Consider the following 56,931-nt stretch of genomic DNA (forward strand, 5'->3'; position numbering starts at 1 on the left):
TGAACAGCCAGAACAAAAATCCCTATGCCCACTACCATTGTAGCAAGTACGGGCAAGGATTGCACCAGTGTTCCATGCACTATATCCGCTATGATGTGCTTTACGCCTATGTCCTTTCCCGTCTGCAATACTGGTCTGTGCTGGCACAGCAGGATGGGGACAAACTTCTGAAACGGCTACTTAACGCCAGCGACAAGGAACGCAATACTGCAAGGAAGCGGCAGACAGCCGAACTGAAAAAGGCGGAAAAGCGCAAAGCAGAAGTAGACACCCTGTTTGCAAAAATGTATGAGGACTGGTCTGCCGGACGCATTACAGAATACAATTTCAATATGCTGTCCGAAAAGTATCAGGGCGAACAGCGAGAATTGGACGCAAAAATTGAACGGCTTCACGAAGCGATGGAGGTCGCCGCCCAGACAGCGGTTGACGCTGAAAAGTGGATAGGTCTGATGAAACAGTATGTCAATCCCACAGAATTGACGGCTGAACTTCTGAATACGCTGATTGAAAAAATCCTTGTCCATGAAGCGGTCAAAAGTGAGGACGGAAGCCGGGAACAGGAAGTGGAAATCTTCTACCGCTTTATCGGCAAAATCGAATGACACATCTTGAGATACCCAACAATATCTTTAACTAAGGGAAACGGGCCAATCCTACCCGGATTTTCAGCGGCTGGTTCTGCTGAGTGATTATTTTGGAATGTCGCTGGACGAACTGGTCCGGAATATCGATGTTCAGGATGTGAGAGACAGAAATGGCACGGAGGAAAAGATCGCATCCATGTTTTCGGATGTGGAGAAAGCAAAAGATTTTTGCGAAAAAACGATAAAGTATGGTGTGCGTATCTGCTGTGGCTTCAGCGCATTTATCGCTGTAATCATGGGAATCGCCGTTTTGGCGATGATCCTGCGGTAACGCGGAGATGTACCCGGTAGCTATAAAAAGGAAAACGTGCCTTCCATCTGCACAATGCGGACGGAAGGCACGCTTTTGTTGAAATGGTGAGAAAGTGCTCAGCCCTTCAGGCAGGCACGAATCAGCTCACGGAACAGCGGGTGTGCATGGTTGGGGCGGCTCTTGAATTCGGGATGATACTGCACCGCAACAAAGAAGGGATGCTCCAGAAGCTCCATGGCCTCCACCAGGCGGCCATCCGGAGAGGTGCCGGTGAAGCGCACGCCTGCTTCCTCCAGCATCGAACGGAAGGCGTTGCTCACCTCGTAACGATGGCGATGGCGCTCGTGAATCAGCTCAGCCCCACTGTAAATGTCACGCATCCGGCTACCCTCTGCCAAAGCGCAGGGGTATGCGCCCAGACGCATGGTGCCGCCCTTGGGCAGCTCGCCGGTCTGATCCGGCATCAGGTCGATTACGCACTGGTCATTTTCCGGGGTGAATTCCCGGCTGTTGGCCCGGGGCAGACCAGCCATATTCCGGGCCGCTTCGATCACCGCGATCTGCATGCCCAGGCAGATGCCCAGGTAGGGCAGAGAATGCTCCCGTGCATAGCGAGCAGCCAGAATCATGCCCTCAATGCCGCGCTGACCAAAGCCGCCGGGCACCAGAATGCCGTCCACACCGGCCAGCTGCTCGTTCAGATTGGCTTCACTCAGCTGCTCCGCATCCACCCAGCGAATGCTCACAGCCGCGCTGTTCTCGTAACCGCCGTGGCGTAGCGCCTCCACAACCGAGAGGTAAGCATCATGCAGCTCCACATACTTGCCCACCATGGCAATGGTCACCGAGCGGTTCAGCTCGTTGATGCGGGTGCACATCTGCCGCCACTCGGTCAGATCCGGCTCCGGCGCGGTAAAGCCGAAGCGACGGCAGACCAGCTCATCCAGCCGTGCACCGTGCAGCATCAGGGGCACATCGTACAGGCTGGGAAGGGTACGGTTTTCGATTACACAGTCCTGCTCCACGTTGCAGAATGCAGCGATCTTCTGCAGGATACCGTCCTCCAGGGGTTCGTCACAGCGGGCGATGATCACGTCCGGCATAATGCCCATACTCTGCAGCTCATGTACCGAATGCTGGGCGGGTTTGGTCTTATGCTCGCCGGAGCATTTCAGGTAGGGAACCAGCACCACATGCAAAAACAGGCAGTTTTCCCGGCCGACCTCCCGGCTGATCTGCCGGATGGCTTCCAGAAACGGCTGGCTCTCGATGTCGCCGATGGTACCGCCGATCTCGGTGATGACCACATCTGCCTTGGTGTATTCGCCCAGGCCGTAAACAAATTCCTTGATCTCGTTGGTTACGTGAGGAATGATCTGCACCGTGTGGCCCAGATATTCACCAGCCCGCTCCTTGTGCAGTACATTCCAGTAGACCCGGCCGCTGGTCAGGTTGGAGAGCTTGTTCAGATCCTCGTCGATGAAGCGCTCGTAGTGGCCCAAGTCCAGGTCGGTTTCCACACCGTCCTCGGTCACGAATACCTCACCGTGCTGGTAAGGGCTCATGGTACCCGGGTCCACATTTACATAAGGGTCCAGCTTCTGGGCTGCCACCTTCAAACCACGCTGCTTGAGCAGCCGGCCCAGACTGGCCGCGCTGATGCCCTTGCCCAGGCCGGAAACCACACCGCCGGTCACAAAAATATGCTTGCTTGCCATACTCCCAATATCCCCCTTGAAGATTGTGTCTGTTATAACAAAAAAGAAAAAGCGCCCATCCCGTGAAAGCGGATACTACCGCCTTGGGATGGACGCCTTTGTCCTAACATTTTATATATTATACGCATACGAAAAGGGAATGTCAATTCCAAAGGCTGCAAAACCATTTGGAAAAATATTTTCAAAAAATTCGAAAACAGGTGTTGACATTCTCTGAATCCGTGCTATAATAAAACATGTCGCTGAGGTGAACAGCCAAAGCGAAAAAAATATGCGGATGTGGCGGAATTGGCAGACGCGCTAGATTCAGGTTCTAGTGGTAGCGATACCGTGGGGGTTCAAGTCCCTTCATCCGCACCAGTTGAAACCCCTGTAAACTCAACGGTTTACAGGGGTTTTGCTATATATTCCTATTATGGAATTCCCCTGATGTGAAGGTTTTTTCTACCGCTTTTCTACCATCTTCTACCCTGATTCCTTATATTGCGCGGGAAGCTGGGAAGTAGATAATCTTTTCTACCGGAGCTTCTACCGGTGTTTGAGGCGGTGGATCATTCAGACTGTTTAATAATCCCCCCATGCTGCCAGCCATTTCTTTTTTGGTTTGATTGCTCACATGTGCGTAGATGTTCATGGTTGTGTGAATATCACAGTGCCCCAGAAACTCAGAGACGCACTTCATATTATAACCATCTGCCAGAAGTTTGGTGGCTGCTGAGTGCCTGAGATCGTGAAACCGAATCGGGGGAAGATCGTTGTCTGCCAAAAGTTTTTTGAAATTGCTGCTGATTGCTTCAACGGAGAAAACTCTTCCATCTGCCTGTCGGCATACAAAGTCGGATGGGTGATAATGAGCGCCTAAACTTTGCTGCTGCTGTTGCTGCCTATTATAGAGGTTCTGCAAGTATTGCTTAATCTCTGAACTCATAGGAAGCACACGGCAGCTTTTCTTTGTTTTGGTGCGCTCTTTGTAGACGGTGCCGCCTTTGCTGATAACGGCAGTTTTGGAAATGAGTATGGTTTCCTTTTCAAAATCGACCTGTGACCATGTAAGCCCGGCAACCTCGCTTCTTCTCAGTCCATAGGTACAGGCTAAAATAATCTCAGTTTCAATTTTGCTTTTCCGTGCTGCCTGAAAGAGCTGGGCAATCTGCTGTTCATCGTAGAAGTTCGGGATAAACTTCTTGCTCCCCCGAAGGATCACATCATGGGCGGGGTTATAGGGTATAATGTGATTCTTTCGGGCCTCTTCTAAAGCGCATGAGATATTGCTCAGATGCTTTTTGACGGTAACAGGGCTGAGGGTTTGCAGCTTATAATTACAATATGCCTGAATATGGGCGGTCTGAATCTTTCTCAGCTCTACGGGGTGTTCCAGGAAATAGGGTTGAAGGTGGGCACGGAAAATAATTTCATAGTTGGAATAGGTGTTAATCTCCAAATGAAGTTTGGCGTGCTCCAGCCACCGCTCCAAAACATCTACAAACGGTTCGTTTGGGCTAAATAAAAGATTGGCCCTCTCATACTCGTTTAGAATCTTTCGCATCTCTTCGGTGGCCCTTGCCTTGTTTCCTTTTACCGGCAATCCCGTGGCAATCCATTTTTGTTTGCGGTTTCCGTCTGTGTCTCTCAGTTGAAGTACCACATAATAATAATCATTTTTCTTCTGCAATCTGCCTGTCATATACAGCATCCTTTCCAATCACTGCGGCAAGTCTGCTTGCAAAAGAAACAGGTACAAATAAAGTATAACACCCCAATAATGAACATGCTATTACTTTTTCATCTGACGGTTAATGAAGTCCAATAAATCGGCTTTTGGGATCATGTATTCTCGCCCGATTTTGAAGCTTGGAATCTGCCCGGTTTTAAGCAGGTCATAAATAGCCCCCTTGTTCTTCGGGAAAATCTGCTGCAAATCTTTGGTGGTCAAAATCTCCGGATAGCTTTCAAACATATATAATACACTCCTTAAAATGCCTGGACTAAATCAGTTCGTTCAGATGAACTGAGACGAGGTTCTCTATTATGAAGGGTCGCGAACGGATGGGGATAACGAACAGGATCAAGGGCTACAAAGCTATTCAGGTATTCTTCCATCGTATACTCATGTATGCTACCATCTTTATGATAGTCCTTAATTGTGTGGATTCTGCGTAATAATGCGTTCCAGGTTTCTTTGTCGCTTGCTTGAACATTAGGGTATTGCTCGTACAGAGGAATATTGCTTATAATATAAACAGTAGTGAAACAGGCCACCTTGTTTGCATAGCGGCACCGTAGATCAAATGGATAGCCATCTAAGAGATTTAGCAGCTCAGAGATTTTTAGCTGGCTTCGGAACTCATCTAGTACAAGAACTTCTTGACCTGCATAGGAATCAAATGGGTGTTCATAGTCTGTCACCCGGTATACAGCTTCATATCCGTTTTCCTCCATGACGGTTCGTGTTTTTCCTGTGCCAGTGGCTCCTGATATATAAGTAATTTGGAGATGACGGAAGGTATTCTTATATTGTTCTCTGTGAATAGTTGCACGAGCACGGTCTATATCGGTTAGCCGGGTCATAAACATGGGACAGCGTTCCAGAATCTCATAGTTGGAAAGACCGTCTTTCACATAGTCGTAAAGCAGCGCCAAGTCACTTCGTTCCCCCTGCCTTTCTTTTGGCATCTCACCCCACTCAAAAAAGGTATCAGGAATAGAAGTGTCTTTCTTTGGATCATTTTCCCACTTTCCTTCTTTTTTAATGTAATCACGATTCTCTTGGGATGTGCCAATAGTGCGCTCAATATGAGCAGAAGGGAAACGCTTTTTCAAGGTGCTAAAACGGATAGGAACATCCGAGGCTAAATATGGGTAAACCTTGCCACGGCTACCTTGCCTGCCCTTGCACTGGGTGTTGATCCGGCCAGCAAGAACATTATGAAGCATAAGCCAGTAAAATCGGGCACTCTGTTTGAAAAAGATCTGGTACGCCGTGTTATTATACAAGGCATCTTTGTGGCGGCCATGACCACCTGCGCTTACTGGATCGGCGCAAGCATGGGCGGGCATGTGACCGGTCAGACAATGGCGTTCTGTGTACTGGCCTTCTCGCAGATGCTTCGCGCTTTTAATCAGCGCTCCAATACGGAGCCTATCTGGGTGCGGGCAGAAGGGATCAATCCTTGGTTGATCGTTTCCTTCGTGGTATCTGCTCTTCTGATGGCGTGCATTCTGCTTGTTCCTGCGCTGCAAAATGCGTTCCGGTTGACCTTGTTGGATGGCACACAGTGGCTAATCGTCATTGGGATGTCCCTTATGTCAATTCTACAAGTAGAAATTGTAAAGACCATTAAAAAGCATATTCATAAATAAGCAAAAAGGCGGAGGGGGCACCCTCCGCCTTTTTTGAAAGAGATAATTATCTGTATATATTACTGGAAGGCATACAGCATTGTTGCTGCCCTGGATGACTTCTACGCTTGCTATACGGTGGAGGAAGCAAGGAACGCCTTTGACTCTCTCTATTCCTGGATGCGCCGTTGCCGGTTGCAGCCAATGAAAGACGCTGCCACCACACTACGCAACCACAAGGAGAAGATACTGGCCTACTTCTACCACCGCATTACCAACGCTGTCTGTGAGGGTATTAACTCCATGATACAGGCAGCCAAACGGAAAGCCCGTGGCTTTAATACCTATGAGGGCTTTGCCTCGATGATTTACCTCGTTGCTGGTAAACTCCAACTCGCTGTCCCTAACCCTTTCTAAATACTCCTATCCACTAAAACGGGAGTAGAGCCTTTATTTGTATGCTTTGTGCGGGAAAATAGCATTTATACCGGTTCGGTCGACATGGGGATTGTCCTTTTTCCATACATCCCCGGAAAATGCGATGCGAATCCTTACGGTGTAGATGGCTCATGGGACATAACGATAGAGCATCTATTAATTTCTGCTGCTGAAAAGAGATTTGTCAAGTTCTTTTTATTTTTCCTCTTTTGTGATAACACCATTATGTGAAAGCAAATAGATTATGAAAAAGCCGCCTAAGCCGGCTGCGATACATACTATTAACTCCCTCCAAGCGGGGATTCCAGGGAAAATACTGGCGACGGATCCAAGGATGAAGCCAAGGATGACCAAATATGTAAATCGCGGGTAGCGCATCATTGCTTTTTCTAATAACTTGGCTGTTAAAATAATACCAACGATACCTCCTAACAACATGGGAATCAGAAAAGACAGTTGAAATGTTTGAATGGCCGTTATTGTTTCGTCATACAACCCTAACAACAGCAGAAAATAAGATGCGCTGACACCGGGAAGAAGCAGTGCGATTGCGGCAATTGCTCCTGCGGCGAACAAACTCAAAAATCCTGATAATCCAGTTAATTGTCCAATATTTTCCGAACGGAACGGAAATACTGATATGCCGACAACAATCAGTACGCCAAGAGAAATATACGCAGGGACTCTCCATGAGAACGCATGAATTTTTGATTCGCGGATTATCATGGGAATTCCCCCAATCACTGCTCCTATAAAGAAATACATCGTCGGTTTCGGATATGTAGTTATTAAATAAGAGATCGGATTTGAAAGCAACGCCATTCCGACCATTGCCCCAATACAAAACACAAGCAGGAAGCAAAAGTTCCTGCTTTTTTTCTGACGAAATGAGCTGACGGCGGAAATAAGAGAACTATAGATGCCAAGAATCATGGCCATTGAACCGCCGCTGACACCCGGAACCAACATCGTTCCGCCGACAATACACCCTTTCACAGCGATGGAAAAGTAGTTTTTCCAATGCCGCGTTATTCGCCGTGGTTCATTGGATATCCTCCTCAAAATGTTCCAAATTTTTAATCTGTCCAACGACATTGATCACATCACCTTCACGGAAGCAATATTCCGCCGCAAAATTCACATCTGTATGGCCGTCATGTTCAACGGCGATAATGTTTACTCCATAACGGCGGCGGATGTTCATATCCTGAATGGTCGTGCCAATCAGTTTTTGAGACACCTGGATACGGCGCACCTCAGCATTGCCGCTCAATGCGATAGAATCCAGAAAACTATTATACAGCAGTCCTTTGCCAAGCCGTATCGCCATATCTCTCTCAGGGTATACGACCGATGCTCCCAGTTGTTTGAGCGCTTCGCCATGAATAAAGCTTGTTGCCTTTGCTATGACATGTCCGACGCCCATTTTCAATACTGTCATGGTTGCAAGAATGCTGACATCAATTTGTTCTCCAATACATATGGCAACAACTTCACAGTTCTGAATCCCGGCCTCTTCAAGGGTCATTTGTTCCAGATTATCAACAACCAAAGCCATTTCCGTAAAGCGCCTGGCCTCTCGTACCCGCGTCTCGTCCTTATCGATAGCGATGACTTCTTTTCCCGCTGATGCAAGGCACTCCACCAGCGCCATACCAAAACGCCCCAACCCTATAATTCCGTAGGAATTTGCATTATTTTTCTTTTTCATTTTACACTTCTCCTTGTGTTATCCAATTGTGATAGATTCTTCCGTATAACGGATATTGGGCAAAGGACGATCTATCCAGAGCGTCAGCAAGGTAAACGCACCGACGCGTCCGGCAAACATCGTGAAAATTAACACCAGTTTGCTTGCCACACCGAGATCCGGCGTGATTCCAGTAGAAAGACCCACTGTACCAAACGCGGATACTTCTTCGAACATAAGCTGCACAAAACTGTATTCCGGCTCCAGCACACAGAGCAAAAACGTTCCGCCGCATACCAACAGCATGGAAAGCAGCGTAACGGTGCACGCCTTAGAGAACACTTCAAATGGGATACTGCGACGAAATGCGCCGATATGACGTTTGGTAAACAAGCTCCGTACATGCTGCACCAAAACAAAAAATGTACTTGTCTTGATACCACCGCCCGTAGAGCCAGGCGAGGCGCCAATAAACATCAGTACGATCAAGGTGAATAAGCCTGCATTGGTAAACTCGCCAATGGGATAGGTAGAAAATCCTGCCGTACGTGCAGATACGCTCTGAAAAAACGCACCCATCCATGTCACATTCTCGGTTGCCTTTAAAAGCAGCGTACCGCCCAAAAGCAGAGCAAGCGTTGTTGACAAGACCACTTTGGAATGAAGAGTCAATTTCCGGAAGGACCGTTTTTTCAATATGTCTAAAATTACAAGAAAACCCAGTCCGCCGAAAATGATCAGGCCACATGTAGTCAAGTTCAGCAGAACATTGCTTTGATATGGGATTAAATTTCTCAAGCCGCCCAGAATGTCAAAGCCGGAGTTGTTGAAGGCGGCGATGGAGTGGAAAATGCTGATCCAAAGCGCTTTCAGGACGGGGTAATCCTGCACAAATACGATGAAGCTCAAAATAACACCTGCCAGTTCAAAGCAGAAGGTCATGAGTAAAACCGCTTTAACAAGCCGGACAATGCCCTTGATCCCATCTATATTCAGGGCCTCTTTGACCAGGATCCGTCCTTTGATTCCGATATTTTTTCTCGCAGCCAAAATCAGTCCTACACCAATGGATGTAACGCCCAATCCGCCGATCTGGATCAGGGCAGCAACGACTACCTGACCAAAGAAGGTGAAGTGATCCGCAACGTCAATGGAAATCAAACCTGTCACGCAAACTGCACTGGTCGAGGTAAAAAGGGCGTCGACGAAATGTACCTTCGCATCATTTCGCACCGATACTGGCAGCATAAGTAAAAGTGCCCCAATCAATATCACCAGGGCAAACCCTATGGCAATTAATCGCCCTGGAGGTTGTTTTTTTATCTTCGCAAGCATATTTTTCTCCTCATCTGTTTTTCATAACAACGCTTTCCACAATATCTGCAATATGTTCACAGGTATCTGCACATTTTTCCAGATAGAGATAAATTTCCCGCCATACGAGAATATACAACGGATCGATGTTTGTTCCGTGCAGACGGTACATACAGGAGATGAACAGTTCGTCCGATTCTTCCTCCAGACTGTTAATTCGAACAATACATTCGTGGAGTTTCTTGGAATGTTTGAAATGTGGAAATTCTTCCATCAATAAGCAGATTTCCTCACAGCAGCGGATAAGTACATCTACCATCTGGAAAGCGTCTTCACGTATGTCAGAAATATGATTGTAATAGATTCGAATCAGAACATCTTCAATTTTGTCGGTAAGATCATCCATGTTCTGGCTAATCTGCACCAAGTCCTCCCGATCAATGGGCGTAATAAACGCTTTCACCAAGGTGTTTATCAATTCATGTCTTTTGCTGTCGCCAGCATGCTCAATCTTATGCATTTCGTCCAGCTTTTCTTTTAAAGCTGTCGCATCAAAGTGCTCCAGGGTGTCTCTTAAAAAATACGCGGCTCGTCGTGAGCAATCTGCACAGTCCATAAAATTCTGAAAATAAAAAGAATCTTGTTTTTTCGACATTGTTTCCACCTCATACTGGTTATTATATTAACGCAAATGCATTTATGCTTAAAAAACGTCAATAAAGATTTTCGCTACCACGAAACTGATCAATCCACACCCCGGAAAAGTGAAAATCCACGTAAGCACCATATCCTTCACAACACCAAGATTGATGGCGGAAAGCCTTTTTACAGCACCAACGCCCATGATCGCGCTGGTTTTTGTATGGGTGGTTGAAACCGGAATGCCAAACAGACTGGAGAGCAACAGGCAGAACGCTGCGGCAAGATCGGCAGAGAATCCCTGATATTTTTCCAGTTTTACCATGTCCATACCCACAGATTTGATGATTTTCTCTCCGCCTACGCTTGTCCCAAGAGCCATGATGATACTGCACAGCAGCATTAGCCAGACCGGGATGGTCATTCCAGTAACACTACTCTGGCCATTTGAAAAAGCGATCCCTAAAAACAAAACGCCGATAAACTTTTGACCATCCTGTGCACCGTGCATAAAACTCATAGCTGCAGCACCGAAAATTTGCGCTGCTTCAAAAAAACGATTGGTCGTTCGGCGATCCTTAGAACTGCATATCAGCGTAACCAGTTTGCACATGATCCAGCCGATAGCAAAACCCAGCACAAGGCTCAGTACCAAACCGTAGAGCACCTTGGACCACTCATCCATATTGATCCCGTCAGTTCCGTTTTGAATGGCCAGAGCCGCTCCGGTCAAGCCGGCAATCAGACTGTGACTCTCGCTGGTGGGAATTCCTAAACGGGAAGCACCTACGCTATACACCACAATGGAAAGCAGGGCGGCACACAAGGCAACGAGAGCGCTGTGCGTATCACCGCCAAAGTCAACCATGTTGCTTATGGTGGAGGCTACCGAGCTGTTCATCTGAGTCATAATTAAGACGCCAAGAAAATTAAATACCGCACTCATCAAAATGGCGCTGCGCACACGCATACACCGAGTCGTGATGCATGTTGCGATAGCGTTGGGCGCATCGGTCCAACCGTTTACAAAAATCACGCCCAATGTAAATAATACTGTGATGCATAAGATCGGACTTGATGAGACCCCTTCAAGAAATGCACTAAAAGAAAAATCCACAATTTCCCTCCTCAAATCATTGGCAAAAAAAGAAGGCAGACCCTTCTGTGAGAAGTTCTGCCTTCTGTGCTTAATCAAATATCAGCAACTAATTTTTGATTAAAAACATTTTGGAATAAATAGAGATGCAAAAAGCTCTCTATGACAGACTCCACCACTCATTCCAGTTTGTCATATTATCACAATATCTATATAATGTCAAGTGTGAGTGATCGCAGTCACTTCATTCTTTTTATCCGCTTCAAGATTTGCTCCATAGCGGCAATATTCTTGCGGCCTTTTCGTTGATATTTTACAGCTATTGAGTGTGCTGTACTACTTACCGGAATGTTGGTTGCGTTTTTGGTATCGATAATATCTATTCGTTTCCTTATGTCGTTCATCAAAAAACATAATTTCAGAATTTTGGGCTGGTATCGAATCGCTCTTGCCGCAGCTGCTGCGATATACTTTGGTTTTATTGAATGATGGGATGTAAATAATTATCAAGACAAATCAAATGTTATGGGGAAATCCCGTTAAGGTTTGTAGTGAACAGGAACGGTGGGTTACCGTTCCTGTTCGCTCTTTTTCTTTTGAAAAGTCTGCTGCTCCTTATGCGCCTGTCGCATCATTCTCCGTACTGCCTGCCGCTCCATATCCTCATGCAGCATACGGGAAATCGCCTTTTTGCTGTCAAACATCAAAAGCGGGCTGTACTTTTCGCCGTAAACCTGCTGTGCCCGGTTCTCCGCTTCCTGCTCCTTGCCGGGGCGGATGGCCTGTTTTGTTTTGTAGAGCTGCACCGGGTCGAAGCCCTGGGCCTGCTCCCGAAGCCCGGCATACTCGTTCAGGGCAGCGTCCAGCTCGGCAGAATATTTCTGCTCCTGTTCTTCCAACCGTTTCAGACTCTGCTCCATGGCTGCAATGTCTTTAGGAAACTTATCGGCGGCATCTTCCTCGGTATATGCCAGCGACGCCAGAAGCAGATTTTTCTCAGAACGCAATTCTTCCAAATCCTCTGTCAGTGCCGCAATTTTTGCGGCCAGCTCCCGGTGTCGGAATACATGGACAGCAGAGAGCGCCTTTTTCTCGGTAAGCAGGATGCGGCGCTCCTTCGTCTTATCTCGGATGTCCTTTGCCAGCTGATTGTACTGTGTGAGGGCAGGGCGCAGCGTATTCAGCGAAGTGTTCAGGCGTTCCTTGCCCTTGCGGAGATACCCCAGCTGATAGCAGAACAGAAGCAAATTTTTTCGCAGATTTTCCATGGCCTCGGCAAGCGCCGGGAGGGTATTTTTGACTGTTTGCGCCAGCTTTTTAACCTGTCCTCTCAGCTCCCGAAGCAGGGCATTGTCCGCCTTGATCTGCCGGTTCAGTTCACATCGGTCAGAGATAATACCTTTTTTCCCCATGGCTCTGGCAACCACACCCTCATGGAGCGTAGGCTGCTCCAGCAGCCCACGCTAGGCATGGCTGCGGTGGTCGATGCGTTCCTCATGTCCGGTGCGCTCCAGATGGCGGTTTGCCACATTTGCCCATGCAGCCCGCCACAGGACAAGCTGTTCAGCACTATTCCATCGTTCCGTGATGGGATTCTGCCTGCCATATTTGGTGCTTTTGGGGTACTTGGACACCCGTTCATAGCCCTGCGCCTGCGCTGCGGAAGGGGGCATATACACCTTCTTTTTGTTTACCTTATACTGGTACTGTTTCTCCCATCCATCGGCCTGTGCCTGCTTGAACTCAGCGGCAGTAAAGCCCCGTTCCTCGCCGTCTTTGACACAGAGATATTCTTTCTCGGGCTTGTACTGCCATTTTCCCTTTTCATCCAGCGGGCGCACCGTCAGCAGGATATGAGCATGGGGATTGTGTCCGGGAGGATACGGGTCATGGATGGCAGCATCGGCGCACATTCCGTCTGCAACAAACTGTTCCTTGATAAAATCTTGCAGGAGCTGGATTTGTTCCTCCCGGCTCAACTCTATGGGCAGTGCCGCCACAAATTCACGGGCGAGGCGACTGTCCTTTGCGGTTTCGGTTTCCTCCACAGCGTTCCACAGGGTTTCCCGATCCTGCCACTCTGCGGGAGCGGTGGCTGGCAGAAAAACCTGCCTCCACCCAAGTCCCTGTTTGCGTGTGTAGTCAAGCAGAACAGCCTGCGTCTGGAACAAAGCGGTGCTGCCGAGATTCAAGCTTCTCTGGACTCACCTGCTGCAAACAAAAAGATAACATGGAGCAGCACTCCCGATGGTGTTGTACAGATCACCCAGGACCCGGTGGATGGAACGAAAGCAATCGTGAAACCCTTGAAAGAGGGAAGCACTACGGTCACCGTTGCTGCGGAAGGCGGGCAGGAAATTGCTCTTTGCAGCATCACCATTAAGGCGGTAAAAAAAGAGACGGAAAACACCGCTGCGATATCGCATGGAAGCGGCGTGAGCGGCGCAGGAATTTGCGCCTTTTTCCGCAGTCGGAAAAGAAACAAAAAGTAGCCGATTTCTGTCCCCTGCAAAAAGCCGGAGGCAAACGGCTGCCTCAGTCAAAAAACAGGCGCTCCACCCGGTCAGATACACCGGGCAGAGCGCCTGTCTTTTTGTATTACTGTTCATCAACTTCCGCAGGCCGCAGCAGCTCCAGATGAATTTCTGCCTCCCGCAGAAGGGGGCAGTCCACCGGCTGAGGCGGCTGGGAAGAGGAGCTTTGCGCCGTGGGCAGCAGCTCCCATACGACGGCAAGGTCAGCGGCGGGGTCCCGGCGGCGTGCCTGCTCCAGAAGCTCCCGGAACACCGGGCCGGTGATGTGGCACTTCCAGGCCCGGGCAGTCAGCTGAAGCCAGTCGGTCTTACCCGGCAGCCACAGAGTCACCGGCTGATCGAACCAGAGTGCCCGTACCAGTGCGCGTCCGGCGGCGGTCCGTTCCTGGGCAAGGCCCAGTAAGAGTGTGGCGCCATTCTGGCTGGCCACCACGGGACAGGAAAATGACAGCGAACCCTCCAGATCCTGCGCCTGTGCCACCGCATTGTCCCATACAGGCAGGAGGGCAGCTGTTTCAGACGAAAGTGGGGTGAAAATCGGTAGTTCCATCCTCAATCACCCCTTTCCAGTTCACTGTCCGGGTGGTTCCCGCAGTGCTTATAGTCGTCATTTGTATTGTAAAGTCCATGCGCTTTACGGATGCTGTGCAGCCCTTCGGCCAGCCGCACATAGTATTCCAGCGGCGGCATGGGCCGGTAACCCAGCCGGGTGGCCCGGTGCGGGCGCCAGATGGTGCACAAAAAGTTCACTCCGTGGCTGGCGAAAAACTCACAGGCCTCAAAATTGGATTCCAGCGCGGCCTCCACATCGGAAAAGCCGTTCTTTGCGGCCAGCTCCACACCGGCAACAACCTGGGTGCACACCTTGCCGCGCCCGAATACCTCTACCGCGTCCAACGTGCGGCGAATCCATTCCTCATAGCCGACCCATTGCTCTTTGCCGGGGCAGAGCTCCTGAAACAGAGCCTTGCCCCAGACCTCGATGTTGGGCGCATAGGAGGTGATGCCGGTCTCGCGCCAGATGCGTTCCAGCTGCTGTTTGGGATAGGCAGGTGCCATCAACTGGCAGGGGAAGCGGCCGGTGAAGTTTTCCCCGATGGCCTGCAGGACCCGGATGTACCGGTCCACCTCACAGGAAAAGGGCGGTTCGCCGGAAAAATCCGATCCACCAGACAGACTGATCTCGGAAAAACGACCCGGCTCTTTGAGCGCCTCCTGAATGGTTTCCCGCACATCCTGGCAGTTCACCTCACCCCGGCTCTGTCCGCCGGTGAAAAAGGCACAGAAGCCACATTGGTGGCCGCCCTCCCAGAAGCGGCAGCGCTGGAAGGCGTTCAGAATCAGCTTCTGGCCGCGTACGTCTGCCACTGCGGCCATGGGAGTGCCGAGGCTGGTGATTTTGCCGTAAAATTCGGGCCGGGGCACAAAGTCGATCACATCGATCAGCGTGTTGCCCTCCTTCAGCAAAAACAGCCCGCCCTCCCAGTCGATCTGGTAGGGGTCCTCATAAGGGTCGCCGTAGTTGATGTAAACGAAGGTGCCGTCCCGCAGCAGAATCGGTCCGGGCACGGCAGTACAGGCCTTGCGGCCGGAAAAACGGATGTCAAAGGCAGTGTCGCTGGAAAAGGCGTAAATGGAGCCTTGAATTTTCTCCAGCGCGGCGGGGGTGAGCACTGCCCCGTAACGGATCATGCTCAGCTTCAGCAGCACAAAAGGGGAAAAGTTTGGGTAGCGGGCCGCCTGCAGCTGGGCCAGCTCCGCTTGTTTTGTATGATTCATTGCATTGCTCCTGTGGTTATAAAAGCCAGAGCCCGACCAGAAGTGCGGCGGGCAAACCGATCAGAAAGGCGATATCCGCCCAGCCGAACCGTACCCGGAAGGCCACAGCCCGGGGCGCATCATTCTGGAACCCTCGGGACTCCATAGCCATGGCGAGACTTTGGGAACGTTCCAGTGCGTGAACCAGCATGGGGAGGATTCGTTTTGGTGAAAAGGGCGTTGCCTTTACACCGCGAACCCGCAGTGCCACGCCCACGGTGCCGAACTCGCTACGCACCACCGGGAAGAAATGATAGGCAGCCAGAATGCCATAGGCAAATTTCGGGGGCAGATGGAACTGCTGCATCAGGCTCATAATCAGCTCCATTGGCTCGGTGGTAAACGCGAACAGCATGCCCAGGCCGCCGAAGGCCAGCACCCGGGCGGCCAGCTGGCAGGCACTTTTCAGCGAGCTGGCGTAGATCACCCGCTGGCCGAATACAGCGGTCTCCACCCCTTGTGCAGCCGCCTGACTGGGGAACAGCAGGCCGGTCATGAACATGCCGAAGGCAGCGATGAGAAACGGTGTGAGCGAGATGAACAGAAATTTCCGATCCACCCGCGGGGTGCATAGAGTTACCACCAGGCAGCAGCCTGCCACCACCAGATCCAGTCGGGTGTTGTAGGTGACCGAGAGCATCAGCGAAGCAATGATCAGGGTGAGCAGCTTGTAGGCGGGATTCAAAGCGCGCATGGGGCATGGCTCCTTTCCTCGGTATATTGGTCCAGCTGTTCCGGGCTGAGCAGCTGCATGCGGCCGTCCTCCAGCAAATAGATCCGGTTGGCAAAGCAGCGGGCCAGCGCCAGATCATGGGTGGCAATCACGGCGGTGAGACCCTGATCAATGCGGCGGCGCAGCAGCTCCATGATGAATTGAGTGGCCCGTTCGTCCTGTGCATAGGTGGGTTCGTCCAGCAAAAGAAGCGGCCGGTTGCCCGCCAGCATGGCCAGCAGAGCCAGTCGCCGCTGCTGCCCCTGACTCAGTTCATAGGGGGAGTGCTTGCGCCAGGCCAGCAGGTCAAATTCCTCCAGCAGTGCCCGGGCCTTCTGGCGCAGGGCTTGCTCTTCGGCTTTGGGCTCCAGTGCCCGCAGGGTGGTCAAAACCTCATCCTCCACGGTCAGGCTCAAAAACTGGAACCGGGGATTCTGGAACACCAGCCCCGCAGCGCCGTTTACTTTCAGGCTGCCCTTGCAGCGTCCGGCCCCGGCAAGGCAGGTGAGCAGGGTGGTTTTGCCGCTGCCGTTTCGCCCCACCAGCGCGGTAATGCCGCCTCGGGGAAAGTCAAAACTCAGATGCTCGGCCACCGTGGTTTTGCCCTGCAGCAGCCGCAGGTCTTTTGCCTGCACCATGGATTCCTCCGGCTGGGGCAGAGGCGCGGGAGACTGGCCCTCCAGCCAGCTGTCGTCCACAAACAGGCCACGTTCCCGGAACAGCTCCCGGTGGGCCTGCAGCTCCTCCGGAAGAATGCTTTCCGGCAAAAGGTTGCCGCTTTTGTCCATCAGCAGAATGCGGCTTAAAAAAGGCAGCCAGTAATCCGGCCGGTGGTCCACAACAAAGAGGGAAAGCCCCTGCCGGTTCAGCTGAGCCAGCTTCATCGAGAGATCAGCGCAGGAGCCGGGGTCCAGATTGGCAAAGGGCTCGTCCAGAATGAGCAGCTTTGCCTCGGTGGCAAGGGCGGTGGCTAGCGCCAGCTTCTGTTTCATTCCGCCGGACAGGGTGTGAATCAGATGATGCTCCACATCCTCCAGACCCACCAGTGCCAGCAGCTCCCGGGTGCGGGCACGCAGATCGCCCGGATAGTTGATGTTTTCCAGCGCAAACAGGATTTCGTGATCCACCCGGTCCATGCAGAACTGATCGTCCGGGTTCTGGAACAGGATGGACACACCCCGGGCTCGCTGGGCCAGCGGGTAATCCTCCAGAGGCTTACCCTCAAGAAGAATTTCGCCGCTCAGAGTTCCCGCGTAGGCAGGGTAAAGCCCGGCCAGGCAGTAGGCCAGACTGCTTTTGCCGCAGCCGGAAGGCCCCATCAGAAGCACAGCCTCCCCGGGCTGAATGGCAAAGGAGAGCTGCCGGAACACATCCTCCTTCTGATAGCGGAAGGTCAGGTCCCGGCAGCTGAGCACCGGCTTACTCATCCCGCATGGCCCGGCCCAGGGCATAGCTCTTCAGCAGACCGGTGCGGGCCAGACTGTCGCCCATCAGCTTGCACAGCACGCCGGAGAAGATAAAGGAGCTGATCAGGCGTACCACAAAATATACCACCAGCAGCTGGGGTGCAATGGCCAGGTAGTTGGAGCGCACGAAGCTCCACAAAAAGCCGGTGATGGTGCAGCCCACAGAGGCCAGGTACATGGTGGTGCGGTCGAACCGCTTGTAGCGCCAGGCGGCGAACACCAGCTCAGCGCCCGCGCCCTGTACGATACCCGCCACGATTACCATAGGACCGTACATATTGCCCAGCAGCACCTCGATCAGGGAGGCCAGAACCTCAGCAATGATGGCTGCGCCGGGCTTCTGCAGAATGTAGGCGGCCAGGGTGGCAGCCATAAACCAGATACCGAAAATCATCTCGGTGCCCAGCAGCGAAACGCCCAGAGGGGCAAAGATGGCGGTCAGAGGCGAGATCAGGTAAACGCCCGCCAGATATACCACGCCGAATACCACACACAGCATGGCCACAAAAATAATGTCCTGCAGTTTCCAGGAATAGCTTGATTCTTTCTGTTTCATTGGTTGTTCCAACTCCTTAATTGCTGTTTTTGAATAATGAGGAATCATTCCGCCGTGGGGCTGTTCACCGAGAGGGTGAAATGCAGAATGTAATGGGGAACCGTTTGCTCCATGTGGCGGCAGACCGCATGCAGATAGTCAAACACTGCCTGTACATCGCCGTTGATGCGGGTGGCATAATGAACGCTGGTGGGATTCAGACCGGCATCCTCTGCCATGTGCCAAACCTCGGCAATGCGGTCGATATAGTCGCTCACGCCCATGGGATACAGTGCCAGTTTGCACAGCACCGGGAAGTGGGCACCGGCGATGGTCTGTGCATTGGGACCGGGGCCTTCCCGGGTGAGCAGGCTGTCCCCATCGGTGTCACCGGGGCAGCCCTTGGAGAACTGGCCCTCCAGTGCCATATGAACGGTGGGCTGCCATGCGTTTACGAACAGGCCCTCCACCGCGTCCACCACGTAGGGCAGGCGTCCGCGGTAAACGGTGGAAAGTGCGTCCGACTGGCTCCACACCGCCGAGGTGTCGGTCTTTTCCAGTGCACCCAAAATGATGGGCACAAAGTTCGAGTCCATGGGGTAGAGCGAGAAACGGCAGCCGGAGATATCCAGATTGGTGCCGCGGCCCGCCCAGGGCAGGTCCGGCCGGCTGCATCCGCAGCAGGTGTTGTTTTCCATAGCAATGATTCCTTCCTTTGCAAGAAATATAAAAGAAAAAGGGATGCCTTTCGCCTGGAAAAGCATCCTTTTTACTGCAAGGTCTCGGTGCTCGCACTGAAACAGGCGGGCAGAACCGGGGCTTCAGAATTGCTTCCCTACGCTGGTATGAACCAGATCAGGTTCGTGGGGTCAGGTTTTACCTTCTCAACTCCGAAGAGTCCCCCCAGAATTCCAAAACTATTCAAATTTCGCTATTTACTATAACACCGGAGGAAAGTGCTGTCAAGCGGGGCAATTCAGTCCCTGCTCTCCAGCTGTTCCAGCAAGCCCTGGCAGCCGGCCAGCACATCCTGCCAGGTGCGCTCAAAATCGCCGGTGTACCAGGGGTCTGCCACCTCGCCCGGGCGGTCGGTGTAATCCATCAGCATGCGCAGCTTATGCTGCGGATCACCGCCGCAGATGCGGTTCATATTCCGCAGGTTGTTCTGATCCATACCGATCAGCAGGTCGAACCGGTCATAGTCTGCGGCAGTCATCTGACGGGCGGCATGACCCTCGCAGGCAATGCCGTGCTCCGCCAGCTTGCGGCGGGCGGGGGGATACACCGGGTTGCCCAGCTCCTCCCGGCTGGTAGCGGCGGAGGCCACCTGAATCTGGTCCTCCAGCCCGGCCTGGCGCACCAGGTCCCGCATCACATATTCGGCCATGGGGCTGCGGCAGATGTTGCCTAAGCACACAAAAAGTATTCTGGTCATAGCACAATAATCCTTTCCGGGGAAATTTTGCGTTTTCGCTGTTTTATGGACCTATTGTAACCTGCTTTGCGTAAAATGTAAAACCCTGCGGCAAAGGAAGCTGCCCTTGTCTGCCCGGCGGTTCCGTGATAGGATGTTGAAAAGAGGAGGGGGCAAAATCATGGATCTTCGAGTGCTCAAATACTTCCTGGCCGTGGCTCGGGAGGAAAACATTACAAAAGCGGCGGCGCTGCTCCATCTGACCCAGCCCACCCTTTCCCGTCAGCTGATGCAGCTGGAGGAGGAGCTGGGGGTTAAGCTGTTTGAGCGAAGCCGCCACCGGATTATTCTGACCAACGATGGCATGCTGCTGCGCCGCCGGGCACAGGAGCTGGTGGATCTGGCGGACAAAACTGTGCAGGAATTCCGCCGGGAGCCGGAGCTGCGAGGTGTAATCTCCATCGGCAGCGGCGACCTGGAGGGCATGCATCTTCTGGCCGGGTGGCTGGCCTCTTTCCAGGCGCTTCATCCTCAGGTGACTTATCAGCTGTACAGTGGCAACGCCGACAACACCAAGGAGCGGATCGAAGACGGCATGCTGGATCTGGCCCTGCTGCTGGAACCGGTGGACATCAGCAAATACGACTTCATTCGCCTGCCGGTGAAGGAGCAATGGGGCGTACATGTGCCGGAGGATTATCCATTGGCGCAAAAGGAGTGTGTCACTGCAGAGGATCTTGCGCAGGTGCCCCTGATCTTTACCCGCCGTGAGATGATTCAGAAAGAGCTGGAGCATTGGATGGGTCCCTATGCCCAGCAGATGCAGGTGGCGGCCACCGGCAACCTGCCCTACAACATGACCCTTCTGGCTCGAGAGGGGATGGGAGCGTTTCTGACCATCCGGCTCCGCTGCAGCTATGAGGGACTGCGCTTTCTGCCCCTGTCGCCCGCGCTGGAGTCTAGTACGGTTCTGGCCTGGAAAAAGACCGAGACCTTTCCGCCTGCGGTGGCTGCACTGCTGGAACATATTAAAAAATGCCTTTTTGCTATTTCTGAAACTTCAAAATAAGTATTAGACAGTGATCTGAAAGCGATTTACAATGTAGATGTCCGGCCAGGGCATCTACATTTTGTTTTTTGGAGGGCGGCGTATGACCATTCAGGAGGCAAGCGAGCGATATCAGATTCCCATGAATATTCTGCGGGAATACGAGAGTTGGGGATTGTGCGGAGCGGTCAAAAAGGTGATGGGTGCCTGGCAGTACGACGATTCCGATCTGGAACGTCTGAGCGTCATCATGACCCTGCACGATATCGGCTTTTGCACAGAGGAAGTGGAGACTTACATGCGGCTGCTGCTGGAGGGCGAGGCCACCGGAGCCGAGCGCCTTCGTATGCTGGAAAAAAAGCGGGCCGCGGCCCTGGACGAGATCCACTTCAAGGAGCGGCAGCTCCAGCGTCTGGATTATCTGCGCCACGAGATTCGAAAAACACAAGCAGGAACAGGAGGCAAGTGATCAATGATCAAACAAACGGCAGGAAGAAACGGACTGGGCGACCTTGCGCCCAAATTTGCCCAGCTCAACGACGATGTGCTGTTCGGCGAGGTATGGTCCCGGGAGGATAAGCTGTCGCTGCGGGATCGTTCCATGATCACCGTGGTGGCACTGGTATCCAAGGGTATCACCGACAATTCCCTGAAATATCATATCCAGAATGCAAAAAATCATGGCGTGACCAAAACCGAAATGGTGGAGATCATCACCCACATCGCCTTTTATGTGGGTTGGCCCAACGCCTGGGCGGTTTTCCCCATGGTGCGGGAAATCTATGCTGAGGAGAAGGCTGATCCCTCGGATTCTCTGTTCGGCCTCGGTCAGCCCAACACTGCCTATGCGCAGTATTTCATCGGCAACAGCTATCTGAATCCACTGAATGCCGAGGGCGTGAACGTGTGCAACGTGACCTTCGAGCCTCGCTGCCGCAACAACTGGCACATTCATCACAAGGGAGGGCAGATCCTGCTCTGTACCGATGGCGAGGGCTGGTATCAGGAATGGGAGCAGCCTGCCCGCAAGCTGCATCCGGGCGATGTGGTCTATATTGCACCGGAGGTCAAGCACTGGCACGGCGCCGCGGCGGATGAATGGTTCACCCACATTGCCATTGAGATCCCCGCACCGGGAGCTTCTAACGAATGGCTGGAGCCGGTGAACGACGACCAGTACAACAGCCTCGCCTGAGCCATCAGGCAGAGCCGGACGGGGTGGCCGAAGTGTGGCCGCCTGCAGCGACGAAGGAGAGGGCAGCGAATGGAATACAGAATCAACAAACGAACGGGTGATCGAATCAGCACGCTGGGGTTCGGTACCTCCTATATTGCCCAGGCGAATGAGGCGGATGCAGTCGCCACAATCCGCCGGGCCTATGAGGGTGGCGTGAATTATTTCGATCTGGCAACGGCGGAGGGGAAAACCTTCCCATACTTTGGCGCGGCCCTTGCCGACGTGCGCAAAAACGTGATGTATCAGGTGCATTTTGGTGCCGATTATCACACCGGCACCTATGGATGGACCACCGATGAGGAAGCCATCAAGCGCAGCATCGACTGGCAGCTGACCCGACTGCATACGGACTACATCGACTATGGCTTCATCCATTGTATCGACGAGCTGTCCGACTGGCAGGAATACCAGGACAATGGGGCCTATGCCTACCTGCTGCAATTGAAACAGCAGGGTGTGGTACGGCACATTGGCCTTTCCTCCCATACCCCGTCTACCATTCAGCGGGTGCTGGACGAGGCGCCGGTGGATATGCTGATGTTCTCGGTGAATCCGGGCTATGATTACCAGAAGGGCGAGTATGCCAAAGGCTCGGTGGAGGAGCGCACGGCTATCTACCGGCGCTGTGAGGCGGAAGGCATCGGCATCGCAGTGATGAAGCCCTTCTCCGGTGGTCAGCTGCTGGACGCTTCGCTCTCGCCCTTTGGTCAGGCGCTGACCCAGTACCAGTGCATGCAGTACGCACTGGACCGGCCCGGGGTCATTACGGTGCTGCCGGGTATGAGCAGCGTGGAGCAGGCCGAGCATCTGCTGGGCTTTTTCTGCGCCTCGGAGCCGGAGCGGGACTACTCTGTGATCGGCTCTTTCAGCCCGGCGGATGCGGTGGGCAAATGTGTTTACTGCAACCACTGCAAGCCCTGCCCGGTGGGAATTGATGTGGGCCTGGTGAACAAGTACTACGATCTGGCCCGGAACGGGGATTCCATGGCCGCAGAGCATTACCATGGCCTGGAGCTGGGCGCAGGGGACTGCATACAGTGCGGCCACTGCAACAGCCGGTGCCCCTTCCAGGTGGATCAGATGGCCCGCATGCAGGAGATTGCCTCCTATTTCGGTTGAGCACTTACAGAACAAACAAAAATGCCTGTGTTGCGGCAGCTTTCTGCCGGACACAGGCGTTTTTCTTATATTTCGGTGGACAGGCCCATCTCCTGCTTCAGTTCATTCAAAAAGCACTCGGCTGCTTTGGACAGAACCTGATAGCGTTTCCAGATGATGGAGGCTTTTGCTTCAATCATGGGAGAAAGGGGGCGGAAACATAGATTGCTGTCTCCGCTCACATTGATCAGCTTGTCGAAGCAAACCGCATAGCCAAGCCCTTCCTCCACCAGCAGAGAGGCATTAAATACCAGATTGTAGGTAGCCACTACGTTCAGCTTTGTGATATCATGCCCGAACCAGTTGGACATGGGCCAGGCGTCGGCTTTCTGGGCGGAAAGAATCAGCGGCTTATCCAGCAGGTCCTGAGGCTGCACAGCATTCTTTTGTGCCAGCGGGGAATCCCGGCGCATCAAAACGCCCCAGGTATCGTGAACGGGGATCTTGATGGTGTTGTAGATACTGGTATCCACAGGGCTGTAAACAACGCCGAAATCGATCAGCCCCCGGTCCAGATGTTCCTGTACGAAAGAGGCATTTCCGCTGAGAATGTGGTAGTGGATATCCGGATGTTTTTCTTGAATGTGTTTGGCGGCTCTTGCGAAGATGCGGATCAGGTCTGATTCACCGGTGCCGATGTATACGTCCCCGGCAACCACCTCGTTGGACAGGGAAATCTCGCTTTCCGTCATTCGAACCAGCTCCAGAATTTCCTCCGCCCGTTTGCGCAAAAGCATGCCCTCCTCAGTCAGCAGCACCTTGCGGGAGCCCTTGGTTCCCCGAATCAGCAGCTGCTTGCCCAGCTCGTTTTCCAGCGCCTTTAATTGGGTGGAAAGGGTAGGCTGAGAAAGATGCAGCGATTCTGCAGCCGAGGAAATATTCTGTTCCCGGGCTACCGCCAAAAAGTATTGCAGCACGCGAAGCTCCATGTTCACCACCTCCTGGTTCCAGTATAATTGAAAATTCTATAATTTTCAATTATGAAAATGCATCAAATATAAGTATTTGATATAGCATTTCTGCCGCTTTATAATGAAGCCAGAGATCAGGACCAACAAAGGAGGTTGTTGTATTGGAAAAGGAAATGTTGAAAGGCAAGGTAGCCATCATTACCGGCGCCAGTTATGGCATGGGTCAGACCATGGCAGAGTTGTTTGCCGAGGAAGGCGCTGCCGTAGTGCTTACGGCCAGAGGGCAGGAAAAGCTGGATGAGGTGGTGCAGGGCATTCGCGCCAAAGGCGGCCGCGCAGTGGGTGTAGTGGCGGATGTCTGCTCCACCGAGGATACACAGCGGGTGTTTGAGACCGCTCTGCGCGAGTTTGGGGATGTGGATATCCTCATCAACAACGCGGGAATCGGTGAACAGAAGATGATTGACAAGACCGATGATGACTGGATGCTGCTGGTGATGAACACGAACCTGGGCGGTCCCATGCGCTATATCCGCGAGGCTCTGAAAATCTTTATGCCTAAAAACGATGGTGTCATCATCAATATCTCCTCCGTGAACGGCGAGCGGCCCTTCTGTGGAGCTACCTATACCTCCACCAAGGGCGCGCTGAACACACTGACCAAGAATGTGGCTATGCGGCTCATCGACACCAACATCCGCTGCAATGCGGTGGCTCCCGGCGCCACGGTGACCCCGGCCCACATCGCCAACAAGGCCGGGGAGCAGCCCGGCGGTGCAAAGATGTTGGAGCACAGCGGGCATTTTGTGTATTTCCCCGGCCCGGAGTGTGACCCCATAGACCAGGCCTATGCCTGCCTGTTCCTGGCCAGCAAAATGGGACGTCACGTCAAGGGCCAGGTGATCCAGGTCTGCAACGGTGCATTCCTGTAAACAGCGGCAGCACGCTGCAGAAGCAACAGCGAAAAAACAAAAACGGAGGCAATTTGAATGATTCAACTGCTGATTGATCTGCTGACACCAATCTTCACATCAATGGGCGTCAGCACAACCGATGTGCAGACCTACGTGAACATGCTCAGCGGCTATATCTATACCATCATCGGACTGTTGGCAGTGGCTATCATTGTTATGGTGGCTGCCCATTTTCTGATAAAAAAGGAACGCGTCACGTGGTGTGCTGGAGCGCGGGACTTGCCTGGGTTCTGGCCGTGGCCATTATCGTCAACATTATGTGTTTTGGTCCGCTTTATAACAATCTTTCGCCCATCATGAACACCCGAGCTCAGGTGAGCGAGGAGTCGATTGCAAACAGCAATGCGGTAATCAAAGAGGTCGGTGAGGAGGGCATGGTCCTTCTTGAGAACAACGGCGTTTTGCCGCTGACGGATACCACCAATCTGAATGTGTTCGGCTGGGCATCCACCAATCCAATTTTCGGTGGCACCGGCTCCGGCTCTTCGGACAACAGCGCTTCGGTGGGGATTCTGCAGTCGCTGACCGATGCCGGTATTTCCTACAGTTGAAAAGAGGATTGCCGGGGCACCTGCAGCAAAAATGTAATCAAGGATGAGCGCTGGTTTTCCATGCAGCTGCAGCCGAAAAGCTGCCTGTGATACAAACGGGAGGAAAAGAAATGTACCGATACGAACCGATTGAAGGGCCGCCGCTTGCCGAACTGGCGGAATGCCTGAATCTGGCTTTTTCGGATTACTATCTTCCAGTCCGGCTGAATGAGTCTGCACTTGCCGGAATCTGCAAAGCAAGCAGAGTGGATGAGAAGTTGTCCTTCGCTGCGTTCCAGGGAGAGCAGATGGTGGGGGCGCTCCTTCATTCCCGGGGCATTTACCGAGGAAAAACCGTGCTGTTTGATGTGGCTGCAGGTGTTATTCCGGAGCATCGAGGAAAAAAGGTCTTTACAAACCTCTTTTCATTTGCAGAGCAGGAAGCCAGACGTCAGGGCGTGGAGGCCTGCTGTCTGGAGGTGCTGCAGCAAAATGAAAAGGCAATTGCACTGTATCAGAAGGTCGGCTTTTCGATTTGCAGGGAGTTTGTTGTGCTGCGGGTGGATGATTTCTGCCCGACCTCTTCGGCTTCGCAGACTGTGGAATTTACAAATTATGAACCATTCCCTTTTCAGAGAGAAGCCGGTGGCTACTATCCGCTTCCTTCCTATGAACATTCGGATGATGTTATCCGGCATAATCCGGAACTATATGGAGTGGCATTTGTAAAAAGAGAAGTGGCGCCCGCATATTGTGTTTATGCAAAGGCGGATAGGAGGATCATCCAGATGGGGTGCCAAAACATTGAGGATCTGGAAGCGATTCTACGAAACCTGCTTATGCGCTATGGTTCAGTCACAGTGAAAAATATTGATGCAGGGAACGGGCGATTCTGGAATTGTTCGGCCGGCTCGGCTTCAAAGAGGTGGCAAGACAATTCGAAATGGAAAAGCGGATCGTTCCATAAGAAGTACAAAAAGGAGCCGAAGCAAACGCTTTGGCTCCTTTTGTGATCTGCAGGGTATCCAGGATAAAAATGAGATGCTGTGTCTGCCGTTTGGCTCATTCGTGAATTTTCAGATTGTGAAGCATCCGGATGAACGCTGGACTGTTATGGTCCACAATGCCACTGCGTCCGGTGTCCAAAGCGTCAATTCGTTCCATCTCTTCGGGGGTTAAGGCAAAATCCCAGATATCAAAATTTTGCTCCATGCGATTTTTGTGTACGGTTTTCGGGATGACCACAACACCTCGCTGAATGTTCCAGCGCAGCGCTACCTGAGCAGCAGTTTTGCCGTGGGAACGGCCGATTTCGGTCAATACAGGATTCGTGAAAAGCCCGAATTGTCCTTCTGCAAAGGGGCCCCATGCTTCGGGAATCACCCCATAGTCCGCCATGACTTTCATAGCTTCTTTCTGATGGAAGAAGGGATGAATCTCAACCTGGTCCACAGCAGGCTTTACGGTTACGAATTCGCAGAAGTCCAGCAACCGGGCAGCATTGAAATTGCTTACGCCGATGGCCCGCAGGCGGCCTTCCTGGTATGCCTCCTCCATTGCCCGCCAAGCGCCGATGTAATCGCCCACCGGCTGGTGGATCAGATACAGATCCAGATAATCCAGACCCAGATTGGCCAGAGAAGTCTGAATGGCTTTTTTTGCCGCCTCATAACTTGCATCCTGAACCCACAGTTTGGTGGTAATGAACAGCTCCTCACGGGGAACGCCGCACTTGGTGATGGCGGCACCCACGGCTTTCTCGTTCATATAGGCCGCCGCCGTGTCAATGAGGCGGTAGCCGCTGGCAATGGCATCCAGCACTGCCTGCTCGCACTGAACCGGGTCTGGTACCTGGAAAACGCCAAATCCCTCTAAAGGCATTTTTACACCGTTGTTCAAGGTTACATAATCCATTTTCACACACTCCATTCGGATTTAACATAGTTGATGGTTCTGAAACCTATTATACCGGCAGAGGATATCAAAGTACAGAATTGGTTTCACATAGCAGTATTCGATAAACGAATACTGGATTGCTGCGGATGGGACACTTTGTTATAATGGAGCAAAAGGGGAGTGTTATGGATGGAATTGGAGCAACTGCGACAGCTGGTGGCCTTTGCGGAATACGGTACGCTCTCTAAGGCAGCGGAGGTGTTACACCTTTCGCAGCCTTCTCTGAGCCGGACCATGCAGACACTGGAAGAAGAATTGCAGGGGAAGCTTTTTGTCCGACAGAAAAACCGCATTGTGCTGAATGAAACAGGATGGATTGCTGTGGAGCAGGCTCGAAAGGTTCTTTCTTCAGCAGAGGAGCTGGCCGAGCGGGTAAGGCTGGCCGAACGCTCCCGGCAAAGCATCAGCCTGGGGGCCTGTGCGCCGGTTCCCATTCAGGATCTGAGGCCACTGCTGCGGGAACTATATGGTGAAATCACCGTTTCTGCGGAGTTGAGGGATACAGATGAGGCGCTGCTGGAGGGACTTCACGAAGGGGAATATCAAATGGTGGTTACCCACCAGAAGCCGCCCGAGGACGAGGCGCTGTTCTGCTTCCCTTACCGGGAGGAGCATCTCAGTCTGCTGGTGCCTGCGGGGCACTCTCTGGCAATGCTGCCGGTTATTCATGCGAGCGACCTGGCTAACCAGAACCTTCTGCTCTATTCTGAGATCGGCTTTTGGACGCAGGTTTGCCGGGAAAAGCTGCCCGAGGCGCATTTTCTTTTCATGAACGAATGGGATGCATTTGGGGACCTTGCAGGGCTGGGGGCATTTCCGTGCTTTGTTACAGATGCCTTTTCTCACCGGACGCAGGCTGTGAATAAGGTGGTGATTCCCATTGAGGATCGGGACTTTCAAGCCACGTATTATTTTGTGTGTATGGTGCAGGAACAGGAAAAATTCCGTGAGCTCATCACTCGCCTTAAGGAAAAACGCTTCCGTACAGAACCGCTGTAAGGGCAAAAAAGTTAATGTTCCTTATGCTTCTGAAAAAGGCCCGCTCTTCGGCAAAGAGCGGGCCTTAAACGAAATAAAAAACACCACAGCCGAAACTGCGGTGTTTACTGTTGGAACATCGAAACACTATAGAGGCCAAAGCATTTCGGAGATTGAGCAGCAGTGGGTGTGATGCCCTTGCCTTCTGTGGCAAATCATGTAGCAGTATGCTATACTGAAACTGATCCATACGAATTTGGAAGGGAGCGGTATTGTAATGAATTGTCCATTTTGCGGAGCAGAAATGATACAGGGCAAAGTGTGCAGTCGTGGGACATTATGGTGGCAGAGCGAATCGCATCGCCACCGTCTGAATGATGAGGGCGGTCTCGTGGCAAAATTGAGTGGCTACAGGGTCACCGCATACCGCTGTGAGAAATGCAAAAAAATCATAGTGGATGATAAATAGGTAACGAACACAGACTCGAAGATATCGCTTATTAGTTGAAAAAAGGTCGTGAAATCAACGATTTCACGACCTTTTCTGGTGGACCTGGAGGGATTCGAACCCTTGACCTCTGCGATGCGAACGCAGCGCTCTCCCAACTGAGCTACAGGCCCGTATGAAGATTACTTTTCATATTTTACTCTATTTTTTTGAAAAGTCAATACCCAAAAATAAAAAATCGAGCGCGTTTTCGATTTTCCGGCCAGAGCAGTTCAAACGCAAAGAAGCTGTTTGAAAATGCTCTGGCCGAAGAAATCAACTTCGGCGAAGACGCAGCTGCCAGAATGCTACAGCACTGGCGGCGGCAACATTCAGCGAGTCCACACCGTGTTCCATGGGAATCATTACAGTGTAATCACAACGGGCAATGGTCTGATGACTCAGCCCGTCACCTTCGGTGCCCAGCAAAACAGCCAGCTTTTCTTCCTGCTGCAGCCGTGGGTCATCGATGGAGATCGCCCGCTCATCCAGCGCCATCGCCGCTGTGGCAAAACCATGCCGGTGCAGCAGTTCCATGCCCGCCTCAGGCCAATCCGCAGGGCAATCTCCAATACGCGCCCAGGGTACCTGAAAGATGGTGCCCATGCTGACCCGTACCGCCCGGCGGCACAGCGGGTCGCAGCAGGTGGGGGTGAGCAGGACTGCATCCATGCCAAGGGCGGCAGCCGAGCGGAAAATCGCGCCCATATTGGTGGAGTCCACAATGCCTTCCAGTACAGCAATCCGCCGCGAACCATCGAGAAGCGCTTCGGCCTTCTGGAGTTCGGGGCGCTGCATGGCGCACAGAATTCCCCGGGTGAGAGCATAGCCGGTAAGGCTGGCCAGTACATCCCGGTCAGCGGTGTAAACCGGTATCCCGGGGCAGCGCTCCATCAGCGGGGCACCCTGGCCCTGCAGATGTCGCCTCTCCATCAAAAAGGAAAGGGGAACACAGCCTGCATTTAAGGCCAACTCAATCACCTTCGGGCTTTCGGCGATGAAAACGCCGCGTTCGGTTTCCATCCGGGTTCTCAGCTGGGCTTCGGTCAGCCGGGCGTACACATCCAGTTCAGGAAAATTCAAATCGGTAATTTCGATAATTTTATTCATATTATAATACTCACTTGTATTGCAGGGTGGATGATGCAGAAAAGCATGCCGGTTTCGGTCGCTTTTCTTGCTCAGAATGGTTCTATTATATCATGCCGGCAGTTGCAGCGCCAGGCGAAGTAAAACGAAGAATAAAACCTGTTGCACGGTATGACATATTTCGCTACTATTATATTAGGCAATGATACGCCCAAGCGGCCAAAGGCACTGCACAGTACCGCATTGGGCAGGAAAAAGATAAATGGTGGGAAGTTTTACGTGGAAAAAGGCAATCGAGAACAGGTGCGGGAGGCAGTGAAAAACATCGTGTTGGTTTATGCCGACCCCATTATGCTGCAAACCCTGAACTGCCTGCTGAATATGAACGGTTATCAGGTTGTGAATTCCTTTCAGACCGGGCGCAGTGCCCTGCGCTTTTTGAAAAGTGGCCCCCAGGTGGACCTTGTTCTGCTGGGTTGCTATCTGCAGGATATGGACACCGTGCGCTTTCTGCGGCAGATGGAGCAGGAATGTACCGACCAGCGCCTGCGCGTGATCCTGACCGGCCCGGCCCGCTACATCGAGCTGGTGGAACAGGGTCACTTGTCAAACTGTGTGGATTATTATATGATAGAGCCATACGATCCGGACGATCTGCTGTCTGCGCTGGCGATGTTTTCACCGGCGCGCCGTTTGCATCAGGTCACACCGATGGATAAAATCATTCACCGGCAGCTGCGCGCGCTGGGTGTTTCCGATACGATGGAAGGATATTGGTACCTGGGTGGCTGCCTGCAGGAGTGGCTGCGACTGATCGGCTGCGGGCAGGTGCCCCAGATGAAAAGCGTACTGCCGGATGTGGCACGCTATCATGGTGTGGCGGTAAAAGCGGTGGAAAGCGGGATTCATCGGGTGATCCTGCAGCTGAAAAAAGAGGGGAAGATCCCTGCTCCCTATCAAAAAATGAAGCCGTTTCTTGGATGGCTGGCAGATCGTGTCTGGGCGGAATCCTTGCAGGAAGGTTTGAACGACGGTTATGAACAAGAGCCTGGAACAACAACTGTATGAAGAAAAGCAGAGGGGAGCGCTGTGCTCCGGCCTCTCTCACGAAATTTATCAGGCATTGTCTGCAATCCGGGCTTCCAGCGGGCTTTTGCGGCAGGCCATGGACAAGGAGTCGCCCCAGGTCTGCGGTCAGCTGGGCTGGGTGTTTGAAAACATTGATCAAAGTACCTTGCGGCTTAGCCGTGTGGCGGAAAACCTGCAGGACCTTTTGCAGGCGGAGCGGGGTACGCTGGTGCCGCGCATGGAGTCTCTGGACCTGAAAAGTCAGTACGGGGAAGCGATGGCGCTGCTGGCCAATGGCGCTAAGCTTTATGGTGTCTCTCTGGAATGGGAATGCGGCCTGGAAAAGCCGCTCTTTCTTCCGGCAGACAGCGACTGGGCCGATAAGATCCTGTTGCATCTGGTGACCAATGCGGTGCTGTGCAGCGAACGGGGTCAGGTGGTGAAGGTGTCGCTTCAGCCGGGGGAAACATCGCTGGTCCTCACGGTGGAAGATCAGGGCCCGGGCCTGCCCGACTGGGTGAAGGAGCATCTGTTCGAGGCCTTTGTGGGGCAGTATGATCCCATGGGGGAAGGCGCGGCTGCCGGTGCGGGGCTGGGCCTTTATCTGGCGCATATGTATGCAGAAGCAATGGGCTGGACGCTGGAGCTGAACAGCTCGCAGCGGGGAACAAAAGCCTGTGTTTTGATCCCGTTTGCCCAGGCAGAGACGCTGACCGGCGCAGCTGCTGAACCGGTGCTGCGAAGCGACGGGCGCGGCTGGCAGAAGTCTGTGCAGCGAAGCCGCGTTCTGGCGGAGCTGGGTGTATGGCAGGCCCGCAAGATCACGGATGAGGAACAGGAAAGCAGATAAAAGTGTTACGCCGGGGAAGGTTTTCCCCGGCATTATTTTTTGTTTATTGTTTACAAGAAATATGTTTTATTGTAAAATAGGAACAAATATAATATGGATCAGGCGGTGTATTGGTTTTGGATACAAAATACAAGCGTATTTTATTGAAGGTCAGCGGGGAGGCGCTGGCGGGCAGCAAGGGCACCGGGTTCGATGAACCCACCATGGAGACCATCTGCCGCGGCATCAAGCAGGCATATGATCTGGGCGTACAGATCGGCCTGGTTGTGGGCGGTGGTAACTTCTGGCGCGGCCGTTCCAGCGGCAACATGGAGCGCACCTGCGCCGATAAGATCGGCATGCTCGCAACCGTGATGAATTGCCTTGCAGTGGCGGATCAGCTCCGGCAGCTGGGTGTTCCCGCGCAGGTCCAGACCTCGATCGTCATGCCTCAGGTGGCTTCTGTGTTCACCCGTGACAGCGCGGTGGAGAGCATGGAGGCCGGCAACGTGGTTCTGTTCGGCGGCGGCACCGGCAACCCGCTCTTCTCCACGGATACTGCCAGTGCGCTGCGTGCCATTGAAACGGGCTGTGACGTGATGTTCAAGGCCACCATGGTGGACGGCGTGTACGACAAGGACCCGAAAAAATATGCGGATGCCGTGAAGTACGACCAGCTTACCTTCACTGAGGTGCTGGAAAAGAACCTGGCCGTAATGGACGGTACCGCGGCCACCCTCTGCCGGGAGAACAAGCTCCCGATTCTGGTGTTCGACCTGAAGGACCCGGACAATATCGCAAGAGCGGTGCGCGGCGAAACCATCGGCACCCTGGTTGTGGAGGAGTAACAGCGTAGTTCTTGAGAGAAGCTGCGCTGAAAACCGGCCGCATATTGCCGCCGGAAAATCAAAGAGCAAAGGATTCGGCCCCGGGCCGAAGAAAAGGAGTATAACACATGAGCACTTACACCAAGCCCTATGAAGACAAGATGAACGGCGCCATTCACCACCTGGGCAAAGAGCTGGCTGCTATCCGTGCCGGCCGCGCCAATCCCGCGATTCTGGACCGTGTGGCCGTGGACTACTACGGTACTCCCACCCCCATCAATCAGGTAGCCGCGGTGGCTGTGGCGGAAGCGCGCATTCTGACCATCACTCCCTGGGATACCTCTCTGATTCACCCCATTGAGCATGCGCTGCTGGTCAGCGATATCGGCATCAATCCCACCAACGACGGCCGTGTGATCCGTCTGGTGTTCCCCGCTCCCACTGAGGAGCGCCGCCGTCAGCTCACCAAGGACGTGCAGAAGCTGGGCGAGGAGACCAAGGTTGCAGTGCGCAATGTGCGTCGTGAGGCCATGGATAAGTTCAAGACCCTGAAAAAGAACAGCGAAATTACCGAGGACGACCAGAAGAATCTGGAAGAAGAGATGCAGAAGATCACCGATAAGTTCGTCAAGCAGATCGACAAGGACTGCGAGGCCAAGAACAAGGAGATCATGGAGATCTGATCCCCGGGCAACAAATATTATGTGCCGCGTGCGAGCTTTGCGCGCGGCACCACTTTGTAACAGGAGAGATTTGCGCTTATGCCACAACCGGAAAATTTTGCAAAAGGGCTCAGCATCGGTATCATTATGGATGGAAATGGCCGTTGGGCCAAAAAGCGGGGCCTTCCCCGGACTGCCGGCCATAAAAAAGGGGCAGAGGTTTTTCAGGATATTACCCGTTACTGCAATTCCATTGGGGTGGAGTCGGTCACCTTCTACGCCTTTTCCACCGAAAACTGGAAGCGCCCCTATGAAGAGGTGGGGGCGATCATGAAGCTGTTCGGGGAATACCTTATCAAGGCCTTCGATTACGAAAAGGAAAACAATCGGGTCGTTTTTCTGGGTGATCGCAGCGCGCTGGAGCCCAAGCACCAAAAGCTGATGAATGAAATCGAGACCAAAACTGCGAACAATACCGGTATGACGCTGAATATTGCGGTAAACTATGGTGGCCGGCAGGAAATTGTGCGTGCGACACGCATCCTGGCGGAAAAGGTGAAGAACGGTGAGCTTCGGCCCGAGGAGATCACCGAAGAACTGATGAGCGCCCATATGTATACCTGTGGTCAGAAGGACCCGGATTTCATCCTGCGGCCCAGCGGAGAAAAGCGCCTGTCCAATTTCATGTTGTGGCAGGCCGCCTACTCGGAGCTGGTGGAGATGGACGTCCTTTGGCCGGACTTTACCCGCGCCGATCTTGATCTGGCAATCGAGGAGTTCAACCGGCGCAGCCGTCGCTTTGGCGGGATTTGAGCATTGCGGAAAGAAAGGAAAAGCCTGTTGTGAAAACAAGGATCATAACTGCCGCGGTGGGCCTTTGCGTGCTGGCCGTGGTCATGCTGATGTTCAACACCCTGGTGTTTGAAACCGTGGTCGCTCTGATCGCCATCATTGCCGTTCACGAAATTTACAAAGCGTTCGCATTGGGCGAAAAAGAATCACACATTTTTATCGCATTTGTCCCGTATACTTTTCTGGTAATGTTCTCCCACGTACCAGCGGTAAAGGCGCTGCTGGTTCCCGGCAGCTATCTGCTGGCGGTGTATCTGGCGGTGTGCCTGCTGTGGCATAACCGGACCTTAAGCGCCGCGAAACTGGGAGGCATGGTGGTGTTCAGCGGGTTGATGATCGCCTGCTTTTACTCCATTGTGTTCATCAAGAACCACCTGAACAACCAGTTCGAGTCCATCTACCTGATCATGATAATTTTGTGCTTTGCATGGGGCGGTGACAGCGCAGCCTATTTTGCCGGCCGCTACTTTGGCAAGCACAAGCTGGCCCCGGTGGTCAGCCCCCACAAGACCATTGAGGGCGCCATCGGCGGTGTGCTGGGTTCCGGCGTGCTGGGTGTTCTGTGTACGCTGGCAGCGCAGGCGCTTTCGGTTCATCTGGCGGCCGGCAAAGCCTGCCTGCTGCTGGAGCGCATGTCTGCCAGTGCAGCCAGCTATCTTGTGGTGTTCATCCTCGGTATGGCCTGCTCGCTGTTGGGCATTCTGGGTGATCTGTTCGCCAGTGCGGTCAAGCGCCAGTGTGCCATCAAGGATTATGGCACGATTTTCCCGGGCCATGGCGGCATCATGGACCGGTTCGACAGCGTGACCTTTATCGCACCGGCTGCCGCGCTGCTGGTCTGGTTCACCACGACGTTTTTCTGAGAAACGAGGAGCGAAAAATGGCTAAAAAACTGACTTTGCTTGGGTCCACCGGTTCCATCGGTACCCAGAGCCTGGATGTGGCCCGCGCACAGGGCTATGAAGTGTATGCACTGGCAGCAAACTCCAATGTGGATCTGCTGCTCAAGCAGATTGAGGAGTTCCATCCCGCCTATGTGGCGGTTGCGAATCCGGATGCCTGTGACCAGCTGGCTGCCCGTCTGGGCGGCGTAGCCGGTGCGCCCCGGCTCCTTCGCGGCGCAGAGGGCATTGTGGAGCTGGCCAAAATGGAAGGCCCGGACGTTGTGCTCAACGCAGTGGTCGGCATCGCCGGTCTGGGTGCGACTCTGGCAGCGCTGGAGAACGGGCACGACGTGGCACTGGCCAACAAGGAAAGTCTGGTTACCGGCGGACATCTGGTCACTGAAGCTGCTGCCAAACACGGCACCAAGCTGCTTCCGGTAGACAGTGAGCATTCTGCCATTTTCCAGTGCCTGCAGGATGCACATTCCGCCAAAACCCTGACCAAAATCCTGCTTACCGCTTCCGGTGGCCCCTTCTTCGGCATGAAGAAGGAAGAGCTGGCGGGCAAGACCCGGGCAGATGCTCTGAAGCACCCCAACTGGAATATGGGTGCCAAAATCACCATCGACTCCGCCACCCTGATGAACAAGGGCCTGGAGCTGATCGAGGCGGTCTGGCTGTTCGGCCTGCCGCCGGAGAAGATTCAGGTGGTGGTGCAGCGTCAGAGCATCATCCATTCCATGGTGCAGTTCAGTGATAATTCCATTCTGGCTCAGCTGGGCGTGCCGGATATGCGCATTCCCATCCAGTATGCGCTCACCTGGCCGGATCGGTTCCCGGGCTGCGCACCCGAGCTGGATTTCACCCAGCTCAAATCCATTACCTTTGACGTGGCGGACGAGGAGACCTTCCGTTGCCTGGCAGCCTGCAAAAAGGCAATCGCCAAGGGCGGTCTGGGCCCCTGCGCCGCCAACGGTGCCAACGAAGAAGCCGTCCGGCTGTTCCTGGAGGACAAGATCGGCTTTTTGGACATTGGCCGACTGGTGGAGGCTGTGGTAGACAGCGATTCCTTTGGCGGCAGCTATACGCTGGACGATGTGTATGAGTGTGACCGCATGGCCCGGCAGTTTGTACTGAGCCACATCTAACAAGAAAGAGAGATTATTCGCACATGGCAACAATCCTTACCCTGATTATTTCGGTACTAATTTTTGGCCTGGTGGTTATGATCCACGAGCTGGGGCACTTCGTCTGTGCCAAAAAAGCCGGGATTCAGGTGAATGAATTTTCCATCGGAATGGGGCCCGCTCTGTTCACCACGGTACGGGGCGGTACCCGTTACAGTGTGCGCGCATTGCCCATTGGCGGTTATGTGAGCATGGAAGGGGAGGATGAGGAGCTGGAAGAGCCGGAGACCGGCGATGCGCTGAAGGAGCTTGACCCGGTGGAGGAGCAGCCCAAAGGCTTGCCCTTCCCACAGGTAAAGGTCTGGAAACGGATCATCGTGGTGGCGGCCGGTGCGGTAATGAACCTGATCCTGGGCTTTCTGGTGCTTCTGCTTATGCTGGCGTTCGGCGATCCCGGTGCCAGCAAAACGGTGGGTTTTGTGGAAGAGGGCTCCCCGGTGCAGGCGGCTGGCCTGCAGGTGGGCGATGAGATTCTGGCGGTGAATGGTCATCACTGTTTTGTGATGAACGATGTGCTGTATGAGCTGCAGCGCACCCCGGACCAGAGTGCAGATCTGACCGTGAAGCGGAACGGCGGGGTTGTTCAGCTGGATAATGTGGGCTTTGAACTGGTGGAAAACGGCGATTCCGTTACCATGAGCATCGGCTTCAAGGTCTACGCCCTGGAAAAGAATGTGAAAACTGTGGTGTCGCAGGCCTTCAATTACACCCTGTTCTATGCTCGGCTGGTCTTCCGTTCACTGATCGACCTGGTGGTAGGCCGGGTGAGTGTGAATGAGCTTTCCGGCCCGGTGGGCATTGTATCCGCCATCGGGCAGGCAGCGAGCATGGGCGTGACCGAGGTGTTGTCCATGCTGGCACTGCTCACCGTAAACCTGGGTGTATTCAACCTGCTGCCGGTGCCCGCTCTGGACGGCGGCAAGCTGGTTTTCCTGGCGCTGGAGGGTATTTTCCGGCGGCCGGTGCCCAAGAAATTCGAAATTCTGGTGAATGCGGCAGGCATGTGCTTCTTGTTCGGGCTTGTGATTTTTGCCACATTCAACGATATCGTTCGTCTGTTTTAAAAGCAGGAGGATAATCAATCATGCGTAAGGTCAAACGTGAAGTAAAAATCGGCAATGTGGTGATTGGCGGTCACAATCCGGTGGCAGTCCAGACCATGCTGAATGTACCCGTGGCAGATATCCCGGGCAACGTGGCTCAGGCCAAGCGGGTGGTGGAAGCCGGCTGCCAGATTCTGCGTGCCAGCGTTCCCAGTCTGGAGGACGTGCGCATTGTAGAAGCAGTGAAAAATGCGGTGGATGTGCCTTTTGTGGCCGACATCCATTTCAATTACAAAATCGCGCTGGCCTGTGTGGATGCGGGTGTGGACAAGATTCGCATCAATCCCGGCAACATCGGCGCGGACGAAAATGTGCGCGCGGTGGCCCGGGCCTGCAACGCCAAGAACATCCCCATCCGCATCGGCGTGAACGCCGGCAGCCTGGAAAAGGAGATTCTGGCCAAGTATGGCGCACCGGTACCGGAAGCGATGGTGGAAAGCGCCATGTACCATGTAGCGCTGCTGGAAAAGCACGATTTCAACAATATCGTGATCTCCATCAAATCCAGCAATGTGCCCACCATGATGCAGGCCTACCGTCTGCTCAGCGAGAAGTGTGATTACCCGCTGCATGTGGGCGTTACCGAGGCGGGCACCTACCGTATGGGTCTGATCAAGTCCGGCATGGGCATTGGCGGTCTGCTGCTGGATGGCATTGGCGATACCCTGCGTGTTTCCCTGACCGCCGAGCCGGAAAAGGAAGTGCAGGCTGGTTATGATATTCTGCGCGCTGCCGGTCATGCGGTGGGTGGCCCGGAAATCATCAGCTGCCCCACCTGCGGCCGCACCAACATTCAGGTGGCCAAGATTGCCGACGAGGTGGAGAAGCGCCTGAAGGGTTACAAAAAGCCCATCAAGGTGGCTGTGATGGGCTGCGTGGTAAACGGTCCCGGTGAGGCCCGGGAGGCGGATATCGGCATTGCCGGCGGCAAGGACGAGGCGCTGCTGTTCATCCGGGGCGAAAAGATCCGGATGCTGCGGGGCGACATCGTGGGCCAGCTGGTGGACGAGATCTATAAGCTGTGATGCATTTTTGAGCCTGCGGGCGGGAGTTTCCTGCCCGCAGGCATTGCTTTGTTGAAATAAGGAGACAAATTCCATTGAAACCTTTGGTAACACAACTGTGGCCCCAGTTCACGGTGGACGAGACCTTTGCCCGCTGTTTTGCAGGGGTGCTGGTGGAGCATGTGGAGATGCTGCGCCTGAGCCGCAAAATACGCATCCATCTGCGCAGCGGCGCACCTCTGCCGGTGAGTCTGTGCGACCGCCTGTGCACCTCACTCAGCCCTCTGTTTGACGGCTTTCAGGTGGAGATTCAGAACAGCTTTCCCTATGAAACCATTACGCCGGAGAGCATTCAGAAACTGATCGGCGAGCTGCGTGATGAGGATTATCCGGTCAACGGCTTTCTGGATCATGCCGCTATTGATATTGAGGGGCAGAGCATTCGGCTGCATATCAAGGTGGGAAAAAAGATTCTGGAGGAGATTCAGTTTCCACAGGCGCTGGCCCAGCGCATCGAGCAGCGCACCGGAACTCTGCCTCAGGTGGAACTTGCCCAGACCGGCAAGACCGCCACAGTGGAGGAATGGGAGAAGAAGGTGCTGCAAAAGGTGCCCACCGTGAAGTTCGAGGAAAAGAAGGGCCTGCCGCCCATCAAGATTCCCGGCCTGGATCTGACCGACAAACCGGTCAAGCTGTTCCACGGCAAGAACTTCAAGCCCGGTGAGCTGACTCCGCTGAAAGATCTGGGGGGCGACGGCGGCCGTGTGATGATCTGGGGCGATGTGTTTGCGGTGGAGGTGAAAGGCAACTTCCAGAAGAGCTACATCGTTTCCATCACCGACTACACCGGCTCCATTAACCTGAAGCTTCGCAGCCGGGAAGGGGAGGACTTCAGCAAATGGGAGGAACTGAAGAAGGGCACCACCCTGGTGCTGAAGGGCGAATGCACCTACGATAAATATGAGCACGATTATGTGGTCTATCCCTACGATGTGCTTCAGGTGGAGCGCCGCAAGCGGGAGGACAACGCTCCCCAGAAGCGGGTGGAGCTGCATCTGCACACCAAGCTCAGCAGCATGGACGGCTTCTGTGACCCGGGCGAGATCGTACGCACCGCACACCGCATGGGTCACCGGGCCATTGCCATCACTGATCACGGTGTGGTGCAGGGCTTCCCGGAAGCGATGCTGGCAGCGGATGCCATCCGCAAAAGTGATCCGGATTTCAAGGTGATCTACGGCGTGGAAGCCTACTTTGTGGACGACATGATCCCGGTGCTGTACGGCGAGGCAACCGGCCCCATGAGTGGCAGCTTTGTGGTGTATGATACCGAAACCACCGGTCTGGACCCCAACACCGAGTTCCTCACCGAGATCGGCGCGGTAGTGGTGGAGAACGGTCAGATTACCGAGACGTTCGGAACCTTTGTAAATCCGGGCAAGCCCATCCCGCCCAAGATCGTGGAGCTCACCGGCATCAACGACAGCATGGTGGCGGATGCTCCCACGCCGGACGAGGCGGTGCGTATGTTTGCGGAATTTGCAAAGGGCCGGGTGCTCATCGCACACAACGCCCACAAGTTCGACATGCGCTTCATGCACATTGCAGCAAAGCGGGCGGGCATCGAGCTGGACAACGCCTACATCGATACCCTGCCCATGGCCCAGAATCTGTATCCGGGCCTGCGTAACTATAAGCTGGATACCATCAACGACCATCTGGAGATCGAGCCTTTCAATCATCACCGGGCGGTGGACGATGCCATGGCCCTTGCCAAAATCTTCTGCAAGATGCTGGAGGATCTGGCAGAAAAGAAGATCGAGCGGCTGGAGGATATTAACATTGGTCTGGGCGGCGGCAACAAAGAGGTAATCAAAAAGAAGTATTACCACCTGATTATTCTGGTGCGCAATCAGGTGGGCCTGAAAAACCTGTACAAGATCGTCAGCGAGGCCCACACCAACTACTTCTTCAAGAAGCCCCGCGTTCCGCGCAGCATTCTGAACAAGTATCGGGACGGACTTTTGATTGGCTCTGCCTGTGAAGCTGGTGAGCTTTACAGAGCTGTTGTGGAGGGTCAGAGCTTCGAAAAGCTGTGCCAGATCGCGGAATATTACGATTTTCTGGAGGTTCAGCCTCTGGGCAACAACGAATACATGGTGCGGGAGCATCTGGTGGACTCCATGGACAAGATTCAGGATTTCAACCGCACCATCATCAAGCTGGGCGAGGTGCTGAACAAGCCGGTGGTGGCTACCGGCGACGTTCATTTCCAGGACCCGGAGGACTCGGTCTACCGGGCGGTGTTGCAGGCCGGCAACGGCTTCAAGGATGCGGATAATCAGGCGCCGCTGTACTATCGCACCACCGAGGATATGCTCAATCAGTTCAACTATCTGCCCAAGGAAAAGGCCTTTGAGATCGTGGTAACCAACCCCAACAAGATTGCCGATATGGTGGACGGAGGAGTGCGGGCCATTCCCAAGGGTACCTTCCCGCCTTCCATCGAGGGCGCCGAACAGCAGCTGCGCGATGCCACCTGGAACACTGCCAAGAAGCACTATGGTGACCCCTTGCCGGAGTTGGTGCGGGCCCGGCTGCAGCGGGAGCTGGATTCCATCTGCGGCCACGGCTTCGCAGTGCTGTATGTAATTGCTGTAAAGCTGGTTGCCTTTTCAAACCAGAATGGGTACCAGGTGGGCAGCCGTGGCTCGGTTGGCTCCTCTGCGGTGGCCCATTTCTCGGGAATTTCCGAGGTAAACAGTCTGCCGCCCCATTACCTGTGCCCCAACTGCCAGTACAGCGAATTTATCACCGACGGCAGCGTGGCCGATGGCTTCGACCTGCCGGACAAAAACTGCCCCTGCTGCGGCGCGCCTCTGATCGTGGACGGCCATGACATTCCCTTCGAGACCTTCCTGGGCTTCGACGGCGACAAGGAGCCTGATATCGACCTGAACTTCTCCGGCGAGTACCAGAGCTATGTGCACCGGTATACCGAGGAGCTGTTCGGCAAGGAGTTTGTGTTCAAGGCGGGCACTGTGTCCGGCCTGCAGGATAAGACCGCCTACGGCTATGTGAAAAAATATCTGGAAGAGCGGGGCCGCATTGTGAACCGTGCGGAGGAGAACCGGCTTACCCAGGGCTGCACCGGCGTGAAGCGTACCACCGGCCAGCACCCGGGCGGCATGGTGGTTGTGCCGGATGTGCACGAAATTCAGGATTTCTGCCCCATCCAGCACCCCGCCGACGATAAGGAAAAGGGTGTGCTTACCACCCACTTCGAATTTAAATATCTTCACGATACGCTGCTGAAGCTGGACGAGCTGGGCCACGATGTGCCCACCATGTACAAGTATCTGGAGAACATGACCGGTATCCCCATGGAAAAGGTGCCCATGAACGATACCAAGGTGATCAGCCTGCTGGTATCCACCGAAGCACTGGGCGTTACCCCGGAGCAGATCGACAGCCAGACCGGCACCTTCGGTATCCCGGAGCTGGGCACCCCCTTCGTGCGGCAGATGCTCATCGAAGCCCAGCCGAAGAACTTCAGCGACCTGATCCAGATTTCCGGCCTTTCCCACGGCACCGACGTTTGGAACGGCAACGCCCAGGACCTGATCAAGGACGGCGTGTGCACCATTTCCGACGTGATCGGCTGTCGTGACAGCATCATGACCTACCTGTTGCACAAGGGTCTGGAGCCCAAACTGGCCTTCAACATCATGGAGCTGACCCGAAAGGGCAAGGTGGCAAAGGGCGGCTTCCCGCCGGGGGCAGAGGAGACCATGAAGGAGTGCGGTGTGCCGGACTGGTACATGGATTCCTGCCGCAAGATCAAGTACATGTTCCCCAAGGCTCACGCCGTGGCCTATCTGATTGCGGCCATCCGGCTGATGTGGTTCAAGGTGTACCATCCCCAGGCATTTTACGCCACCTACTTCACCGTCCGCGGCGACGACATCGACTACGAAGCTGCGGTGGGTGGCGCGAAAGTGGCACAGCAGCATCTGAAAGAGGTAAACGCCCGCCTGCGGGAGGAGCGGAAAGCCAAGGACGAAGATATCCAGGTTTCGCTGCAGCTGGTGAACGAGATGCTGGCTCGCGGCTATGAGTTCCTGCCCATTCAGCTGGGCAAGAGTCGGGCCACCCAGTATGTGGTGGAGGAGGACAAGGTCCGTCTGCCCTTCGCTTCTCTGAAGGGCGTGGGTGAGTCCGCCGCGGTTGCACTGGAGCGGGCCACCATTAACGGGCAGGAATACCTGTCCATCGAGGAGCTTCAGCAGGCCACCGGTGTTTCCAGCGCTGTGATGGAGAACCTGAAAAATGTGGGTGCTCTGGGCGGTCTGCCGGACACCAGCCAGGTGAGCTTCTTCTGATCATTTACTTCCCGCGATCTGCGCCTCTTTTGATGCGTGCATGCCGGGGAAGATGGTTCGAACAAAAGAGCGAAACGCGTTCATAAAACGCGTTTCGCTCTTTTTCTTGTGTCTTAAAGGAAAGAGGAAAAACAAAACGCCCGACACTAAATGTGACGGGCGTGAAAATCTTTTTCAAAAAGCGAATATCAAGAAGCCTTATTCTCTGCAAAGCAGGGGAAAACAGTGGCCAGAACAGGCAAAATGCAAGAATATGCAGCCTGACTGCCGAAAGAATTCACCGGGGCCCCAGCTTGGCCAGGTCGTTGAAGGTGGTCAGGATCTGAGGCTGCTCCAAACGGATCTGCTTGCCGCTCAGGTAATGCAGCAAGCTTTCCTCCGGGATCTGGCCGAAAGTCAGTTGTACTGCACACAGGGCCTGGGTCTTCAGGCCGGCCTTTTCGTTCCACTTCCGGTTGCCGTATTTGATGTCGCCCAGCACCGGTGCACCCAGAAACGCCAGATGAGCGCGAATCTGATGGGTGCGGCCGGTCACCAGCCCGATGCGACAGAGGGTGAAGGGGCCAATTACCTTTTCCGGAGTCACCTCGGTGATGATCTCTTTGAAGCCCTCGGCAGCGTCGGCACGGACCTGCACCTTGTTGTTGGATTCATTGTGGCGCAGCCAGGCGGTGTGGCGGCCCTTGGGCGGCTTGCCGAAAGTGATGGTCAGGTACTCCTTGCGCACCAGATCGGTGCGGATGATCTCGTTCATGTCCCGCAAAGCGGCGTAATTCTTTGCGGCCACCACCAGACCCTCGGTGCCCCGGTCCAGCCGGTTGCACAGCGCAGGGGCAAAGGTGTGCTCCTGCCCGGCAATATATTCGCCTTTCTGGGTAAGATAAGCGGTGAAGGCATCCACCAGATTGGCGTCGCCGGTGCGATCCGAGTGGCAGAGCAGGTGAGCGGGCTTGTACAGCACCGCCAGATTCTCGTCCTCGTAGACCACCTGAACCGGCGGCTGACGGCGGGCCGGTGCCTTGGGCGCAGGAGCAGCGGAAAAGAACTCGTCGTTGATATAAAGCTCCAGCACATCCCCGGCATGAATGCGGTAATCTGCGTCGGCTTTTTTGCCGTTTACCTTGATGCGTTTGTTCCGAAAGCTCTTGTACAGCAAGCTGTTGGGCAGATTAACAGTAACGTTTTGCACAAAACGGGAAAGGCGCACGCCTTCCTCATTGGTGCCCGCGGTAAAGCGTTTCATTCAAAAGGTTCCTCTCTTTCCAATAACCTGTAAATAGTATATAATATAAAGAATAGCGCGTAAAGCGTAACTTTGAAGGGAACGGGGAACACAGGAATGGCGCAGCAGCAGATTCACGCAAACCACCGCCAGCGGATGCGTAAGCGGTTTGAAGAGACCGGCTTCGATGGCTTTTCCGATCATGAGGTGCTGGAATACATCCTGTTTCATGCCATTCCCCGCAAGGATGTGAACCCGATTGCCCACGCGCTGATGGATCATTTCGGTGGGCTGGACCGGGTGTTGGAGGCCAGTGAGCAGGAGCTCACTCAGGTGGAGGGCGTGGGCCCGGCTACCGCCCGGCTGATCCGCCTGTTTCTGGCGGTGGACCGGCGCTACCACCAGCACAAAACCCGTCCGGTGCGCACCGTGAAAAGCCTGGAAGAGGTGGGCGAACACATGGAGTCATTGTTTTACGGCGCCCGTGTGGAGCAGGTCTATGCCATGTATCTGGACGACCGCAACCACATCCTCAAGGTGGAAAAATGCTTTGAGGGCACGGTGAACGCCTCGTCGGTGTTTGTGAATGTACTCAGCAGCCGGATGATCACTCTGGGGGCTACCCAGCTGGTGCTGGCCCACAACCATCCCAGAGGCTTTGCGCTGCCCTCCCGGGAAGATATGAATCTGACCAGCCAGATCCGCCAGAAGCTGGGGACACTGGGTCTGAAGCTGGTGGACCATGTGATCGTTGCCCCGGACGGATACATCTCCCTGCGGCAGAGCGACCGGTTCCAGAGCCTGTTTACCTGAGATTGCCGGCAGAAAACGCGCGGCCCTGCCCGCGAACAGAAAGGATGATCGAATGGATCAGTTTAAACTTGTAGCACCCTATCAGCCAACGGGCGACCAGCCCCAGGCCATTGAAACACTGGCCCAGGGCATCCTGAACGGCGATAAGGCCCAGACCCTGCTGGGTGTGACCGGCAGCGGCAAAACTTTTACCATGGCCAACGTGATTGCCAAGGTCAACCGGCCCACACTGGTGCTGGCCCATAACAAGACCCTGGCGGCCCAGCTTTGCACCGAGTTCCGGGAGTTCTTCCCGGAGAACGCGGTGGAATACTTCGTTTCCTACTACGACTACTACCAGCCGGAGGCCTATATTCCGTCCACCGATACCTACATCGAAAAGGACAGCGCCATCAATGACGAAATCGACCGGCTGCGCCATTCCGCCACAGCGGCTTTGTCCGAGCGGCGGGATGTGATCATCGTGGCCAGTGTGTCCTGCATCTACAGCCTGGGCGACCCCATCGACTACCGGAGCATGGTCATCAGCCTGCGCCCCGGCATGCAGATGGACCGGGACGAGCTGTGCAAACGGCTGGTGAAGCTGCAATACGAGCGCAACGACATCAACTTCGTGCGCAACAAGTTCCGGGTTCGGGGCGACACGGTGGAGATCAACCTGGCCTATATGAACGACGTGGCCATCCGGGTGGAATTCTTCGGGGACGAGATCGATCGCATCAGCGAGATGAACCCCCTCACCGGCGAGCGAAAAAACGTGGTCAAGCACGTGGCCATCTTCCCGGCCAGCCACTACATCGTTTCTCCGGAAAAGATGCAGGCGGGCCTTGTGAGCATCCGGGAAGAGATGGACCGGCAGGTGAAGAAGTTCACCGAGGAGGGCAAGCTGCTGGAGGCCCAGCGCATTGCCCAGCGCACCAACTATGATATGGAGATGCTGCAGGAAGTGGGCATGTGCAAGGGCATCGAGAACTATTCCGCGGTGCTTTCCGGCCGTGCGCCCGGCTCCACGCCCACCACGCTGCTGGATTACTTCCCCAAGGACTTTTTGTTGTTTGTGGACGAGAGCCATGTGATGCTGCCCCAGCTGAGGGCCATGTACGGCGGTGACTATGCCCGCAAGAAAACTCTGGTGGATTTCGGTTTCCGTCTGCCTTCCGCCTTTGACAACCGCCCCCTCAAATTCGAGGAGGTGGAAAGCAAGCTGAACCAGATCGTGTTCGTGAGTGCAACGCCTGGCGAATATGAGCGGGAGCACAGCGTGCGGGTGGCCGAGCAGGTGATCCGCCCTACCGGTCTGCTGGATCCCCAGATCATCGTCAAGCCGGTGGAGGGCCAGATCGAGGATCTGCTGGGCGAGATCAACCAGCGCACTGCCCGGAACGAGCGGGTGCTGGTGACCACCCTGACCAAGAAGATGGCCGAGGACCTGACCGACTTCCTCACCGAGCACGGGGTCAAGGTCAAATATATGCACCACGAGGTGGATACCTTCGAGCGGATGGAGCTGATCAAGGATCTGCGTACCGGCACCATCGACGTGATCGTGGGCATCAACCTGCTGCGCGAGGGTCTGGATCTGCCGGAGGTATCGCTGGTGGCGATTCTGGACGCGGACAAGGAAGGCTTTTTGCGCAGCGAGACCAGTCTGGTGCAGACCATCGGCCGTGCCGCCCGAAATGCGGAAGGCATCGTAATCATGTATGCGGATGAGGTCACTCCCAGCATGGAGAAGGCCATCACCGAGACCGAGCGCCGCCGCTCCATCCAGATGGCCTACAACGAGGCCCACGGCATCACTCCGAAAACCATCGTGAAGAGCATCCGCGACAGCATTGAAATCAGCGACCACAAGGAGAACGCGAAGCTTGGCACCCGCCGCATGAGCAAGGCGGAGCGGGAGCAGTTGATCACCCGCCTGACCCGCGAGATGAAGGAGGCGGCCAAGCTGCTGGAATTCGAGCACGCGGCCTTCCTGCGTGACCGCATTGAAAAGCTGCGCCGGGGCGAGAATCCCAGTGATGATACCCCGGAAGCAAAGCCGAAAAAGAGGAAAGGAAAGTTCTGAGCATTGAATAACGATAAGATCGTCATCAAGGGTGCCCGCGAGCACAACCTGAAAAATGTAAACCTGACCATCCCGCGGGACAAGCTGATCGTGATGACCGGCCTGTCCGGCAGCGGCAAGTCCAGCCTGGCCTTCGATACCATTTATGCGGACGGCCAGCGCCGTTATATGGAGAGCCTTTCCAGCTATGCCCGTCAATTCCTGGGCCAGATGGAAAAGCCGGATGTGGACGACATTCAGGGCCTTTCGCCGGCCATCTCCATCGACCAGAAAACCACCAACCGAAACCCCCGCTCCACCGTGGGTACCGTAACCGAAATCTACGACTATCTGCGCCTGTTGTACGCCCGCATCGGCGTGCCCCATTGCCCCATCTGCGGCCGGGTGATCAGCCAGCAGACGGTGGACCAGATGGTTGACGCCATTCTGGCGCTGCCCAAGGGCACCAAGTTCCAGGTGCTGGCCCCGGTGGTACGGGGCCGCAAGGGCACCCAGCAGAAGGAGCTGGAGGCCGCCCGGCGGGGCGGCTACGCCCGCGTACGCATCGACGGCAACCTCTATGATCTGGACGAAGAAATCAGTCTGGAAAAGAACAAAAAGCACACGGTGGAGATCGTGGTGGACCGTCTGGTCATCAACGACACCGTGCAGAGCCGTCTGGCGGATTCGCTGGAAACGGCCATCGCCCTCACCGGTGGTCTGGTGACCATCGATGTGAATGGCGGGGAAGAGATGCAGTTCAGCCAAAGCTATGCCTGCCCGGATCACGGCATCTCCATCGACGAGCTGGAGCCCCGCATGTTCAGCTTCAACAACCCCTTCGGCGCCTGCGAACGCTGCACCGGTCTGGGCACCTTCATGCGGGTGGACCCGGAGCTGATCATCCCCAACAAGGACCTGTCCATCCGGGAGGGCGCCATCAAGGCCAGCGGCTGGTACTACGCTGAGGGTTCGATCAGCGAGATGTACTACAAGGGCCTGGGCAAAAAGTACGGCTTCACGCTGGACACGCCTGTTAAGGAGATGAGCGCCGAGGCGGTGAACGCCATTCTTTACGGCACCGGCGGTGAACGCATCGAGATGCACCGGGAAAACGAGTTCGGTTCCGGCCGTTACCTGAACGAATTCGAGGGCATCGTGAACAATCTGGAACGCCGCTTCCGGGAGACCAGCAGCGAGTGGATGAAGGAAGAGATCGCCACCGTGATGAACGGGGTGGAATGCCCGGACTGCCACGGCAAGCGGCTCAAGCCCACCAGTCTGGCGGTTACCGTGGGCGAGGTGAACATCAGCGACCTGTGCGAGATGAGTGTGCGCCAGGAGCTGAACTTCATCAACGACATCCAGTTGACCGATCAGGAGCACCGCATCGGCGACGGCATCCTGAAAGAGGTGCGCGAGCGGCTGGGCTTCTTGCAGAGCGTGGGTCTGGATTACCTGACCCTTTCCCGCGGTGCGTCCGGTCTGTCCGGTGGTGAGAGCCAGCGCATCCGGCTGGCCACCCAGATCGGCAGCGCCCTCACCGGCGTGCTCTATGTGCTGGATGAGCCCAGCATCGGCCTGCACCAGCGGGACAACGACAAGCTGATCGCTACCCTGAAACGCTTGCGGGATCTGGGCAACACGCTGGTGGTGGTGGAGCACGACGAGGACACCATGCGTCAGGCGGACTACATCGTGGACATCGGCCCCGGCGCGGGCGTGCACGGCGGTGAGGTGGTGGCCGAGGGCTCGGTGGAGGATATCTGCAAGGCCCCCCGCAGCATCACCGGCGCGTATCTGTCCGGCCGCAAGCGGATTGAGGTGCCCGCCACCCGCCGTAAGGGCAACGGCAAAAAGCTGCGCATCGTGGGCGCGGCCGAAAACAACCTGAAGAATGTGAACGTGGATATCCCGCTGGGCAAGATGATCTGTGTGACCGGTGTGTCCGGCAGCGGCAAGTCCAGCCTGATCAACGAGATTTTCTACAAGGCGCTGGCCATGGAGCTGAACGGCGCCAAGCGCCGCCCCGGCAAATACAAGGAGATCAAGGGTCTGGAAAACGTGGACAAGGTCATCGGCATCGATCAGGCGCCCATCGGCCGTACGCCCCGTTCCAATCCGGCCACTTATACCGGCGTGTTCACCGACATCCGCAATGTGTTTGCCCAGACGCAGGATGCCAAGATGCGCGGCTACGGCCCCGGCCGGTTCAGCTTCAACGTGAAGGGCGGCCGCTGCGAAGCCTGTGAGGGCGACGGCATTGTGCAGATCGAGATGCACTTTCTGCCGGATATCTTCGTACCCTGTGAGGTATGTAAGGGCGCCCGCTACAACCGGGAAACGCTGGAAGTTAAGTACAAGGATAAGAGCATTGCCGACGTGCTGGACATGACGGTGGAGGAGGCCTGCACCTTCTTTGCCAACATTCCCCGCATCCACCGCAAGCTGCAGACCCTGCTGGACGTGGGCCTTGGCTACATCAAGCTGGGCCAGAGTGCCACCACCCTGTCCGGCGGTGAGGCTCAGCGCGTAAAGCTGGCACTGGAGCTGGCCAAGCGGGAGACCGGCCAGACTGTGTATGTACTGGACGAGCCCAGCACCGGCCTGCATGTGGCAGACGTGCACAAGCTCATCACCGTGCTTGATCGTCTGGTGGACGCGGGCAACACCGTGGTCATCATCGAGCACAATCTGGACATCATCAAGCGGGCAGATTATATCATTGATCTGGGCCCCGAAGGCGGTGACGAAGGCGGCACCATCGTGGTCACCGGCACCCCGGAAGAGGTGGCCAAGGTGCCTGCCTCCTATACCGGTAAATACCTGGGCCCCATTCTGGAGCGGGATCGGGTAACCGAATAAGAAAGCAAAGAGGAATTCCATGGAAACCATTCTGTTGGTAGAGGACGATGCGGCGCTGAGCGAGGGCATTGCTCTCGCATTCAGCCAGCAGCCCTATGAGTTTGTTCGCTGCGCCACGCTGGCCGAGGCCCGGCGGGCATTACAGACGAGGGTGTTCTCCCTGATTCTTCTGGATCTGGGTCTGCCGGACGGCAATGGGCTGGAGCTTTGCCGCCAGCTGCGCGACCGGCGGGATCCGGTTCCGGTGCTTTTTCTCACTGCCAACGATACCGAATACAGCGAGGTGGCGGCGCTGGAAGCAGGTGGCGATGACTATATCACCAAGCCCTTCAGCCTTGCAGTACTGCGGGCAAGGGTTACCGCCGCGCTGCGCCGCCGCGTGCCTGCCGGGCCGGAGCTGGTGGAGATCGGTCCCTTCCGGTTTGATTTCGCCCGGCTCCGGTTTGAAAAGCAGGGTGTTGAAGTTGTGCTCAGCCGCACGGAACAGCGTCTGTTGCAGCTGCTGGTGAAAAACCGGGGGCAGATTGTTCCCCGGGACACTCTGCTGGATCAGGTATGGGACGGCGGCGAATTTGTGGACGAAAACACCCTGTCGGTAGCGGTGCGCCGCCTGCGTGCCAAGCTGGAGGATGACCCGCGCAGCCCCCGTTATATCCAGACGGTCTACGGTGTGGGCTATATCTGGAAGGGGAACGGTGATGAATGACTGGCTTTTCGGCGTCACTCCCGGGCAGCTGGCTCTGCTGCTGGGATTGTGCGCGCTTATAGTTGTGGCAGCCGGTATTTGTGTGGCCGTCTATGGCTGGTACACCCGGCGCACCATGCGTCGTTTGGAGCAGATGCTGGAGCAGGCCATTGCGGGCAGCTTTGAGCAGAGAAATTACAGCGAAGCCCGGCTTTCCCGGCTGGAGGAAAAGCTGAGCCGCTTTCTCCGCTCCAGTCAGCTCTCCCGCAAGTCAATCGAGGAGGATCGGGGGCGCATCAAATCTCTGATTGGGGATATTTCCCATCAGACCAAAACCCCGCTGGCAAATATCCTGCTCTATGGGCAGCTGCTGGACGAGCAGCCGCTGCCTGCCGCTGCCCGCCCCATGCTGGGCCAGATCAATACCGAGGCGGAAAAGCTCCGGTTTCTGATCGAGGCGCTGGTCAAGCTGTCCCGGCTGGAAAGCGGGGTCGTTCAGCCTGTGGCCGAGGTTCAACCTCTGGAACCATTGCTGCGGGCGCTGGAACATTCCTTCCGGCCTGCGGCAGAGCAAAAGGGAGTGTCACTGCACATTGAGCCTGCCGGCGTTTCGGCCTGCTTTGACCGAAAGTGGACGCAGGAAGCAGTGGGCAATCTGGTGGATAACGCCATCAAGTACACCCCGGCGGGCGGGCATGTTTCCATTGCCTGTGAGCAGTATGCCATGTTCTGCCGCATCGCAGTGAAAGACGACGGCCCCGGCATTCCGGAGAAAGAGCAGGCAGCAGTATTCCAGCGGTTTTACCGGGGCCATGCTGCGGCAAAGAGCCCTGGAGTCGGGGTAGGCCTTGCACTGGCAAGGCAGATTGCCGCCCAACAGGGTGGCTACATCAAACTGGCGTCGGAGCCGGGCAGGGGCAGCGAATTTTCGCTGTATCTGCCTCTGGAAGCGCAAATGTGACAGAACTGTTCGATTTGCTCCGCTGTTTGTAAGGGTGCGGTAAGCATCGTCTGGTATAGTCTGTGCTGTAAAGAAAAGCGCGCTTGCGCATTCTTTGCCGCACAGACTATTTTTATCGGGAGGTTTTGGAGGAATGAACGTTCTGGAAACAAGAGCGCTGAAAAAATACTACGGCGAGGGCGAAACCCAGGTGCGCGCCCTGGACGGAGTGGACCTGACCGTGGCGGAAGGGGAGTTCGTGGCCATTGTGGGCACCAGCGGCAGCGGAAAATCCACCCTGCTGCACATGCTGGGCGGGCTGGATGAACCCACCAGCGGCAAGGTGCTGGTGGAGGGCAAGGATATCTTCCAGCTGAAAAAGGATGCGCTTACCATCTTCCGCCGCAGGAAGATCGGCTTTGTATTTCAAAGCTACAATCTGGTGCCGGTGCTGAACGTATACGAGAACATCGTGCTGCCCATTGAGCTGGACGGAAACCGGGTGGATCGGGCCTTCGTGAGCCGGATCATCGCCACACTGGGGCTGGAAAACAAGCTGCAAAGCCTGCCCAGCCAGCTTTCCGGCGGCCAGCAGCAGCGGGTGGCCATTGCCCGGGCGCTGGCCACGAAGCCTGCCATTCTTCTGGCGGATGAGCCCACCGGCAATCTGGATTCCAAAACCAGCCAGGATGTGCTGAGCCTGCTTCGGGTGACCAGCGAGCGGTTCGGGCAGACCATTGTAATGATCACCCACAACGAGGAGATTGCCCAGCTGGCGGACCGGATTGTGCGCATTGAGGATGGCCGCATCCGGGAAGGGCGGTGATGAGCCGTGCTGAAGATCAACAATCGAAAGGCCCTGCATCGCCTGGCGGACAAGAGCTTCCGGGCAAACCGGGGCCGCAATCTGATTGCCATTCTGGCGATCATGCTCACCACCGTTCTATTCACCAGTGTGTTTTCCATCGGCGGCAATCTGATCGCTTCGTTCCAGTACAGTACCATGCTTCAGTCCGGCGGCAGCGCCCACGGTACCTTCAAGGATCTTACCCAGGAACAGTTCGACCGGCTTAAGCAGGCGGCCCCGGCGGGAACCATTCTGGACCGGAACATCATCTGTGCCTATGAGGTGGAAAATCCGGAGTTTTTAAAGCGTCATCTGGAGCTGTGGTATCAGCAGCCGGATGCCTATGAGCGCCGGTTCTGCCAGCTGACCGGCGGCCGCGCGCCTCAGGCAGCAGATGAAATTGCCATGGACGAGCGCAGTCTGGAGCTGCTGGGAATCACCCCGGAGGAGGGGCAGACCATCACGCTGCAGCTGAAGATGGGCTACGATCAGCCGGTGATCGAGCGCCAGTTCACACTGGTGGGCTGGTTCGGATACAGTGACATCATGAACACGGGCTTCGGAATTGTGAGTGAGGCCTATCTCACGGAGCATGCCGATGAACTGGCCGAGGCAAGCGAGCAGATCGGCAGTCAGGTGGGGCTCATCCAGTGTGATGTGACCTTTTCCAATGGTATTAACATCAGCGGCAAGTTGCGAGCCATGGCCGAAAAGGCGGGCCTTGCCGAAGAGGTGGAATGGAACGAGAACTGGGCCTATGTGGGCGCCGGGATCGCTGACTGGACCAGCATCGGTGCGGTTGCGGGGCTTCTTCTGCTGATCATGCTCACCGGGTATCTGATCATTTATAACATCTTTCAGATTTCCGTCATGCAGGACATCCGCTACTATGGCCTGCTGAAAACCATCGGGACCACCGCAAAACAGATCCGGCGGATTCTGCGCCGTCAGGCGCTTGTGATGTGCGGGTTTGGCATCCCCGTGGGGCTGGTACTGGGCTTTTTGCTGGGCACGGCATTCACACCGCTCATTTTGCAGATGACCAACACGGTGGACGAGGTCAAGTTGGCCCTGAACCCGGCGGTCTTTCTGGGGGCTGCGGCCTTTTCGGTGATCACCGTGCTGCTGAGCATGCGCAAGCCTGCCCGGCTTGCCGCAAAGGTTTCCCCGGTGGAGGCTGCCCGCTATACCGAAGGAAACGGGAAAACGGCGAAAAAGGCAAAGCGTTCTACCAGCGGGGGAAAGCTCTGGCGGATGGCCCTGTCCAATGTGGGGCGAAACAAGCGCCGCGCCGTGTTGGTCATTCTATCCATGAGTCTTTCGCTGGTGCTCATGAACAGTGTGTTCACGCTGACAGGCAGCTTTGACATGGACAAATATCTGGCCCGTTTTATCAAAACGGATTTTGTTGTGGCCAACGCCCGCTATTGGGGAATCGACTCCTTCCGGGCGCTGGACGGCGAAGACGCGGTGAGTGACACATTGATCGCCAATGTGCAGGCGCAAGAGGGCTTTGTACAGGGCGGTGCGATCTGGTGCGACATCTATTCCTGGGCGGAGGAGTATCAGTGGCCGGAGGATACCCTCTGGGATGCAGAAGGAAAACCCTGCCGGAATGACGGGAGAAACCGGCCGCAGGCAGTGGACGATGCGAAAAATCCCTTCACGGTGATCTACGGTGCGGATGATTTCATTCTGGACAACCTGCAGATAATGGAAGGGGAGCGCGACCCGGAAACGATCCGGCAGAAGCTCTCCACCGGCGAATACATTCTGTTTGCTGGCCAGGTGAACGACGAGGGCAAACTGGAGCCGGACCAGCGCCACAAAGTGGGTGACGTGGTCACTCTGTACGATGCAGACGGCGCACGGCATACCTTCACCATTCTTTCGGTGATCAACCCCGCCTATTACTGCGAGACGGCGCAGGCCAGCTTTTCCGAATTTGTCTATTACACCACAGCGGATGTGTATGCGGGAATGTGCAACACCGCCAACAAGATGAACTATGCCTTTGCGGTGGAGCCGGAATCGGTGGACGCCATGGAGCAATACCTGAACCTCTACACCACGCAGATTGACCCGCTGATGGATTACCGTTCCCGGGACGGGTACATTCAGGAATACTCTGGAATACGGTTCCTGTTCATGGCGGTGGGCGGCTCGCTCTCGCTGGTGATCGGGCTGATCGGTGTGTTGAATTTTATTAACTCTATCCTCACGGGCATTGTGACCCGCAGGCGGGAATTTGCCATGCTGGAGGCCATCGGTATGACCAGGCGACAGCTTCAGACGATGGTTGCACTGGAGGGCAGCTGTTATGCCCTGTTCACGATCCTTTGCAGTCTGGCCGTGGGGGTCGGAGTCTCACTGCTGTGCGTAAAGCCCCTGGTGGACGGCCTGTTCTTCACCAGCTATCGGTTTGTGATCTGGCCGCTTTTAGCTGCGATTCCTGTGCTGGTGCTGCTGGGAATCGCGGTTCCGCGGCTGGCCCTGCACTTCGGCGCCGGGCAGCCGGTGGTGGAGCGGATGCGACAGGCGGAATGATCAAAATCACCATAGAAAAGCAGACCCCGGCCGCCGGAGAACTCTTCCCGGCGGCCGGGGCTTTTGTCTGCCTGTATTTTTGCACGGGCAGCCCACTGGATCACAGCGCAAAGGGCTTGTGAAATGGGCAAAAGTATTGTATACTGGAACGGTATATTGAAACCACGCTATTTTCAGAAGGAGCTCGAATTTTGGAGATCATTCATTTTGAACATAACAAACAGGCGGCGGAGCTGGTGGCCAAATGGTACGAAAGCCCCCCGCTGGCCTATGTGCATTCCTTCGGCTGCCAGCAGAACGTGAATGACGGAGAGAAGATCAAGGGCGTTCTGGCGGATATCGGCTACGGCATGTGCGACTCGGTGGAGGAGGCTGACTTGATCCTCTTCAACACCTGTGCCGTGCGGGAGCACGCGGAGCAGCGGGTGTTCGGCAACGTGGGCGCGCTCAAGCGGCTCAAGAAGGATAAGCCCGGCCTGATCATTGGCCTGTGCGGCTGCATGGCTCAGCAGCAGAGCATCGTGGACAAAATCCGCGAAAGCTATCCTTTTGTGGATATCGTGTTCGGTGTGAACGGCATCGACACCCTGCCGCAGCTGCTGTGCGAGAAGATCGCCGGCAACAAAAAGCGTATCCTGCTCACGCCCACCGAGCGGGCCGAGGTGGTGGAGGAGACCCCCATCCGCCGGGATTCCAACTTCCGGGCCTGGCTGCCCATCATGTACGGCTGCGATAACTTCTGCACCTACTGCATCGTGCCTTATGTGCGCGGGCGGGAGCGCAGCCGCCGCAGCGCGGACATTCTGGCCGAGTTCAAGGAGCTGGTGGCTGCGGGCTACAAGGAGATTACCCTGCTGGGGCAGAACGTGAACTCCTACGGCAAGGGCCTGGAGGAAAAGATTGATTTCTCGGATCTTTTGAATCTGCTGTGCACCGTGCCCGGCGATTATCACATCCGCTTCATGACCAGCCATCCCAAGGATGCCAGCCGCAAGCTGATCGACACCATCGCCGCGCAGGACAAGATCTGCAACCACCTGCATCTGCCGGTGCAGAGCGGCAGCGACCGGATTCTGGCCCAGATGAACCGCCACTATACCGTGGACCAGTATCTGGAGCTGATGGACTACGCCAAGGAGAAGATCCCCGGCATCACCTTCTCCAGCGATATCATCGTGGGCTTCCCCGGCGAGACCGAGGAGGATTTTGAGGGCACGCTGGAGCTGATCCGCAAGGTAGGCTACATGCAGCTGTTTACCTTCATTTACTCCAAGCGCAGCGGAACCAAGGCTGCCACCATGCCGGACCCCATCACCCGCAAGGAAAAGACCGACCGCATGGCCCGGTTGCTCAGCGTGCAGGATGAGATTGCCCGCAAGCTGGTGGCGGATATGACCGGCCAGACCCAGCGTGTGCTGGTGGAAGGCCCCGGGCGGGACGAAGGCACCCTTTCCGGCCGCCTGACCAACAATCTGGTGGTGGAGTTTGCCGCCGAACCATCGCTGGTGGGCAGCTATGCCATGGTGCACCTGACCGGTTCCCGTGGCACGGTGCTCAAAGGCGAACTTGTGTGAAAAAACTGCGCACGCCGCTGTTTTTTATAATTTTGTGGTATAATATTTTTATTATATAAATTGTTCCAATCAAAGGAGAATCATCATGGACGTTATCGACCTGTTTAAGAAAGCCGCCGCAGCCCTGCAGACTGACGCCCGTTACCTGGCGCTGGATGCCGCCCGCAAAGCCAACGATGCGGACGAGACCCTGCAGAACATGATCGGCGAGTTCAACCTGGCCCGTCTGGATCTGAACAACGAGATTGCCAAGGACGAGCGCGACGAAGCTAAGGTGGCCGAGCTGAATGCCAAGGTCAACCAGCTGTACACCGACATCATGAACAGCGAGAGCATGGTTGCCTACAACGAGGCCAAGGCTGAGGCAGAAGCTCTGATCGGTTACATCGATGCCATCATCAACACTGCGATGAACGGCGGCGATCCCATGACCGTACAGGAGCCTCAGGCCGGCTGCAGCGGCAGCTGCTCTTCCTGCTCCGGCTGCCACTAAAAGGCATTTGCCATAAAAGCGTTCGTGCGGCCCGGAGGGTGCTGAGTCCCAGTACTCTTTGGGCCGCACTCTTTCCCGTTTGAAAAAATGCAGAGGTGATAACCGTTGGCACAGCTTTC

Annotated in this window: 58 protein-coding genes, 2 tRNA genes and 1 riboswitch (1 of these 61 only partly in view); of the genes, 37 read left to right on the forward strand and 23 right to left on the reverse strand. The window is 55.0% G+C overall.

The genetic code is table 11. The features are described 5' to 3' along the window. Together EDD77_RS05040 and EDD77_RS18265 are read left to right on the forward strand one after the other, a co-directional pair. A partial coding sequence (locus tag EDD77_RS05040) for a DUF4368 domain-containing protein (RefSeq protein ID WP_132587328.1) occupies positions 1–605 on the forward strand: 605 nt, incomplete at its 5' end. 97 nt (positions 606–702) lie between these two features. Beyond that, positions 703–918: a hypothetical protein gene (locus EDD77_RS18265; RefSeq protein WP_058962889.1), complete on the forward strand. Its 216-nt coding sequence runs from the start codon at positions 703–705 to the stop codon at positions 916–918. Positions 919–1,016: 98 nt separating this feature from the next. Here the strand turns inward: EDD77_RS18265 and EDD77_RS05050 are convergent, their stop codons facing one another. Beyond that, positions 1,017–2,618 (reverse strand): CTP synthase, encoded by a 1,602-nt coding sequence (locus EDD77_RS05050; protein WP_058962890.1) that lies wholly within the window; start codon positions 2,616–2,618, stop codon positions 1,017–1,019. 273 nt (positions 2,619–2,891) lie between these two features. Here EDD77_RS05050 and EDD77_RS05055 point away from each other — a divergent pair. Beyond that, positions 2,892–2,978 (forward strand) — tRNA-Leu (locus EDD77_RS05055). A gap of 118 nt (positions 2,979–3,096) precedes the next feature. On the opposite strand, the gene EDD77_RS05060 is transcribed toward EDD77_RS05055, so the two are convergent. The 3 genes from EDD77_RS05060 to EDD77_RS05070 form a co-directional block, all read right to left on the reverse strand. Continuing rightward, positions 3,097–4,302: a tyrosine-type recombinase/integrase gene (locus EDD77_RS05060; RefSeq protein ID WP_058962891.1), complete on the reverse strand. Its 1,206-nt coding sequence runs from the start codon at positions 4,300–4,302 to the stop codon at positions 3,097–3,099. A gap of 90 nt (positions 4,303–4,392) precedes the next feature. Then, positions 4,393–4,575: a helix-turn-helix domain-containing protein gene (locus tag EDD77_RS05065; protein WP_058962892.1), complete on the reverse strand. Its 183-nt coding sequence runs from the start codon at positions 4,573–4,575 to the stop codon at positions 4,393–4,395. Between the two features lie 14 nt (positions 4,576–4,589). Continuing rightward, a complete protein-coding gene (locus tag EDD77_RS05070; protein ID WP_082669479.1) occupies positions 4,590–5,552 on the reverse strand; it encodes a P-loop NTPase family protein in 963 nt (320 codons plus the stop codon). On the opposite strand from EDD77_RS05070, the gene EDD77_RS18870 reads away from it, so the two are divergent. Continuing rightward, complete coding sequence (locus EDD77_RS18870) at positions 5,499–5,978, forward strand: cation-translocating P-type ATPase C-terminal domain-containing protein (protein WP_341439441.1); 480 nt, start codon at positions 5,499–5,501, stop codon at positions 5,976–5,978. The two genes, EDD77_RS05070 and EDD77_RS18870, sit on opposite strands and share 54 nt — an antisense overlap. 33 nt (positions 5,979–6,011) lie before the next feature. After that, on the forward strand, positions 6,012–6,374 hold the full coding sequence (locus tag EDD77_RS05080; protein WP_058962894.1) for a transposase: 363 nt from the start codon (positions 6,012–6,014) through the stop codon (positions 6,372–6,374). A gap of 216 nt (positions 6,375–6,590) precedes the next feature. Here EDD77_RS05080 and EDD77_RS05085 read toward each other — a convergent pair whose 3' ends face one another. Genes EDD77_RS05085 through EDD77_RS05105 form a run of 5 tightly spaced genes read right to left on the reverse strand, consistent with a single transcriptional unit; the run spans position 6,591 to position 11,155 of the window. Then, the gene (locus tag EDD77_RS05085) at positions 6,591–7,490 is read right to left on the reverse strand and encodes a DUF368 domain-containing protein (protein WP_082669480.1); all 900 of its coding nucleotides are present in this window, start codon (positions 7,488–7,490) and stop codon (positions 6,591–6,593) included. Continuing rightward, on the reverse strand, positions 7,438–8,106 hold the full coding sequence (locus tag EDD77_RS05090) for a potassium channel family protein (protein WP_058962896.1): 669 nt from the start codon (positions 8,104–8,106) through the stop codon (positions 7,438–7,440). Before EDD77_RS05090 ends, EDD77_RS05085 begins: the two co-directional genes overlap by 53 nt. An 18-nt stretch (positions 8,107–8,124) precedes the next feature. Then, complete coding sequence (locus tag EDD77_RS05095; RefSeq protein WP_058962897.1) at positions 8,125–9,420, reverse strand: TrkH family potassium uptake protein; 1,296 nt, start codon at positions 9,418–9,420, stop codon at positions 8,125–8,127. A gap of 10 nt (positions 9,421–9,430) precedes the next feature. Continuing rightward, entirely contained in the window at positions 9,431–10,054 is a 624-nt protein-coding gene (locus EDD77_RS05100; protein ID WP_058962898.1) for a DUF47 domain-containing protein, read from the reverse strand. Positions 10,055–10,102: 48 nt separating this feature from the next. Beyond that, positions 10,103–11,155, reverse strand: a complete 1,053-nt coding sequence (locus EDD77_RS05105) for an inorganic phosphate transporter (RefSeq protein ID WP_058962899.1) — start codon at positions 11,153–11,155, stop codon at positions 10,103–10,105. Positions 11,156–11,455: 300 nt separating this feature from the next. Between EDD77_RS05105 and EDD77_RS05110 the strand changes: the two genes are divergently transcribed. Beyond that, the gene (locus EDD77_RS05110) at positions 11,456–11,623 is read left to right on the forward strand and encodes an undecaprenyl-diphosphate phosphatase (protein WP_278317604.1); all 168 of its coding nucleotides are present in this window, start codon (positions 11,456–11,458) and stop codon (positions 11,621–11,623) included. 80 nt (positions 11,624–11,703) lie between these two features. Here the strand turns inward: EDD77_RS05110 and EDD77_RS18875 are convergent, their stop codons facing one another. Together EDD77_RS18875 and EDD77_RS18880 are read right to left on the reverse strand one after the other, a co-directional pair. Continuing rightward, entirely contained in the window at positions 11,704–12,546 is an 843-nt protein-coding gene (locus EDD77_RS18875; RefSeq protein WP_455577856.1) for a hypothetical protein, read from the reverse strand. Between the two features lie 51 nt (positions 12,547–12,597). Beyond that, positions 12,598–13,326 carry a MobA/MobL family protein gene (locus EDD77_RS18880; RefSeq protein WP_455577857.1) on the reverse strand — a complete coding sequence of 243 codons (729 nt, stop codon included), beginning with the start codon at positions 13,324–13,326 and terminating at the stop codon, positions 12,598–12,600. 105 nt (positions 13,327–13,431) lie between these two features. Here EDD77_RS18880 and EDD77_RS05120 point away from each other — a divergent pair, with 105 nt between their 5' ends. Next, complete coding sequence (locus tag EDD77_RS05120) at positions 13,432–13,626, forward strand: hypothetical protein (RefSeq protein WP_132587330.1); 195 nt, start codon at positions 13,432–13,434, stop codon at positions 13,624–13,626. 106 nt (positions 13,627–13,732) lie between these two features. Here EDD77_RS05120 and EDD77_RS05125 read toward each other — a convergent pair whose 3' ends face one another. The 7 genes from EDD77_RS05125 to EDD77_RS05155 all read right to left on the reverse strand — a co-directional run bounded on the left by EDD77_RS05125 (position 13,733) and on the right by EDD77_RS05155 (position 19,634). Next, positions 13,733–14,218, reverse strand: a complete 486-nt coding sequence (locus EDD77_RS05125; protein ID WP_058962901.1) for a hypothetical protein — start codon at positions 14,216–14,218, stop codon at positions 13,733–13,735. A 2-nt stretch (positions 14,219–14,220) separates the two neighbouring features. Next, positions 14,221–15,447 carry a radical SAM protein gene (locus EDD77_RS05130; RefSeq protein WP_058962902.1) on the reverse strand — a complete coding sequence of 409 codons (1,227 nt, stop codon included), beginning with the start codon at positions 15,445–15,447 and terminating at the stop codon, positions 14,221–14,223. A 16-nt stretch (positions 15,448–15,463) separates the two neighbouring features. Continuing rightward, positions 15,464–16,180 (reverse strand): energy-coupling factor transporter transmembrane component T family protein, encoded by a 717-nt coding sequence (locus EDD77_RS05135; protein ID WP_058962903.1) that lies wholly within the window; start codon positions 16,178–16,180, stop codon positions 15,464–15,466. Beyond that, a complete protein-coding gene (locus EDD77_RS05140) occupies positions 16,168–17,625 on the reverse strand; it encodes an ABC transporter ATP-binding protein (RefSeq protein WP_058962904.1) in 1,458 nt (485 codons plus the stop codon). The genes EDD77_RS05135 and EDD77_RS05140 overlap by 13 nt, the downstream gene beginning before the upstream one ends. After that, on the reverse strand, positions 17,618–18,220 hold the full coding sequence (locus tag EDD77_RS05145; RefSeq protein WP_058962905.1) for an ECF transporter S component: 603 nt from the start codon (positions 18,218–18,220) through the stop codon (positions 17,618–17,620). The genes EDD77_RS05140 and EDD77_RS05145 overlap by 8 nt, the downstream gene beginning before the upstream one ends. A 44-nt stretch (positions 18,221–18,264) precedes the next feature. Then, a complete protein-coding gene (locus tag EDD77_RS05150; protein ID WP_058962906.1) occupies positions 18,265–18,897 on the reverse strand; it encodes a YkoF family thiamine/hydroxymethylpyrimidine-binding protein in 633 nt (210 codons plus the stop codon). 117 nt (positions 18,898–19,014) lie between these two features. Then, a riboswitch (TPP riboswitch) is annotated at positions 19,015–19,114 on the reverse strand. A gap of 61 nt (positions 19,115–19,175) precedes the next feature. Continuing rightward, positions 19,176–19,634, reverse strand: coding sequence for a low molecular weight protein-tyrosine-phosphatase (locus tag EDD77_RS05155; RefSeq protein ID WP_058962907.1), 459 nt, complete (start codon positions 19,632–19,634; stop codon positions 19,176–19,178). Between the two features lie 160 nt (positions 19,635–19,794). Here EDD77_RS05155 and EDD77_RS05160 point away from each other — a divergent pair, with 160 nt between their 5' ends. From EDD77_RS05160 to EDD77_RS05175, 4 genes are all read left to right on the forward strand, one after another. Beyond that, complete coding sequence (locus EDD77_RS05160; protein ID WP_058962908.1) at positions 19,795–20,682, forward strand: LysR family transcriptional regulator; 888 nt, start codon at positions 19,795–19,797, stop codon at positions 20,680–20,682. An 82-nt stretch (positions 20,683–20,764) separates the two neighbouring features. Beyond that, positions 20,765–21,130, forward strand: coding sequence for a MerR family transcriptional regulator (locus EDD77_RS05165; protein ID WP_058963080.1), 366 nt, complete (start codon positions 20,765–20,767; stop codon positions 21,128–21,130). Positions 21,131–21,133: 3 nt separating this feature from the next. Continuing rightward, on the forward strand, positions 21,134–21,856 hold the full coding sequence (locus tag EDD77_RS05170; protein ID WP_058962909.1) for a carboxymuconolactone decarboxylase family protein: 723 nt from the start codon (positions 21,134–21,136) through the stop codon (positions 21,854–21,856). A gap of 69 nt (positions 21,857–21,925) precedes the next feature. Then, entirely contained in the window at positions 21,926–23,017 is a 1,092-nt protein-coding gene (locus EDD77_RS05175) for an aldo/keto reductase (RefSeq protein WP_058962910.1), read from the forward strand. 65 nt (positions 23,018–23,082) lie between these two features. Here the strand turns inward: EDD77_RS05175 and EDD77_RS05180 are convergent, their stop codons facing one another. Further along, a complete protein-coding gene (locus tag EDD77_RS05180) occupies positions 23,083–23,985 on the reverse strand; it encodes a LysR family transcriptional regulator (RefSeq protein ID WP_058962911.1) in 903 nt (300 codons plus the stop codon). 143 nt (positions 23,986–24,128) lie between these two features. On the opposite strand from EDD77_RS05180, the gene EDD77_RS05185 reads away from it, so the two are divergent. The 4 genes from EDD77_RS05185 to EDD77_RS05200 all read left to right on the forward strand — a co-directional run bounded on the left by EDD77_RS05185 (position 24,129) and on the right by EDD77_RS05200 (position 26,484). Continuing rightward, positions 24,129–24,899, forward strand: a complete 771-nt coding sequence (locus EDD77_RS05185; RefSeq protein WP_058962912.1) for an SDR family NAD(P)-dependent oxidoreductase — start codon at positions 24,129–24,131, stop codon at positions 24,897–24,899. Positions 24,900–24,956: 57 nt separating this feature from the next. Continuing rightward, entirely contained in the window at positions 24,957–25,241 is a 285-nt protein-coding gene (locus EDD77_RS05190) for a hypothetical protein (protein ID WP_132587331.1), read from the forward strand. Then, the gene (locus tag EDD77_RS05195) at positions 25,238–25,492 is read left to right on the forward strand and encodes a hypothetical protein (protein WP_132587332.1); all 255 of its coding nucleotides are present in this window, start codon (positions 25,238–25,240) and stop codon (positions 25,490–25,492) included. The genes EDD77_RS05190 and EDD77_RS05195 overlap by 4 nt, the downstream gene beginning before the upstream one ends. A 110-nt stretch (positions 25,493–25,602) precedes the next feature. Continuing rightward, a complete protein-coding gene (locus tag EDD77_RS05200; protein WP_058962914.1) occupies positions 25,603–26,484 on the forward strand; it encodes a GNAT family N-acetyltransferase in 882 nt (293 codons plus the stop codon). Between the two features lie 49 nt (positions 26,485–26,533). Here EDD77_RS05200 and EDD77_RS05205 read toward each other — a convergent pair whose 3' ends face one another. Next, the gene (locus EDD77_RS05205; RefSeq protein ID WP_058962915.1) at positions 26,534–27,385 is read right to left on the reverse strand and encodes an aldo/keto reductase; all 852 of its coding nucleotides are present in this window, start codon (positions 27,383–27,385) and stop codon (positions 26,534–26,536) included. A gap of 171 nt (positions 27,386–27,556) precedes the next feature. Between EDD77_RS05205 and EDD77_RS05210 the strand changes: the two genes are divergently transcribed. Both EDD77_RS05210 and EDD77_RS18800 read left to right on the forward strand, forming a co-directional pair. Further along, positions 27,557–28,426 carry a LysR family transcriptional regulator gene (locus EDD77_RS05210; RefSeq protein WP_058962916.1) on the forward strand — a complete coding sequence of 290 codons (870 nt, stop codon included), beginning with the start codon at positions 27,557–27,559 and terminating at the stop codon, positions 28,424–28,426. A gap of 256 nt (positions 28,427–28,682) precedes the next feature. Beyond that, the gene (locus EDD77_RS18800) at positions 28,683–28,874 is read left to right on the forward strand and encodes a PF20097 family protein (protein WP_394326273.1); all 192 of its coding nucleotides are present in this window, start codon (positions 28,683–28,685) and stop codon (positions 28,872–28,874) included. Positions 28,875–28,950: 76 nt separating this feature from the next. Here EDD77_RS18800 and EDD77_RS05215 read toward each other — a convergent pair. Together EDD77_RS05215 and EDD77_RS05220 are read right to left on the reverse strand one after the other, a co-directional pair. Next, positions 28,951–29,026, reverse strand: a tRNA-Ala gene (locus tag EDD77_RS05215). A gap of 142 nt (positions 29,027–29,168) precedes the next feature. Further along, positions 29,169–30,002 carry a TrmH family RNA methyltransferase gene (locus tag EDD77_RS05220; protein ID WP_058962917.1) on the reverse strand — a complete coding sequence of 278 codons (834 nt, stop codon included), beginning with the start codon at positions 30,000–30,002 and terminating at the stop codon, positions 29,169–29,171. A 258-nt stretch (positions 30,003–30,260) separates the two neighbouring features. Between EDD77_RS05220 and EDD77_RS05225 the strand changes: the two genes are divergently transcribed. From EDD77_RS05225 to EDD77_RS05270, 10 genes are all read left to right on the forward strand, one after another. Further along, positions 30,261–31,049: a response regulator gene (locus EDD77_RS05225; RefSeq protein ID WP_058962918.1), complete on the forward strand. Its 789-nt coding sequence runs from the start codon at positions 30,261–30,263 to the stop codon at positions 31,047–31,049. Then, complete coding sequence (locus EDD77_RS05230; RefSeq protein WP_058962919.1) at positions 31,018–31,899, forward strand: sensor histidine kinase; 882 nt, start codon at positions 31,018–31,020, stop codon at positions 31,897–31,899. The genes EDD77_RS05225 and EDD77_RS05230 overlap by 32 nt, the downstream gene beginning before the upstream one ends. 116 nt (positions 31,900–32,015) lie before the next feature. Further along, a complete protein-coding gene (gene pyrH / locus EDD77_RS05235) occupies positions 32,016–32,726 on the forward strand; it encodes a UMP kinase (protein WP_058962920.1) in 711 nt (236 codons plus the stop codon). A gap of 107 nt (positions 32,727–32,833) precedes the next feature. Beyond that, positions 32,834–33,388 carry a ribosome recycling factor gene (frr, locus tag EDD77_RS05240; RefSeq protein WP_058962921.1) on the forward strand — a complete coding sequence of 185 codons (555 nt, stop codon included), beginning with the start codon at positions 32,834–32,836 and terminating at the stop codon, positions 33,386–33,388. 78 nt (positions 33,389–33,466) lie between these two features. After that, complete coding sequence (uppS, locus tag EDD77_RS05245; RefSeq protein WP_058962922.1) at positions 33,467–34,180, forward strand: polyprenyl diphosphate synthase; 714 nt, start codon at positions 33,467–33,469, stop codon at positions 34,178–34,180. 29 nt (positions 34,181–34,209) lie between these two features. Next, entirely contained in the window at positions 34,210–35,082 is an 873-nt protein-coding gene (locus EDD77_RS05250) for a phosphatidate cytidylyltransferase (protein ID WP_058963081.1), read from the forward strand. Between the two features lie 17 nt (positions 35,083–35,099). Beyond that, positions 35,100–36,251: a 1-deoxy-D-xylulose-5-phosphate reductoisomerase gene (gene dxr / locus EDD77_RS05255; RefSeq protein ID WP_058962923.1), complete on the forward strand. Its 1,152-nt coding sequence runs from the start codon at positions 35,100–35,102 to the stop codon at positions 36,249–36,251. A 23-nt stretch (positions 36,252–36,274) separates the two neighbouring features. Then, complete coding sequence (rseP, locus tag EDD77_RS05260; RefSeq protein ID WP_058962924.1) at positions 36,275–37,354, forward strand: RIP metalloprotease RseP; 1,080 nt, start codon at positions 36,275–36,277, stop codon at positions 37,352–37,354. Positions 37,355–37,374: 20 nt separating this feature from the next. Beyond that, entirely contained in the window at positions 37,375–38,418 is a 1,044-nt protein-coding gene (gene ispG / locus EDD77_RS05265) for a flavodoxin-dependent (E)-4-hydroxy-3-methylbut-2-enyl-diphosphate synthase (RefSeq protein WP_058962925.1), read from the forward strand. Between the two features lie 74 nt (positions 38,419–38,492). Next, positions 38,493–42,779, forward strand: a complete 4,287-nt coding sequence (locus EDD77_RS05270; RefSeq protein ID WP_082669482.1) for a PolC-type DNA polymerase III — start codon at positions 38,493–38,495, stop codon at positions 42,777–42,779. Positions 42,780–43,056: 277 nt separating this feature from the next. Here EDD77_RS05270 and EDD77_RS05275 read toward each other — a convergent pair whose 3' ends face one another. Next, positions 43,057–44,022, reverse strand: a complete 966-nt coding sequence (locus EDD77_RS05275; protein WP_058962926.1) for an RluA family pseudouridine synthase — start codon at positions 44,020–44,022, stop codon at positions 43,057–43,059. A gap of 96 nt (positions 44,023–44,118) precedes the next feature. Between EDD77_RS05275 and EDD77_RS05280 the strand changes: the two genes are divergently transcribed. The 10 genes from EDD77_RS05280 to mutS form a co-directional block, all read left to right on the forward strand. Further along, the gene (locus EDD77_RS05280) at positions 44,119–44,814 is read left to right on the forward strand and encodes a JAB domain-containing protein (RefSeq protein WP_058962927.1); all 696 of its coding nucleotides are present in this window, start codon (positions 44,119–44,121) and stop codon (positions 44,812–44,814) included. 52 nt (positions 44,815–44,866) lie between these two features. Next, the gene (gene uvrB / locus EDD77_RS05285; RefSeq protein ID WP_058962928.1) at positions 44,867–46,882 is read left to right on the forward strand and encodes an excinuclease ABC subunit UvrB; all 2,016 of its coding nucleotides are present in this window, start codon (positions 44,867–44,869) and stop codon (positions 46,880–46,882) included. Between the two features lie 3 nt (positions 46,883–46,885). Next, a complete protein-coding gene (gene uvrA / locus EDD77_RS05290; protein ID WP_058962929.1) occupies positions 46,886–49,726 on the forward strand; it encodes an excinuclease ABC subunit UvrA in 2,841 nt (946 codons plus the stop codon). A gap of 19 nt (positions 49,727–49,745) precedes the next feature. Then, complete coding sequence (locus tag EDD77_RS05295; RefSeq protein ID WP_058962930.1) at positions 49,746–50,432, forward strand: response regulator transcription factor; 687 nt, start codon at positions 49,746–49,748, stop codon at positions 50,430–50,432. Continuing rightward, the gene (locus EDD77_RS05300) at positions 50,425–51,372 is read left to right on the forward strand and encodes a sensor histidine kinase (RefSeq protein WP_058962931.1); all 948 of its coding nucleotides are present in this window, start codon (positions 50,425–50,427) and stop codon (positions 51,370–51,372) included. The genes EDD77_RS05295 and EDD77_RS05300 overlap by 8 nt, the downstream gene beginning before the upstream one ends. 133 nt (positions 51,373–51,505) lie before the next feature. Further along, entirely contained in the window at positions 51,506–52,177 is a 672-nt protein-coding gene (locus EDD77_RS05305; RefSeq protein WP_058962932.1) for an ABC transporter ATP-binding protein, read from the forward strand. A gap of 6 nt (positions 52,178–52,183) precedes the next feature. Next, positions 52,184–54,745 carry an ABC transporter permease gene (locus EDD77_RS05310; protein WP_058962933.1) on the forward strand — a complete coding sequence of 854 codons (2,562 nt, stop codon included), beginning with the start codon at positions 52,184–52,186 and terminating at the stop codon, positions 54,743–54,745. Between the two features lie 191 nt (positions 54,746–54,936). Continuing rightward, complete coding sequence (gene miaB / locus EDD77_RS05315; RefSeq protein ID WP_058962934.1) at positions 54,937–56,319, forward strand: tRNA (N6-isopentenyl adenosine(37)-C2)-methylthiotransferase MiaB; 1,383 nt, start codon at positions 54,937–54,939, stop codon at positions 56,317–56,319. An 85-nt stretch (positions 56,320–56,404) separates the two neighbouring features. Then, positions 56,405–56,812, forward strand: a complete 408-nt coding sequence (locus EDD77_RS05320) for a YlbF family regulator (protein ID WP_058962935.1) — start codon at positions 56,405–56,407, stop codon at positions 56,810–56,812. 105 nt (positions 56,813–56,917) lie between these two features. Further along, positions 56,918–56,931, forward strand: partial view of a DNA mismatch repair protein MutS gene (gene mutS / locus EDD77_RS05325; RefSeq protein ID WP_058962936.1) — the start only. Its footprint extends 2,581 nt past the window's final position; the window shows 14 of its 2,595 coding nt (coding positions 1–14); the start codon lies at positions 56,918–56,920; its stop codon lies off the right edge, out of view.

The organism is Allofournierella massiliensis, assembly GCF_004345265.1.
Lineage (GTDB): Bacteria > Bacillota > Clostridia > Oscillospirales > Ruminococcaceae > Allofournierella > Allofournierella massiliensis.

Bases quoted from the DNA above. Each gene is read 5' to 3' on its own strand.
- EDD77_RS18265 (WP_058962889.1), top strand. From the start codon at position 703: ATGTCGCTGGACGAACTGGTCCGGAATATCGATGTTCAGGATGTGAGA.
- EDD77_RS05050 (WP_058962890.1), bottom strand. From the start codon at position 2,618: ATGGCAAGCAAGCATATTTTTGTGACCGGCGGTGTGGTTTCCGGCCTG.
- EDD77_RS05060 (WP_058962891.1), bottom strand. From the start codon at position 4,302: ATGACAGGCAGATTGCAGAAGAAAAATGATTATTATTATGTGGTACTT.
- EDD77_RS05065 (WP_058962892.1), bottom strand. From the start codon at position 4,575: ATGTTTGAAAGCTATCCGGAGATTTTGACCACCAAAGATTTGCAGCAG.
- EDD77_RS05070 (WP_082669479.1), bottom strand. From the start codon at position 5,552: ATGCTTCATAATGTTCTTGCTGGCCGGATCAACACCCAGTGCAAGGGC.
- EDD77_RS05085 (WP_082669480.1), bottom strand. From the start codon at position 7,490: ATGTCGTTGGACAGATTAAAAATTTGGAACATTTTGAGGAGGATATCC.
- EDD77_RS05090 (WP_058962896.1), bottom strand. From the start codon at position 8,106: ATGAAAAAGAAAAATAATGCAAATTCCTACGGAATTATAGGGTTGGGG.
- EDD77_RS05095 (WP_058962897.1), bottom strand. From the start codon at position 9,420: ATGCTTGCGAAGATAAAAAAACAACCTCCAGGGCGATTAATTGCCATA.
- EDD77_RS05100 (WP_058962898.1), bottom strand. From the start codon at position 10,054: ATGTCGAAAAAACAAGATTCTTTTTATTTTCAGAATTTTATGGACTGT.
- EDD77_RS18875 (WP_455577856.1), bottom strand. From the start codon at position 12,546: ATGGGGAAAAAAGGTATTATCTCTGACCGATGTGAACTGAACCGGCAG.
- EDD77_RS05125 (WP_058962901.1), bottom strand. From the start codon at position 14,218: ATGGAACTACCGATTTTCACCCCACTTTCGTCTGAAACAGCTGCCCTC.
- EDD77_RS05130 (WP_058962902.1), bottom strand. From the start codon at position 15,447: ATGAATCATACAAAACAAGCGGAGCTGGCCCAGCTGCAGGCGGCCCGC.
- EDD77_RS05135 (WP_058962903.1), bottom strand. From the start codon at position 16,180: ATGCGCGCTTTGAATCCCGCCTACAAGCTGCTCACCCTGATCATTGCT.
- EDD77_RS05140 (WP_058962904.1), bottom strand. From the start codon at position 17,625: ATGAGTAAGCCGGTGCTCAGCTGCCGGGACCTGACCTTCCGCTATCAG.
- EDD77_RS05145 (WP_058962905.1), bottom strand. From the start codon at position 18,220: ATGAAACAGAAAGAATCAAGCTATTCCTGGAAACTGCAGGACATTATT.
- EDD77_RS05150 (WP_058962906.1), bottom strand. From the start codon at position 18,897: ATGGAAAACAACACCTGCTGCGGATGCAGCCGGCCGGACCTGCCCTGG.
- EDD77_RS05155 (WP_058962907.1), bottom strand. From the start codon at position 19,634: ATGACCAGAATACTTTTTGTGTGCTTAGGCAACATCTGCCGCAGCCCC.
- EDD77_RS05160 (WP_058962908.1), top strand. From the start codon at position 19,795: ATGGATCTTCGAGTGCTCAAATACTTCCTGGCCGTGGCTCGGGAGGAA.
- EDD77_RS05165 (WP_058963080.1), top strand. From the start codon at position 20,765: ATGACCATTCAGGAGGCAAGCGAGCGATATCAGATTCCCATGAATATT.
- EDD77_RS05170 (WP_058962909.1), top strand. From the start codon at position 21,134: ATGATCAAACAAACGGCAGGAAGAAACGGACTGGGCGACCTTGCGCCC.
- EDD77_RS05175 (WP_058962910.1), top strand. From the start codon at position 21,926: ATGGAATACAGAATCAACAAACGAACGGGTGATCGAATCAGCACGCTG.
- EDD77_RS05180 (WP_058962911.1), bottom strand. From the start codon at position 23,985: ATGGAGCTTCGCGTGCTGCAATACTTTTTGGCGGTAGCCCGGGAACAG.
- EDD77_RS05190 (WP_132587331.1), top strand. From the start codon at position 24,957: ATGATTCAACTGCTGATTGATCTGCTGACACCAATCTTCACATCAATG.
- EDD77_RS05195 (WP_132587332.1), top strand. From the start codon at position 25,238: ATGAACACCCGAGCTCAGGTGAGCGAGGAGTCGATTGCAAACAGCAAT.
- EDD77_RS05200 (WP_058962914.1), top strand. From the start codon at position 25,603: ATGTACCGATACGAACCGATTGAAGGGCCGCCGCTTGCCGAACTGGCG.
- EDD77_RS05205 (WP_058962915.1), bottom strand. From the start codon at position 27,385: ATGGATTATGTAACCTTGAACAACGGTGTAAAAATGCCTTTAGAGGGA.
- EDD77_RS05210 (WP_058962916.1), top strand. From the start codon at position 27,557: ATGGAATTGGAGCAACTGCGACAGCTGGTGGCCTTTGCGGAATACGGT.
- EDD77_RS18800 (WP_394326273.1), top strand. From the start codon at position 28,683: ATGAATTGTCCATTTTGCGGAGCAGAAATGATACAGGGCAAAGTGTGC.
- EDD77_RS05220 (WP_058962917.1), bottom strand. From the start codon at position 30,002: ATGAATAAAATTATCGAAATTACCGATTTGAATTTTCCTGAACTGGAT.
- EDD77_RS05230 (WP_058962919.1), top strand. From the start codon at position 31,018: ATGAACAAGAGCCTGGAACAACAACTGTATGAAGAAAAGCAGAGGGGA.
- frr (WP_058962921.1), top strand. From the start codon at position 32,834: ATGAGCACTTACACCAAGCCCTATGAAGACAAGATGAACGGCGCCATT.
- uppS (WP_058962922.1), top strand. From the start codon at position 33,467: ATGCCACAACCGGAAAATTTTGCAAAAGGGCTCAGCATCGGTATCATT.
- dxr (WP_058962923.1), top strand. From the start codon at position 35,100: ATGGCTAAAAAACTGACTTTGCTTGGGTCCACCGGTTCCATCGGTACC.
- rseP (WP_058962924.1), top strand. From the start codon at position 36,275: ATGGCAACAATCCTTACCCTGATTATTTCGGTACTAATTTTTGGCCTG.
- ispG (WP_058962925.1), top strand. From the start codon at position 37,375: ATGCGTAAGGTCAAACGTGAAGTAAAAATCGGCAATGTGGTGATTGGC.
- EDD77_RS05275 (WP_058962926.1), bottom strand. From the start codon at position 44,022: ATGAAACGCTTTACCGCGGGCACCAATGAGGAAGGCGTGCGCCTTTCC.
- EDD77_RS05280 (WP_058962927.1), top strand. From the start codon at position 44,119: ATGGCGCAGCAGCAGATTCACGCAAACCACCGCCAGCGGATGCGTAAG.
- uvrB (WP_058962928.1), top strand. From the start codon at position 44,867: ATGGATCAGTTTAAACTTGTAGCACCCTATCAGCCAACGGGCGACCAG.
- EDD77_RS05295 (WP_058962930.1), top strand. From the start codon at position 49,746: ATGGAAACCATTCTGTTGGTAGAGGACGATGCGGCGCTGAGCGAGGGC.
- EDD77_RS05300 (WP_058962931.1), top strand. From the start codon at position 50,425: ATGAATGACTGGCTTTTCGGCGTCACTCCCGGGCAGCTGGCTCTGCTG.
- EDD77_RS05305 (WP_058962932.1), top strand. From the start codon at position 51,506: ATGAACGTTCTGGAAACAAGAGCGCTGAAAAAATACTACGGCGAGGGC.
- EDD77_RS05320 (WP_058962935.1), top strand. From the start codon at position 56,405: ATGGACGTTATCGACCTGTTTAAGAAAGCCGCCGCAGCCCTGCAGACT.